Raw genomic sequence first — 41,922 nt, 5'->3', positions numbered from 1 at the left:
GGCGCGGCGATCGGCGCCGGCGCTGGCGCCGTCACCGGCGCCACCACGAGCCCGAGCACGTTGAACCTCGGCGAACCGCCGTGGAGCAACCCGGAAACCCGGGTGCCCTTCGTCGACGAAGGCAACGAACGGCGCCGCGGCCGCAGCGCGAGGCGCAGCCGCGACCGGGACGCGCAAGCCGCGCAGAACCGCCGCCAGCCCCGCGAGGAACGCGACCGCGCCTACATGGGCGGCGGCATGGTGGGCGACACGCGCACCGGCGCCGCCACCGCGCCGTCGACCGGCACGGGGGCTGACATCCGGCCGATGCCCATGGGCACCACCAACCAGACCCGCTGAGCCACCCGCCGCCAAGGAAAGCCAGAAGGGAGCGCCGCCGGGACCGCCGGCGGCGCGCTCCCCGCGACCGGGGGGCCTCAGCCCTCCTCCACCGCTCCCTGCTCCTTCAGGAGCCGCCGCGCCTCGGGCGGGATCGGCACCCGCTCGCCGCCGCCGTGGCGCACCAGCACCAGCACGGCCTTGCAGGAAAACGCGAGGCCGCCGCGCCACACGGCGTATTCGTGGGTAAACGAGGTGCGGCGCATGGCGCCCGGCCGGAGCGTCAGCGCCACCTCGTCGTTGAAGCCGAGCGGGCGGAGGTACCGGGCTTCGAGCTGCGCCACCACCGGCCCCGGTTCGCCGGGTTCGAAGCGCCCGCCGAGCGAAACCCAGTGCGCCACGCGCAGGTCTTCGCACAGCGTCAGGTAGGCGGCGTGGTTGACGTGCGCGTACATGTCGCACTCGGCCCAGCGGATGCGGTGGCGCTCCAGCACCGGCCAATGCCCCTCGACACCGAACTCCCCCGCCGCCGCCGCCATCGCATCGTCGGTCCCCATGCGCCCCTCCGCCCGTGCCGGGGCATTCTGGCCCCGCCGCCCGGCGCCGCAAATGCCCCGGCTATTGTTGCATATTTGCACCATCGATTCGGGAACCGCGCCCGGGGCGCGCCGCCACCGCAGGCCCGGCTTCAACCGCGCCCCGCAAAACCTTGCGCCAATTCATTTCGTATTCGTTTTATGTGCCTCAGCAAATCGCTGCGCCTGCCCGCTTTCCGGTATACCATTCGGTTGCGAACCAACCCGTCTCACGCCGTGCGTCACCGTGCTTCAAAAACCGCGCAATCGCTCGCTTCCCAAAACGACCTATTCCATTTAGGATGCGAAATGAAGCCAGCAGGAAGGGCGGTGGGTCGTGGCACTCAGGTCGCAACAAGCGTGGAGTGGCGGTGTCGGGGGCGGCGCGGGCGGCCCCCTTTCCTTCGAGGCCCCGCGCCTCGCGCCGGTGCAGCCGCGCACCATGGTGGAGCAGGCGGCGGAGGCCATCGTCGCCGCCGCCGCGCGCGGCGCCTTCCTGCCGGGCGACCGGCTGGTGGAAGCGGAGATCGCCCGCGACCTCGGCATCAGCCGCGTCCCGGTGCGCGAGGCCCTGCGGCTCCTGGAGTCGCAGGGCATCGTCAACAGCACGCCCTACAAGGGCATGCGCCTGATGGAAGTCACCAACGCCGGCGTCGCCGCCCTGATGCGGGTGCGCTTGGCGCTCGAAACCCAGGCCATCGGCGAGGCGCTCGCGCAGCCGAACGGCGCCCTGCCCATGCGCTTCAAGCGGCTCGGCCAAGCCGCCGAGGACTACGCGCTCGCCGCGCAGGCGGGCGACCCCGCCGCCATCGTGCTCGCCGACGTGTCCTTCCACCGCGAGCTTTGCCGCGCCTCCGGCAACGCGCCGCTGCTGGCGCTCTGGCAGAGCCTGTCCCGCCAGCTCGCCGTGGTGTGGGGCCTCGGCCGGCAAGGCCGCGACCCCGCCCCGGCGGCGCGCGAGCACGCCGCGCTGGTCCAGGCGCTCCTGGCCGGCGACCGGCACGGCGCGGCGGACGCCCTGTCCGACCACGTGAACTGGCACCAAACCTTCGACTTCGAAGCCGTGCTGGCCGAGCGCCGGGGCATGGCGGCGGCGGCCGTCGTGGCCGCGGGCTGACCCCGCCGCGGGCGGGTCCTTGCGGCCGAGGCGCCGCGGCGGGAGGCTGACCCCCTCCCCCGCCGCCCACGCCACCGGAAAGGACCGGTCCCGCCCATGTTCCCGAGCGCCCGCATCCCCACGCACCGCACCCAGAACTGGCAGGTCCGCAAGCCGGGCGCGCGCGGCCGCGCCGGCATGGTGGCGTCGCAGGTCGGCGCCGCGGCGGAAGCGGGCGTCCTGATGCTGGACGCCGGCGGCACCGCCGCGGACGCCGCGGTCGCCACCGCCTTCGCCCTCGCCGCGGTGGAGCCCTGGAATTCCGGCCTCGGCGGCATCGGCTTCGCGCAGGTGGCGGCTCCGAACGGCGGCGGCCCCGCCGAAACCATCGACTTCGGCCCCGTCGCGCCCGCCGCGCTCGACCCCGCCGCCTTCCCGCTCACCGGCCGGACCAAGCGCGACCTCTTCGCTTGGCCCGAGGTGGAGGGCGACCGCAACATCCACGGCCCCTTGTCCTTCGTCATCCCCTCCGCCGTAGCCGGCTACGCGCTGCTGCACGAGCGGCACGGCCGGCTGCCGCTCCGCGACGTGCTGGCGCCCGCGGTCGCGCTGGCCAAGCGCGGTCTGCCGGCGGATTGGTACACCACGCTCAAGGTGGCGTTCTCGGCCGCCGTGCTGCGCCTCTACCCGGAGAGCGCCCGCGTCTACCTGCCGAACGGCCTGCCGCCGATCCCGCCCTACCAGGGCACGCCCGGCTTCTTCCCCCTCGGCAACCTCGCGGCCACGCTGGAGCGCTTGGCCGAAGCCGGCCCGCGCGACTTCTACGAAGGCGAGGTCGCCGCCTCGATCGCCCAAGACGTGCGCGAAGCCGGCGGCCTCCTCTCCGCCGCCGACCTCGCGGGGTGCCGCGCCCGGACGCTGCCGGCGGTGGAGGTGCCCTGGGCCGGCGGGCGCCGCCTCATGCTCGCCAACGGGCTCACCGCGGCGCCGACGCTGCGGCGCGTGCTGGAGGGCATGGAAGGCGCCGCGTCCGGCCCGGAGCCCGACGCCGAATGGTACGCCCGCTTCGCCCGCGCCATGCGCGCCGCCTACGCCGAGCGCCTGGCCGGCCTCGGCGACGCCGAGCCGCGCGCCGCGGAAAGCTGCACCACCCACCTCACCGCCTGCGACCGCGACGGCATGATGGTGGCGGTGACGACCACGCTCCTGTCCTCCATGGGCAGCCGCGTGGTGCTGCCGCGCTCCGGCGTGCTGATGAACAACGGCGTCATGTGGTTCGACCCGACGCCCGGCGCGCCCAACGGCATGGCGCCCGGCAAGCGCCCGCTCACCAACACCTGCCCGGTGATCGCCCTCGGCGCCGACGGGCGCCCGGAGATCGCCGCCGGCGCCTCCGGCGGGCGCCGCATCATGGCCGCGGTGGCGCAGATGCTCTCCTTCGTGGCCGAGTTCGGCATGGACCCCGAGGCCGCCGCGCACCACCCGCGCGTGGACGTCTCCGGCCCGGACGGCGTCACGGCCGACGACCGCCTGCCGGCGGCGGTGCTCGACCGCCTGCGCGCGGACGGGCCGGTGGAGCTGGTCGAGCACGGCGTCATGCCGCTCAACTTCGCCTGCCCGAACATGATCCAACGAACGCCGGGCGGCGAGGTGGTCGGCGTCAGCGACGCCATGTCGCCCTGGAGCGCGGCGGTGGCGCAGGGGTAGAACGGCGACCGCGCCTCGGTCAGCAACGAAACTCCACCCCTGCGCGGGTAGTGCCCTACTTTGAAACGCACCGCAGCCTCAACCTTGTGGCAGGTCGGCGTGGTAGCACACCGCGCTCACTCCTGGCTCGCGCGCCTGAAGACCACCTCGAACACATCGACGCCCGTGGTCTCGGCGGCTTCGGCGACGACCAGCACGGCACGCCCCACGGGTCCGCAGGGCAGCACGTAGACCTGCCGCGCCTCGCGCACCTGGGCGTCGTCCGACACCGGTATCGCCACGCTCCGGGCGTCGCCCGCCCACGGCAACTCCACCCTGACTTCGTGGACGCTCGGACGCTTGAACGCGGTGTCAGCGAACGGCGCGATCCAGGCGGCGTGGCGGCTGGGCGGCAGGTCGGCATCCAAGGAGGTCGTGCGCAGCCGCACGTGTTGTTCCGGGGGGCACACCGCGAACCCACCCACGACTGCGGCGTCCCGCGCGTCTTGGTAAAGGAGACGGCTACCGCCGCCGCCCCCGACCGCGACGACGCGCAACCCGATCCTCTCGCCGCCGAGGTGCGTCACCGTTTCGATGCCCTCGACCGCCCGCTTTGGAGGACCGCCGATCGCCTTGGCGACCGCCATCGCGGGCAGGAGCGGAAGGGCCACGGCCATGCCGCACATGTAGGGCGGCGACCTTCCGAAGCACCCGCATCCGGAGAGGAGCAGCGCCACGAAAAGCAAGCCGGCGACGCGACGATCGGACGACACGGAACCCACCCTCTAAACCGAAGCACACCTTGGCGGGCCGCGTGTATTGCGTTAACGGAATAGTCCAGCCGCGCCCAAGTCGAGCGGCACATTTCAAACTAGGGCACCACCCCTGCAAGCTTTCGTTTGCGCCTTATGTTCCTTTTATGTTCTAATGCGCGGCTCGGTTCCGAGGCGCCCGACATGCACCCTCACCCTCGACGCCACTACACTCTGCCCCGCCGCTGGCAGCCGCTGACCGATGCCGAGTGGGACGCCCTGCTGCCCTTCGTCCTGGTCCAGAACGGCCCCGGCCGCCCCCTCAAGGACGCCCGCCGCCGGATGGACGCCATCTTCTGGGTGGCCGCCGCCGATTGCCCCTGGCGCGATTTGCCCACCCGCTTCGGCAAGCCCGACACCGCCTCCCGCCACTTCCGCCGCCTGGCCAACGCCGGCCTGTGGGAACGCCTGCTCCGCGCCCTCGCCCGCGCCGACGCCCCGCCCGCGCTGCGCGCATTGGAGAACTGGGCCTGCGCCGCCTGCCGCCGCGCCACCCGCCTGCGCGGCATGCGGATCATCACCCTCGCCCGCCGCCTCGGCTTCCTGTCCGCCCTCAAGGGGCCGCCCCGGATGCTCCCCGACGCCGATTTGTCCGAACGCGTCCACCGCTGGATCGTGCCGATCGTCAAGGACGCCGCCGAACGCGGCCTGCGCGCCGTCCCGCGCGGCTTTTTCCGCGAAGCGCGCCGCTGGCTCACCCTCTGCGCCGGCCGCGCCCGCGTCCCGCGCTTTCTCCAGCCGGCGTAGCGCCCGGCCATGGGCACCGCCGACGCGCTTGCTTCCGCCCCCGCCCCCGCCCAAGAAGCGGGCATGGCCGACCCCGCCGCCCCAGCCGCCGCCCGCGCCCCGCTTTTGTCCGAAGACCGCGCGGCGCGACTCGCCGCCGAGTTCGGCCTCAAGCCCGAAGAGTACGAGCGCGCCCGCGCCATCCTCGGCCGCCCCCCCACCCTCACCGAACTCGGCCTGTTCAGCGTGATGTGGTCGGAGCACTGCTCCTACAAATCCTCCCGCGTCTGGCTGCGCGAGCTGCCCACCAATGCCCCTTGGGTCATCCAGGGCCCCGGCGAGAACGCCGGCGTGGTGGACATCGGCGAGGGCCTCGCCGCCGTGTTCAAGATGGAGTCGCACAACCACCCGAGCTTCATCGAGCCCTACCAAGGCGCCGCGACGGGCGTGGGCGGCATCCTGCGCGACGTCTTCACCATGGGCGCCCGCCCCGTCGCCAATCTCAACGCGCTGCGCTTCGGCTCGCCCGACAACCCCCGCACCAAGCGCATCATCGACGGCGTGGTGCGCGGCATCGGCGGCTACGGCAACTGCGTCGGCGTCCCCACGGTGGGCGGCGAGGTGAACTTCCACCCGGCCTACGACGGCAACCCGCTGGTCAACGCCATGACCGTCGGCATCGCCCCGGCCTCGCGCATCTTCACCGCCAAGGCGACCGGCGCCGGCAACCCCGTGGTCTACGTCGGCTCCAAGACCGGCCGTGACGGCATCCACGGCGCCACAATGGCGAGCGCCGAGTTCTCCGCCGACTCGGAAGAGAAGCGCCCCACCGTCCAGATCGGCGACCCCTTCACCGAGAAGCTGCTGATCGAGGCCTGCCTGGAGCTGATGGAGACCGACGCCATCGTCGCCATCCAGGACATGGGCGCCGCCGGCCTCACCTCCTCCTCCGTGGAGATGGCCGGCAAGGGAGGCATGGGCATCGAGCTGGTCCTCGACGACGTGCCCCAGCGCGAGGCGGGCATGACCGCCTACGAGATGATGCTCTCCGAATCCCAGGAGCGGATGCTGATGGTGCTGCACCCCGGCCGCGAGGCCGAGGCCGAGCGCATCTTCCGCAAATGGGAGCTGGACTTCGCGGTCATCGGCCACCTCACCGAAACCGGCCGCATCGTGGTCCGCCACAAGGGCGCGGTGGAGGCCGACATCCCCCTCGCCCCCCTGGAGTCGGAGGCCCCCCTCTACCGCCGCCCCACCGCGGAAACGCCCAAGCAGCCGGTGCTCCACCCCGCCTCCGTCCCCGACCGCGCCGGCATCGAGGCCGCGCTGCTCACGCTGCTCGCCTGCCCCGACCTCTGCTCCCGCCGCTGGATCTGGGACCAGTACGACAGCATGGTCGGCGGCCAGACCGCCCGCCGCCCCGGCGCCGCCGACGCCGCCGTAGTCCGCGTCGAGGGCCACGACCGCGCCCTGGCGCTCACCACCGACGTCACCCCCCGCTACTGCCAGGCCGACCCCGAAACCGGCGGCGCCCAAGCCGTCGCGGAAGCCTGGCGCAACATCACCGCCGTCGGCGCCCGCCCCCTGGCGATCACCGACAACATGAACTTCGGCAACCCCGAACGGCCCGAGATCATGGGCCAATTCGCCGGCTGCATCCGCGGCATGGCCGCCGCCTGCAAGGCGCTCGATTTCCCCGTCGTCTCCGGCAACGTCTCCCTCTACAACGAGACGCGCGACGCGGCGGACGGCCCGCCCCGCGCCATCCTGCCCACCCCCGCCATCGGCGGCGTCGGCGTGCTGGAGGACGTGCGGCAGGCGGTCGGCCTCGCCCTCCCCCCGTTCCTCGACCTCGTGGTGGTGGGCGAGACGCGCGGCTGGCTCGGCCAGTCCCTGTGGCTCCGCGAGGTCGCCGGCCGCGAGGAGGGCGCCCCGCCCCCGGTCGATTTGTCCGAAGAGCGCAGGAACGGCGATTTTGTCCGCGCCCAGATCCTGGCCGGCAACGCCCTCGCCTGCCACGACGTGTCTGACGGCGGCCTGCTGGTCGCGGTGGCCGAGATGACCATGCCGCTCGGCATCGGCGCCACCCTCCTCCCGACGCCGGGAGGGCTGCCCGAGCACGCGTTCTGGTTCGGCGAGGACCAGGCCCGCTACGTGCTAGCCGTGCCCGACGCGGCGTCCCTGCTCGAAGCGGCGCGCGCCGCTGGCGTCCCGGCCCACCGCCTGGGCCGCTGCAACGACGTCGGCCTCTTAATTCTGGGCGGCGAGCGGTCCATATCGGTCCAGAGGCTGCGGGACGCGCACGAGGCGACCCTGCCGGCCCTGATGGGGGAGGCGTGACGCGGATGGCGATGCAGCCGGCGGAGATCGAGGCGCTGATCAAGGCGGCCCTTCCCGACGCCCAGGTCACCATCGAGGACCTCGCCGGCGACGGCGACCACTACGCCGCCTCCGTCGTGTCCGAAGCCTTCCGCGGCAAGAGCCGCGTCCAGCAGCACCAGATCGTCTACGCCGCCCTGCAAGGGCGCATGGGCGGCCAGTTGCACGCCCTGGCCCTGCAAACCTCGGCCCCTTCCTGAGAGGACAGCCCCCGATGACCTACCCCGCCTTCGAGCGCATCGAAGCCGACGTGAAGTCCAACCCCGTGGTGCTCTTCATGAAGGGCACGCCGGTCTTCCCGCAGTGCGGCTTCTCCGCCCGCGTGGTGCAGGTGCTGTCCCACCTCCAGGTGCCCTTCAAGGGCGTGAACGTCCTGGAGGACATGGAAATCCGGGAAGGCATCAAGGCCTACGCCAACTGGCCGACCATCCCGCAGCTCTACGTGAACGGCGAGTTCGTGGGCGGCTGCGACATCGTCCTGGAGATGTTCCAGGCCGGCGAGCTGCAATCCATGCTGAAGGAAAAGGGCATCCCGGTCTCCGCCGAGGCCTGATCCCCGATGGCGGCCGGCGCTCCCCCGCACTCGGCGGCGCCGGCCGTCTCCATCCTGACGCCCGCCTATGACGTCGCGCGCTTCGTCGGCGCCGCGGTGGACAGCGCGCTCGCCCAGACCTCCCCCGACTGGGAGATGGTGGTGGTGGACGACGGCTCCGTGGACGGCACCGCCGCCGTGGTGGCCGCGCGCAAGGACCCGCGCATACGCCTCATCCGCCAAGCCAACGCCGGCGTCTCCGCCGCCCGCAGCCGCGCGGTGGAAGCAGCACGCGGCCGCGCGGTGCTGTTCCTCGACGCCGACGACTGGCTGGCCCCCGACGCCCTGGACCGCCTCTCCGCCGCCCTGGCGGCGGCGCCGCCGGACGCGGTCGGCGCTTACGGCGCCTACGCCTTCGTGGCCGAGGACGCCAAGCCGGGCGACCCCCCGCTGCGCCGCAAGTCCGGCCCCTTCCCCGCCGGCGACATCCTCGAACGCTTGGTGGTGCAGAACCTCTTCGCCAACGGCGGCCACCTGCTGCTGCGCCGCGAGGCCGTGGACCGCGCCGGCCCGTTCCTGTCCCACGTCCGCTACGGCGAGGACTGGGAATACTGGATCAGGCTCGCCCTCCAGGGCCCCTTCGCCGTGGTGCCGGGGGCGGAGCCGCTGCTCTTCGTCCGCCAGCGCACCGGCAGCGCCTACAACCGCATGGCCCGCGACCCGGCGGCCTTCCGCCCGGCCATGGACGCGATCTTCAACAACCCCGCCCTGCGGGAGCGCCTGGGCGCGGAGCGGGCGGAATACCTCCACCGGCGCGCGGAAGCGGAAAACGCCTGGATCGCCGGCCGCGAACTCATCCGCCACGGCCAGCGCGGCCCGGGCCTGGAGAAGCTCCGCGCCTCCGTCGCCGCCGCGCCGTCGCCGAAACGGGTGCTGCTGCTGGCCGCGGCGCACGCCTTGCCGGTGCTGCCCCGGCGCCTGCACGGCCCCTTCACGGCCTACCCCGCTTGAACCCCGCCCCGCCCGCCGCCGTTACAGGCCAGGGGACGGAACACGGGGAGGACGCGAATGGCCGACGAAAGATCATCCGGAACCGGCGCGACGGCGCCCGCCGAATCCAACATGAACCCCGGCGACCAAGCGCCGCCCGGCGCGCCCGGCACCGGCGAGAACATCTGCCCCGCATGCAACGGCAAAGGCACGCTCGCAAGCGGCGAGAAGGACCCGAACTGCAACGGCACCGGCAAGGTCATCACCAGCATCGCCGGCGGCTGACGCCGGACCGGGCGGGCCGGCGGTGGAGCGCGCCGCCGGCCCGCCCCTCCCGATCAGCGCGAGTAGAACTCGACGACGAGGTTCGGCTCCATCTGCACCGGGTACGGCACGTCGGCCAGCTTCGGCGCGCGGAGGAACCGGCCGCGCATGGCGCGGTGGTCGATCTCGATGTAGTCGGGGACGTCGCGCTCGCCGCTCTGCGCCGCGTCCAGCACGGCGGTGAGCTGCTTCGACTTCTCCTTGACCTCGATCAGGTCGTTGTCCCGCACTTGGTAGGACGGGATGTTCAGCCGCTTGCCGTTCACCGTGAGGTGGCCGTGGTTGACGAACTGGCGGGCGGCGAAGGGCGTCACCGCCAGCTTCATGCGGTACACCACGGCGTCCAGCCGGCGCTCCAGCAGTTCGATCAGGTTCTCGGAGGTGTCGCCCTTCCGGCGCACCGCTTCCTGGTAGTACTTCTGGAACTGCTTCTCGCCGATGTTGCCGTAGTAGCCCTTCAGCTTCTGCTTCGCCATGAGCTGCACGCCGAAGTCCGTGGGCTTCTGCTTGCGCCGGGCGCCGTGCTGGCCGGGGATGGTTTCGCGCTTGGTGATCGGGCTCTTGGCCCGGCCCCAGAGGTTCACCCCGAGGCGGCGGTTGATCTTGTACTTGCTCTCGAGACGCTTGGTCATGGCGCGGCGGTTCCGCCTTCCGGCGGCCCTCTGTGCTGCGGTGTTGTCCCGGTAGGCCCCGGCCCGGGAGGGCCGAGGCGGGCGCGCGGCGGACAAGGGCGGAAACCGCCCAGGGCCGCGTCCACGTTCCCAGGAATGCGGCGGGCTATAGTGTCCGGCGGCCGGGCTTGTCAAACCGCGGGACGGGCACCATTGCCCCGACATGGTGACGCGCGAAGAGATCCTGGTCCTCGGCCTCACGGCTGGCACGGTGGGCAGCTTGGTCGGCGGGTTGATGCTCGGGGTGGGTTTGGGGATGGCGGTGCAGGGCGCGCACATCGGCTGGCTGCTGGTGATCCCGGCGGCGCCGATCTCGGGGATGCTCGGCTACGCCCTGGCCCGCAAGCTCGCCAAGAAGCTCCCGCCCACGGTGCTCTGACCCGGCGGCTCAGGTCTCCACCACGATCTGCACCCGCCCGGCGGCGTAGCACCCCCAGCCCGCTTCCACCGGGTCGCCGTCGGGGTCGGTGTTCACCGTCTCCGTCGCCAGCACCGGCCGGGTCCGCGACTGCCCGAGCAGCGCCGCTTCTTCCGGGGTGGGCATCCGCGCCGTCACCTTGGTGGTCCGCCGCCGGTAGTCCGGCACGCCGCCCGCCGCGAGCGCCTTGGTGATGGACGGGTCGGCCGCCAGCGCCTCGGCGATGCGCGGGAAGCGCGCCGCAGGGAAGTAGTGCGTGCCGACCAGCACCGGCCGCCCGTCCACCAGCCCCAACCGCTCGGCGAGCACCACCGGCTTACCCCGCGCCAGCCCGAGCGCCGACGCCACGGCCGCGTCGGCCTCCACGTCCGCCAACCGGACGATGCGCCCGCCCGGCTCGCGGTTCTGGCGGCGGATGACCTCGGTGAAGCGCGTGCGGGCGCCGAGCGTGTAATCGAGCACGTCCTCCGCAACGAAGGTGCCGCGCCCCTGCTCCACGCGCACCAGCCCGGCCGCCTCCAATTCCTCCATCGCCCGTCGGATGGTGTGGCGGTTCACGCCGAAGCGCGTCTTGAACGCTTCCTCCGTCGGCATCCGCGCGCCCGGAGGGTAGCGGCCCGAGGCGATCTCGCGCTCGATCTCGCCGAAGATCTGCCGCCACAGCGCGACCCCGGCGCCGCGCGCCAGCGGCTCCGACGCGGCGTCCCCATCCGTCATGGAAGCTTCAACCACGCCGCATGTCTCCCGTCGCACCCTACGTCTGCAATAGACGGGTAGACATCCGGTTGTCTAGACCTTACAAGATCGCCGCATGACGGAAAGCGCCGAGACCCCGCCCGAAGACTTCGCGTCGCGCCGGCGCTGGATGGGCGTGCTGGCGCAGGCCAGCGGGGCCGAGATCGCCGCACGGCTGCGGGACGCCCCGCCCTTGCCGCCGCACACGCGCCTGCGCGGGCCGGAGGTCGGGCTGGTGATGGTGCGCGGCCGGCAGGGCGGCGACGGCGCGCCGTTCAACCTCGGCGAGATGACGGTGACGCGCTGCGCCGTGGGCGTGTCGGGCGGCGCGCGGGTCGGCCACGCCTACGTCGCGGGCCGCGATTTGGAGAAAGCCGAGACGGCGGCGGTGCTGGACGCGGCCTTGCAGGACGCCGCGCTGCGGCCGGCGCTGCTGCGCGCCGTGGTCGAGCCGCTGGCGGCGGCACAGGCGGAACGGGCGGCGCGCACGGCGCGCAAGGCGGCGGCGACGCGCGTGGACTTCTCGACCCTGGCGGTGATGCGGTGAGCGCGGCGGCGGCCCTCGCCCCCGGCTTCGGCGATCCGGTGGCGGACGCGCAGGCGTGCTTCCGCGCCCTGCTCGACGCGATGAGCCGGCCGGGCCTGGTGCGGCGCGTACCGGTGGACCTGCGCCCGCCGGCGCCGCTCGGGCCCGCCGCCGCGGCGGTGGCGCTGGCGCTGGCCGACGCGGCGACGCCGCTCTGGACGGACGCCGGCGCGGAGGCTGCGGCGTGGCTCGCCTTCCACGCGGGTTGCCCTTCGGCGCGGTCGCCCGGCGACGCGGCCTTCGCGCTCGCCTGCCATGCGCCCCCGCTCCTCGACACGCTGGAGCAGGGCACGGACGAGGAGCCGCACCTCAGCGCGACCTTGATCGTGCAGGTGCCGGCGCTGGAGCCGGGGCGCGGCTGGCGGCTGCGCGGCCCCGGCATCGAGGCGGAGCACCGGCTGCGCGTGTCCGGTCTGCCGGAGGGCTTCGCCGCGCGCTGGGGCGCCAACCGGGCCGCCTTCCCGCGCGGCGTGGACGTGGTGCTCTGCGCCGGGCGAGACCTTGCGGCGCTGCCGCGCACCGTTTCCATCGAGGAGGGCTAAGGCGCGTGGCCTACGTTGCGGTGAAGGGCGGCGAGCGGGCGATCGAGAACGCGCACGCCTGGCTGGACGAGGCGCGGCGCGGCGACCCGGCCTTGCCGGAGCTTTCGGTGCGGCAGATCGAGGAGCAGTTGTCGCTGGCCGTGGACCGTGTGATGGCCGAAGGGGCGTGCCACGACCGCTCGCTCGCGGCGCTCGCCATCAAGCAGGCGCGGGGCGACCTGATCGAGGCCGCGTTCCTGCTGCGCGCCTACCGCACCACCCTGCCCCGCTTCGGCGCGTCCGTGCCGCTCGACACCGCGGCGATGCGGGTGCGGCGCCGGGTGAGCGCGACCTACAAGGACCTCCCGGGCGGGCAGGTGCTCGGCCCGACCTTCGACTACACGCACCGGCTGCTGGACTTCGCGCTCGCGGCCGAAGGGGCGGAGCCGCCCGCGCCGGCGCCGGAAGCAGAGGCCGACGGCGCCGCGGCGCCCCGCGTCACCGGGCTGCTGGCGCAGGAAGGGTTGATGGCGGCCGAGCCGGCGTCGGACGAGGAGCCGGGCGACCTGACGCGCGAGCCGTTGGAAATCCCCGCCGACCGGCCGCTCCGGTTGCAGGCGCTGGCGCGCGGCGACGAGGGCTTCCTGCTCGGCCTCGGCTACTCGACGCAGCGCGGCTACGGCAACGCGCACCCCTTCGTCGGCGAGCTGCGGATGGGCGAGGTCGCGGTGCAGGTCGCGCCGCCGGAGCTGGGCTTCGCGGTGGAGATCGGCGACGTCGTCGTGACCGAATGCCAGATGGTGAACCAGTTCGGCGGCAGCCGGCACGAGCCGCCGCAGTTCACGCGCGGCTACGGGCTGGTGTTCGGCCAGGGCGAGCGCAAAGCGATGGCGATGGCGTTGGTGGACCGGGCGCTCCGCGCCGAGGAGCTGGGCGAGGAGACGGGCGCCCCGGCGCAGGACGCGGAGTTCGTGCTGTACCACTCCGACAACGTGGAGGCGACGGGCTTCGTGGAACACCTGAAGCTGCCGCACTACGTGGACTTCCAGAGCGAGCTGGAGAAGCTGCGGGCGATCCGCGCCGGGACGGCCGCCGCACAACGGCGGGAGGCGGCGGAATGAGCGCCGCCGCGACGCTCGCCGGGTACAACTTCGCCTACCTCGACGAGGACACCAAGCGGATGATCCGCCGCGCCTTGCTGAAGGCGGTGGCGATCCCCGGCCACCAAGTGCCCTTCGGCTCGCGCGAGATGCCGCTGCCCTACGGCTGGGGCACGGGCGGCATCCAGGTGACGGCGAGCGTCATCGGCCCGGCGGACACGCTCAAGGTGATCGACCAGGGCGCCGACGACACCACCAACGCCGTCTCCATCCGCCGCTTCTTCGCGCGGGTGGCGGGCGTCGCCACCACGGAGCGCACGGCGGAGGCGACGGTGATCCAGACGCGCCACCGCATCCCGGAGACGCCGCTGCGCGAGGGCCAGATCCTCGTCTACCAGGTGCCGATGCCGGAGCCGCTGTTCCGGCTGGAGCCGCGCGTGGCCGAGACGCGGCGGCTGCACGCGCTGGGCGACTACGGGCTCATGCACGTCAAGCTCTACGAGGACATCGCGCGCCAGGGCGAGGTGACGATCTCCTACAACTACCCGGTGATGGTGAACGGGCGCTACCTGATGGCGCCTTCCCCCATTCCCGCCTTCGACAACCCGAAGATGGACCGGATGCCGGCCTTGCAGCTCTTCGGCGCGGGGCGGGAGAAGCGCATCTACGCGGTGCCGCCCTACACGGAGGTCCGCTCGCTCGACTTCGAGGACCACCCGTTCGAGCCGCCACGCCCCGCCGCCGCCTGCGCGCTCTGCGGCAGCCGCGACAGCTACCTCGACGAGGTGGTGACGGACGACCGCGGCGGCCGGCGCTTCCTCTGCTCCGACACCGACTACTGCGCGGAACGGAGGGCGGCGAAGTGACGGCAGACGCGCCGATCCTGGAGGCGCGCGGCCTTTCCCTGCGCTTCGGCCCCGTCCCGGCGCTGGACGACGTGGCGCTGCGGGTCTGGCCGGGCGAGGTGGTGGCGATCCTGGGCGAGTCCGGCTCCGGCAAGACCAGCCTGCTGCGCGTGCTCTCCGGCGCGCTCCCGGCCGACACCGGCGAGGTGCTGTACCGCGACGCGGCCGGCGCCGTCGTGCCGGTGCACGGCTCGGGCGAAGCGGCGCTGCGGCGCCTCGCGCGCACCGAATGGGGCTTCGTCCACCAGAACCCGCGCGACGGCCTGCGGCTCAACGTCTCGGCCGGCGGCAACGTGGGCGAGCGGCTGATGGCGGTGGGCGCGCGCCACTACGGCGGCATCCGCGCCGCGGCGGCGGAATGGCTGCGGCGGGTGGAGATCGACCCGGCGCGCATGGACGATCTGCCGCGCGACTTCTCCGGGGGCATGCAGCAGCGCCTGCAGATCGCGCGTACCCTGGTGACGCGGCCACGGTTGGTGTTCATGGACGAGCCGACCGGCGGCCTCGACGTGTCGGTGCAAGCGCGACTCCTCGATCTGATCCGCGCCCTGGTGGCCGGCCTCGGCCTCGCCGTGCTGCTGGTGACGCACGACATAGCGGTGGCGCGGCTGCTGGCGCACCGGCTGGTGGTGATGCGGCGCGGGCGGGTGGTGGAGCACGGGCTGACCGACCGCGTGCTGGACGACCCCCAGCACGAGTACACGCAGCTCCTCGTCTCCTCGGTGCTCGCGGCATGAGCGGCGACTGGGCGCTAAAGGCCGAAGGGCTGGCGAAGACCTTCACCCTGCACCTCCAGGGCGGGACGCGGCTGCCGGTGCTGGACGGCGTCGATTTCGCCGTGGCGCCGGGCGAGTGCGTGGCGCTGGCGGGGCCATCGGGCGCGGGCAAGTCCACCCTGATGCGCTGCCTCTACGGCAACTACGGCGCGGAGGGCGGGCGCATCCTGGTCCGGCACCGCGGCGCCCCCGCGGACCTGACGGCGGCCGACGCGCGGCTGGTGCGGGAGGTGCGGCGGGAGACGCTGGGCCACGTCAGCCAGTTCCTCCGCGTGATCCCGCGCGTGCCGGCGCTCGACATCGTGGCGGAGCCGCTGCTGGCGCGCGGCATGGCCTTGGACGAGGCGCGCGAGCGGGCGCGGGCGCTGCTGCTCCGGCTCAACATGCCCCCTGCCCTGCATTCGCTCCCCCCCGCCACCTTCTCGGGCGGCGAGCAGCAAAGGGTGAACCTGGCGCGGGGCTTCGCGCCGGGCTATCCGGTGCTGCTGCTGGACGAGCCGACCGCGAGCCTCGACGCCGCGAACCGCGACGTGGCGGTGGCCCTCATCCGCGAGGCCAAGGCGGCGGGCGCGGCGGTGGTCGGCATCTTCCACGACGCGGACGTGCGCGACCGGGTTTCCGACCGCCTCTTCGCCATCGAACCCCGACCCCAGGAGGCGAGCCGGAGCGCCGCATGAGCACCGCCGAGACCGTGTTGACGAACGCCCTGCTGGTGATGCCGGGCGAGGTGGTGCCGGGCAGCGTGGTGCTGCGCGGCGGTTCGATAGCCGAGGTGCAGCCGGGTCGGAGCGGCCTCCCCTCCGCCGAGGACCTGGGCGGCGACCACCTGATCCCCGGCGTGGTGGACGTCCACACGGACAACCTCGAACGCCAGGTGCTGCCCCGCGCCAACGCGCGCTGGCCGAGCCGCTCCGCCATGCTGGCGCACGACGCGCAGTGCGCGGCGGCGGGCGTCACCACCGTGCTGGACGCGCTGTGCCTCGGCGACCTCGGCTTCGACATGGGGCGGGACCAGACCTTCTGGGACGGGGTGCGCGACCTCGACGCGCTGGCGGACACCGGCTTGCTTCGGAGCGAGCACTTCCTCCACCTCCGCTGCGAGCTGCCGGCGGTGGACATGCCGCCGGCGCTGGAGGCCGTCGCCGACCACCCGCTGGTGCGGATGGTGAGCCTGATGGACCACTCGCCCGGCGTCGGCCAGTACCGCGACCTCGACCGCTACCGGGCGATGCGCGTACGGCAGAAGCAGATGACGGACGCCGAGGTGTCGCGCCGCATCGCCGAACTCCTGGAACAGCGCGAGCGGCTGCGGGAGCCGCAGCGGCGCTGGCTGCTGGAGCGCATCGCGGGCCGCGACCTGCCGGTCGCCAGCCACGACGACGACGACCCGGCCGAGATGGACCGCAACAAGCGCGACGGCATCACGATCAGCGAGTTCCCGGTGCTGATGGAGGCGGCGAAGCACGCGCGCGCCATCGGCGTGGAGGTGATCGCCGGCGCCCCCAACGTGGTGCGCGGCGGCAGCCACTCCGGCAACGTCGCCGCCGCCGACCTGGTGCGGGAGGGCGCGGCGGACGCGCTGGCGAGCGACTACGTGCCGGGCGCCATGGTCGAGGCGGCGTGGCGCTGCGCGGCGGAGGCCGGGGTTTCCCTGCCGGAGGCGGTGGCGATGGTCACGGACGCGCCGGCGCGGATGGCGCGGCTCACCGACCGCGGCCGCATCGAGGCGGGCCTGCGCGCCGACCTGGTGCGGGTGCGCGAGCACGACGGGCTGCCGGTGGTGCGGCAGGTGTGGCGCGCGGGGGAGCGCGTCGCGTGAGGAACGCGCGGGGCGGGTTCGTGAGGAACGCGCGGGGCGGGTTCGTGAGGAACGCGCGGGGCGGGTCCGTGAGGAACGCGCGGGGCGGGTCCGGGTGATCGGGGCGCCGGCGCCGGGCGCGCGCCTCGCCCTGTACTGGGCGCCAGAACCGGACGACCCGCTGCACCGCGCCGGCTCCTCCTGGCTGGGGCGCGACGCCCAGACCGGCGCGCCGCTGCCGCAACCGGGCGTGCCCGGCCACGACCTCCGCGCCCTCACCGCCGACCCGCGCGGCTACGGCCTCCACGCCACCCTGAAGCCGCCCTTCCGCCTCCGCGCTTCCTGGGCCGAGGCGCTGGACGCCGCGGCGGCGCTCGCGGCGCGCCTGCGAACCTTCGACCTGCCGCCGCTCGCGGTGCGCGACCTCGAAGGCTTCCTGGCGCTGCGCGAAACCGAGCCCTGCCCGCCGCTGCGGGCTCTCGCGGACGCCTGCGTGGAGGCGCTGGACGCCTGCCGCGCGCCGCCGGACGAGGCGGAACTGGCGAAGCGGCGCCGGGCCGGGCTGTCGCCGCGACAGGAAGCGAACCTCGCGCGCTGGGGCTACCCCTACGTGTTCGACGAGTGGCGCTTCCACGTCACCCTGACGCGGCGCCTCTCGCCCGAGGAAAAGGCGGCGGTGCTGCCGGCGGCGGAGGCGCACTTGGCTAACGCGCTCACGCACCGGCGGCGGGTGTCGTCCGTCTGCCTGTTCACCCAGGCCGGGCCGAGCGCGCCGTTCCTGATCGCGGAGCGGCTGCCGTTCGGCGCCTGACACCGTCGAACACGAGTTGCGCCTCGTCCTCTCGTCGGCCCCGCGCAAGCGGGCCCCACACCGCTAGCGTCCATTGACCGATCAGTTGTCAACCTTGTAGATCAAAGCTCATGAAGTTGATCTACATTGACGAAGCGGGAAACACCGGTGGCAGGGCCGATCCCGATCAACCCATTCACATGATTGGGGCGTTGATTGTAGATCAAGGCCAGGTCAGAAATATTGAAGAACGGTTAAACAAACTAGCACAAGAATGCACAGATTCAGTCGAGAAAACTGACGTTATAGTCCTTCCCGATGATGTTGAGTTCCATGGGGCAGAACTGTACAGCGGCAAAAAATTCTTTGAAAAGATCGATCCGGCACTGCGCATTCGTATTTGCATGGACATACTACAGGTTTGTAAAGAAGAAGGCGCTCTTTTCGGTGCTTTTGGAGTAGACAAACTTAAAAAAATCACTGGCACCTATCCGCATCTGCTCTGCTTTCAGTTCATGCTTGAGCGCGTGCAGGATTACCTCGCAGGACCGACTGTAAGTGATTTTGGCTTGCTTGTAGCCGACGAGCACCGCGAGTTGGAGGAGCAGCTAATCAGAGACTTAGCTTTTTCCAAGAGCGTCAATACCGGCTGGGGCTGGCGTCCCACCGCAATTAAGAACGTGGTCGATACCGTCCACTTCGTAAAATCCCACCATAATCGTCTTATACAGGCGTGTGATGTAGTTACTTACTTTAAACTCAAAGGTTACCGGCTTCGGCAGCGCCTAATTAGCGCGTATCTAGCGTCGCCGCCGGCCACGCGGCAGTTCAGCTTTGCTGAGTACTGCGATGCAAACGCTAAACGCGCCGAGAAGGCTGTTCTCAGGCTCCACGATGTCATCAAAACCTTCGAGCGTTTCGAGAAGATCTGGCCTCTGTAGCAAGCATCGACGGGGCCCGTCACTAACGCGCTACGTGCCAAAGCTGGGGAAGCTAGCCGGCTCCTTTCGGAAGCGCCCTCGCGGATGCAAAAGCTACCGGCTAGTACGCTTGTATGGGATAATTTGCGGCGCCTCTCAAGTAGCTTTTGGCCCCGGGATGCTCACCCTTGCGCGACGGCACACAAATTTAAAGAGGCGAGAAGAAGCATTTGCGTTATGACAAAAAATAGGATTAAAATCCTTGGCTCGCTTCGGAGCCGCAGAGATGCCTGCCTTGCGAACGAACAGTGCCGGCGCGGAGCAAGAACCCTCCCGACAGCCCGTCCAGCGTCCATGGGTTTGTCCGAATGTCGTAATTACTCCTTTCCCACGCGCCTCGGCCCGCGTCACGCTCTCCAACGGCGTTTATCCAATTCCGACAAATGGCGCGCCTTCGGCCGCAAACCCGTTTTGCGGGAAAGGTAACACGCCGGCCGAAGGGCGCCGACCGCGACAGGCGCATTTGTCCGCTTCGTGCAAAAGCGAGCTTCCGCAGCGCGCACCAGCCCTTGGAACGGCCGGCGCGCACAATACGGTACGGTTCCCACGCGGCCCAGGGCATTTGTCCCATTCCGGCAGAAAGCGCTTTCGGCACGCGGGCCATTCCACGGGGCGGCTCGGGCAAAAGAGCGCGAGGCTCCGGAGGCGAATGAGGCATTCGTTCCAGTTCGACAATCGAGGCGTGCTGGGGCGCCGATCGTCCGACGGGTCGCCACCGGGCCGGATACGGTGCCCTGCCTCAGTCCGAAGCATTTGTCCCATTCGAGCAGAACGCCGGCATCTCGGCTCGCAACGCACGGAGGAGCAGGGGGTCCGGTCCAGCGCATTCATCCGGTTCGCGCAAAACGCCCGCACCCCGGCGCGCACCTCTAGAGGCACGACCGTCCCGCACCTCAGCGCCCCCGCCCCTCCCCCGCCGCCTCCAACAGCGCCCGCGCCACCTCCGCGACCGCCCGTTCCACCGCGCCGTCGTTCACCACCCGCCGCACCCGCAGCCCGTCCGGCAGCGGCGCCTCCCGCGCCAGCCGCGCCGCGATCGTTTCCTCATCCTCCCGCCCCCGCGCCGCCAGCCGCGCGGCGAGCACGGCCGCCGGCGCCGTGACCTCCAGCACCAGCAACGGGTACAGCCGGTGCGCCTCCCCCAGCACGGCGCGGGACAGGTTCGCCACCACGCAGCGCCCGGCGTCGAGGTCCGCCTCGACGTCGCGCGGCACGCCGTACAGCAGCCCGTGCGCCTCCCACCACAGCGCGAAGCCGCCGGCGTCGCGCCGCCGGAGGAAGGCGTCGCGGTCCAGCGCCTCGTGGTCCTCGCCGCCGGCCGAAGCGGGGCGGGTGATGCATCGCCGGGCGAAGCGGAACCGCCCGTCCCCAGCCCCGATCCGCGCCCGCGCGCCGTCCAGCAGCGTGTCCTTCCCGGCGCCCGAAGGCCCCACCACGGCCACCAACATGGATTCTCCGCCGATTGACCCCGCGCCCCACCCTCGCCAAACCGGGCCTGCCCCGGCCAAGCCGCCGTTTCCGGGGCTGGGAGACGACGCGCAGGATGTTCACCACCCGTCCCGAGATCGCCGGCACCTTCGGCGCCGTGGCCTCGACCCACTGGATCGCCAGCGGGGTCGGCATGGCGGTGCTGGAGCGCGGCGGCAACGCCTTCGACGCGGCGGCGGCGGCCGGGTTCACCCTCCAGGTGGTGGAGCCGCACCTGAACGGGCCGGGCGGCGACTGCCCGATCATCCTGCACAGCGAACGGCTCGGGGCGCAGCAGGTGGTCTGCGGCCAGGGTCCGGCGCCGCGCGGGCTGACGGTGGCGAAGCTTAAGGGCGAACTCGGGCTCGACCTGGTGCCCGGGACCGGCCTCCTCCCCGCGCCCGTCCCCGGCGCCTTCGACGCCTGGGCGTTGATGCTGCGCGACCACGGCACCTGGGAGCTGCGGGAGGTGCTCGGCTACGCCATCGGCTACGCCAGGGCCGGCGCCCACATGGTGCCGCGCGTGGCCGCCACGGTGGAGACGGTGCGGCCGTTGTTCGAAACGGCGTGGCCGACCTCGGCCGCGCTGTGGCTCAGGGACGGCGGCCCGAAGCCCGGCGAGTTGTACGCCAACCCGGTGCTGGCCGACACCTACGAGCGGGTGGTGCGGGAGGCGGACGCCGCCGGCGGGGACCGCGAACGGCGGATCGACGCGGCGCGGGATGCCTGGTACCGCGGCTTCGTCGCCGAGGCGATCGACCGCTTCTGCCGGACCACTGAGGCGCTCGACACCTCCGGCCGCCGCCACGCCGGCGTGCTGACCGGGCAGGACATGGCGGACTGGCGGGCCGGGGTGGAAGCGCCGCTCGCCGGGACCTACCGCGGGCACACCGTCCTGAAGTGCGGGCCCTGGAGCCAGGGGCCGGCGATGCTCCAGACCCTGGCGCTGCTGGAGGGCTTCGACATCGGGGCGATGGACCCGGTGGGCGCGGAGTTCGTCCACGTCGTCGCCGAGGCCATGAAGCTCGCCTTCGCCGACCGGGAAGCGTTCTACGGCGACCCGGATTTCGTGGACGTGCCGATGTGGACGCTGCTCTCGCCCGCCTACGCCGAGGCGCGCCGGGCGCTGATCGGCGAGCGGGCGAGCCTGGAGTTCCGGCCGGGCGGCCCGGACGGGCGCCCGCCGCGCACGGACTACGCCGCCGCGGTGCGCCGCGCCGAAGAGGTGGCGATGGCGGCGGGCACGGGCGAGCCCACCGTGTCGCGCCTCGGCGCCGCCGGCGGCGACACCTGCCACGTCGACGTCATCGACCGCTGGGGCAACATGGTGAGCGCGACGCCCTCCGCGGGGTGGCTGCAATCCTCGCCGGCGATCCCGGAGCTGGGCTTCTGCCTAGGCTCGCGCTGCCAGATGTTCTGGCTGGACGAGTCGCTGCCCAATGGCCTCCAGCCGGGCAAGCGGCCGCGCACCACGCTCTCCCCCTCCATGGTGCTACGTGACGACGGCCGCCCCTGGATGAGCTTCGGCACGCCGGGCGGCGAGCAGCAGGACCAGTGGCAGCCGATCATGCTGGCGCGGATGCTGGACCACCGCTTTTCCATCCAGCAGGCGATCGACCTGCCCTCCTTCCACAGCGAGCACTGGATCAGCTCTTTCTGGCCGCGCGGCGCCAAGCCGGGGAAGCTGGTGCTGGAAGGCCGCTTCGCGCCGGACGTGCTGGCCGACCTGCAAGCGCGCGGCCACGCGGCCGAGACGGGCGGCGACTGGTCGGAAGGCCGCTTGACCGGCGCGCGGCGGGAAGCGGACGGGCAGATCTTCGCCGGCGCCAACCCGCGCGGGATGCAGGGCTACGCGGTGGGGCGTTGAGCGTGCCGTTTGTGGCGCCGCGCCGTGCCGTCCTGCTGCTGTCAGCGGCCCTGTTGGCGTTGGGTTCCGGCGCGTGCAGGCCGAAGCCGCAGCCGTTGGTGGTCGCCATGGAACCGCGGCCGAATCCGCCGGCGGCTCGGCCGCCGCCGCACGACCCCCGCGAGCGGCTGCGGCAGAACCGTTGGCTCGCCCAGTTCTGGGAAGAGCTGACGCCGGCGCAGCGCCGCCGCGTGGAGGCGCGGATGCGGCGCGCGAGGCCGCCCATGGCCTCCGACAACGAGCGCGCGGGCCACGTGTGGGACGGGCTCGGGCTGGCCGAGCGGGACCGTTTGGTGTTCGGCGGCGCCGCGCTGGCACGCCCCTCCGCCTCGGCCGCCGCCACGGCGTCCACCCCCGCCGCCGGGCCGGAGGGCGCCGATGCTCCCGCGCCCTGAGCGTGCGGCGCTTGCCTCCGCAGGCTGGCCCGGCGCGTCGGCCGCCGGCCGTCGCGCGGCGCCCGCGGTCAGCGCCCGGCCGCGCCGGTAGCCGCGCCGTGGCCGCGGCAGGCGGCGCCACCGGCGGAGGCGGCCCGGAGGACGGCGGTGTCGATGCGCGCCTTGAGCGGCAGGTGGTCGGAAGCGCGCCGGGCCAGGGGCGTGTCGTGCGCTTCGACGCCGGGCACCAGCCCGCGCGGGCGCCCCATGATCGCGTCCAGCTTCAAGAAGGGGCGGAACACCGGAAAGGTGGGCGCGCGCGGCGCTGCGCCGAAGGCGGCTTCGAGCACGCCGAGGGCGGAGGCGCCCTGGCGCCACTCGTTGAGGTCGCCGAGCAGCAAGGTCGGCAGCCGGTCGCCGGCGCCGGTCCGCATGGCCGCCAGCAGCGCCTCGGCCTGGAGCGCCCGCCGCTCCGGCCCCAGGCTGAGGTGGGCCGCGATCAGCCGGAACGGCCCGTGGCCGAGGTCGAGCTCGGCCATCACCGCGCCGCGCGGCTCCAGGCCGCCGAGCCGCAGGCCGACCGGCGGGCGAAGCACCGCGGCGTCGCGCCGGACCAGCACCAGGTTGCCGCGCCAGCCCTGGTGGTCGCCCGGGCGGTGGGCCACGGAGGGGACGCGCAGGAGGCGCAAGCCGAGGTCGCGCTCGATGGCCGCGGCGTCCAGCATGGGCACGCCCGGCCGGAGGTAGTGCTGGGCCTCTTGCAGGGCGATCAGGTCCGGGCGGATCTCGGCGATGACCCCCGCGATGCGGTCCGGCCGGAACGGCCCGGCCGGGTTGAGGCCGCGGCCGCGGTGGGCGTTGTAGGTGGCGACGAGCATGGCGTGGTTGCTGCTTTCGGAAGCGCGTCGGGCGCGGGGCGGGAGCGAAGCGGGCTAGCGGGCGGCAGGGCGGCGCGGCCGCTCACCCCGACGGCCCGCCGGCCCTTTCCCAGGGGCCCGCCGCGCGCGGTTCGGCGCTTCCTGGCCCCGCGGCGGCAGCGCCCTGGCCGGCGGCTTGGCCGCGGCGGCGCGACCCGGCCAGGGCGGCGCCGAGCGCCGTGCCCGACGCCGTCAGGACCGCGTCCGTCCAGGTGTCGGTCCAATCGCCGATCAGCCCGACGGCCGCTTCGAAGGCCTCCCACGCGACGCCGACGCCGAGACCGAAGGCCAAGCCCGCGGCCGCGAGCCGCTTGGCGCCGCGCCGGAGCCCGTCCACCTCCAGCAGCGCCGCGAAAACGGCGCCGGCCAGCGCGCCGCTCACCAGATGCACCGTTTCGTCGTAGGGGTTCGCGCCGTAGAACCAGTTCAGGCCGTAGCCGGGGCTCGACAGCAGCGCCGCGAGCACGGGCGCTGCGTCCGCCCACCGGGGCAGCGCCCGCACCCGCCACGGCAGCGCCGCCATGCGTTCCCGCGGCGGCAGGAGCAGGCCCAGGCACCCGGCGAGGGCCGCGAGCGTGCCCATCGCCGCGCCGCGCTTGTCCAGCCACCAGAACCACGCCGCGACCGCGGCCATCGCGGCCAAGCAGGCCCAAGCGAACGCGGATTGCCGCCGGATGTCGTCCTTCGTCAGCAGCGGCACGCGCGTCTCCCCTCCCGAGCCGCCGGGGGGTGACGCCGGCGCCGCGGGCGCGGGGCGGCGCCGTCCTCGCCTACGGTCGGCACCAACGCGCCAAGGCTCCGTTGGTGCCGGCGCGCCGGCCGGCGGCGGCGGTGACGGCGGGGCGCGCGGCCTCGCGCCCGGAAGCGCGCGCCTTGCGGGATGGGGCACGGAGCGCCGCCGCCAGGGCGGGCCGCCCCTCCCCCGTCACACGAACAGGATGCCGAACCGGGACGGGTCCTCGCCGCCGATGGCGGGCGCGGTCAGCGCGACGTGCTCGGCGCTTTCGGAGAAGTCCAGCACCACCTTGGAGCGGGCCGCGCCGGCGTCGAGTTGGCCGCCCCAGAAGTCGAGCCCCGCCCGGTCGGCGGGCCGGTCCAGCGTGTTCTCGTATAGGGCCTGGACGAAGGCGCGGTTGTCGAGGTTGCCGTACCTGCCCCGGAACTCGGCGCCTCCGACGAAGGCGTCCGCCACCTGCGCCAGCGTGGCGTCGCCGCTCTCCAGGCGGTTCTTCCAGAAAGTCAGGCCTTCCACGTCCGGGCGGCGGCCGAACACGGTGTCGTAGAGGCGCGCCGCCTCCATCGCTTCTTCGGAGCGGTCCCAGATGCCGTCGCGGACCAGGGCCGCGGTGCCCGCCTTGTTCTCGATGCTTTCGGAGAAGGCGGCGAGCACCTCGGCGCGGCCCGCGCCACCGCTGTCGAGCACGCCCACCCAGAAAGCGCGGCCTTCCACTTCGCCGGCGCGGCCGAGCACGTTGATGTAGAGCCGGTCCACGAAGGCGCCGTCGCCAGAGACGCCGCCGGAGCGGGCGCCGAATTCGGGGGAAGACAGGAAGCGTTCCGCCAGCAACGCCAGCGGCCGTCCTTCCTGCACGGCGTCGATCCAGAAGTTGAGGCCGTCCTGGTCCGGCAGGCGGTCCAGCGCGGCTTCGTACAGGCGCAGGACCTTCGCCGCCGGGTCGGCCGGGTCGAAGGCGAGGCGCCCGTCGGCGAAGCGGATCTCCTCGACGTTGGCCAAGGCGTCGGTCTGGCCGTCGTGGGCCACCTCGACCTTGCCGTCCGCTCGCGCCGAAACGGCGCTGCCGCGGCGCCCTTCGGCCAGCATGTCCACCCAGTCTCGACCGCCTAGGCCGTCGAGGATTTCGTCACCGTTCCCCAAGGCGAGGCGGTCGTCGCCCTCGGTGCCGTAGTAGGTGGGCGGCAGAGGCGGCGGCGGTTGTTCGATGGCGGAGATTTCGAGCCGGCCGATCTCGCCGGCGCCGGGTTGGAAGTAGGCGAGCTTGGCGTAGTACACGTACCCGTCGGGGCCCTGGACGAAGTCGATGGGGACGTCTGCGGGGGCGCCTTGCCAAAGGAATTTCAGCTCCGTCCGGTCCTTCGCGTCCACCGCGAAGACTTCGCCGTCGACGTAGTCCGTGAAGAAGAAGTCGTTCTTGAGGGCTTCGGGGTACTTGTCGCCGGTGTAGACCGAGGACCCGGCGGTGATGGCCTGGACCTGGTAGCCGGGGTCGCCGTCGTAGTGGGAAAAGGCGCGGAAGGGCGCCGTGATGGACACCTCGCCCCGCTCCACCGCGGCGTAGAACTCCTTGGCCTCGTACAACTGCCTGTAGAACTGCGAAGGCGTCGACACCCCGCCGTCGGCGCCTTCGTAGAAGGGCCAACCGAAGTTGGCGCCCTTCCCGCCCTGAAGGATCGACTCCCACAGGTTCCAGCCGGTGTTGGAGATGAAGAACCGGCCTTCCGTGTCGAACGCCGTCGAGAACGGGTTGCGCAGGCCGGATTGCCAGACCTTGGCCTTGTTGGTGTCCAGCCCGACGCCGCCCGCGAACGGGTTGTCCGCGAGGCCCCGGCCGGTGAGCGGGTCCACCCGGAGGATCTTGCCCGAAAGGCTGTCGAGGTTCTGGACGTCGTAGGAATGCGGGTCGGCGTAGTTGGGCGAAGCGCCGTCGCCGATGCCCACGTAGAGCGCGCCGTCCGGCCCGAAGGTGAGCGAGCCGCCGGCGTGGGTCATCGAGTCGACCTTGATGAAGTCCTGCTTGACGCCGTTGACCGCCTTCTGCGCAGGCGCCGCTTGGTTGATGTAGCGTTCGGAGGACGGCAAGTCCGCGAACTCCGGCTTCATGAAGTCCTTCACGCCGTCGCCGCTGATGTCCTTCAGCGTCCGCCCGGCGCCGCCGAGCAGCACCAACTCGCTGCCCTGCTTGATCGTGGTGAACCCCGTTTCGGCATCGGCGGTGTAGCGCAGCACCTGGGCGTAGCGGTTGCCGGAGCCGTCCGGGCCGGCTTCGTCCTTCAGGCCGGCGGTGTCGCTCGGGTCGATGACGGCGAAGACGTAGATGTAGCCGTTCTTGGCGAAGTCCGGGTGCAGGGCGACGTCGAGCAGGCCGCGGTCGCCGTAGTCGTTCACGCGGGCGCGGAGGTCGAGCAGGGTGGTGGCGGTGCCGTCGTCGAGGTCGGCGATCTTGACCGTCCCGCCCTTCTCCGCGACGTAGACGCGGGTCGGGTCCACGGGCGAGAACTCGAACTTCACCGGCCGGTCGAGGCCGCTGACCAGCGTTTTCTGGTCCACGACGTAGTCCGACTTGAGCGGCGGCTCCACGACGGGCGGCGACGGCGCTTCGTCGTCGAGGATCGAAATCCACGAATTGCGCGGGACGCCGAGGCCGGCGCCTTCGACGCTGACCAGCGAGAAGGTGAAGTGCTCGGTGCCCTCCCCGACCTTGTCGTCCAGCACCTTGACCTGGACGGTCATCTCCGTCGCGCCGGCCGCCATGGTGACCTCGTAGAGGCCGCTGACGAAGTCCTCGTTCGCGGTGGCGCTGTAGTCTTGGATGCCGTACGTGATCGTCACCGCGCCGGCGGTCGAGCCGGTGCGGACGATGGTCACCGTCGCGGAGCCGGCCTCCTCGTCGACCTGGATTTCTTTGTTCTTGAGGAAGACTTCGCTGTCCGCGGCCATTGCGCACCTTCTCAGCAACGATCTGAGGTTGTGCGCCCGGTATAGATGATCGATCGAAACGAACGCCTGTCAATGCGTTCAGGTACGGAATGTTGATCGTCGCCGATCGCGAACAGTCGCGGTCACGGCTCCGGCGGCTCGGCCTCGCGCGGGGCCGAGCGGCGCGGGCGGCCGCGGTTCAGCGCGGGCGCGGGCTGGTCCGGCGCGGTTCCGGCGCGCGCGCGGCCACCGAGGACGACGACGGCGCCTGCGCCGCCGTCGAGGCGCCCTCCGCCGCCCGCCGCGCCTGTTCGCGGAGCTGGGCGATGGTGGAGCGGTTGGTGATCTGCTCCGGGTCGGTGCGGAGCTCGATCAGCGCGGGCTTGCCGCTGGCGCGGGCGCGCTCGAAGGCGGGCACTAGGTCGTCCGTGCGCTCCACCACCTCGCCGTGGCCGCCGAAGCTCTCGATGAAGCGGGCGAAGTCCGGGTTGGTGAGCGCGGTGCCGGAGACGCGGCCGGGGAAGGTCTTCTCCTGGTGCATCCGGATGGTGCCGTACATCTGGTTGTTGAACACCAGGACGATCGGCGCGACCGAGTGGTGGAAGGCGGTGGCGATCTCCTGGCCCGTCATCAGCATCCCGCCGTCGCCGACGAAGCAGACCACGCAGCGGTCGGGGTGGACAACGGCGGCGCCGATGGCGGCCGGCACGCCGTAGCCCATGGCGCCGTTCGTCGGGCCGAGGAAGTCTTGCCCTTCGCGCACGTGCATGAAACGCGTGGGCCAAGTGGCGAAGTTGCCGGCGTCGGTGGTGAAGATCGTGTCGGGCGGCAGAGCCTTCTCCAGCGCTTGCAACGCGCTTGCGAGGTCGAGCGGGCCGCCGACCTCCGGCGCCTCGGCCTGCGCTTCGCGCGCGGCGCGGAGTTCGCGCGTCCAGCCGGCCCAGGGCGGGTTCTCAACCGGCGCGGCGGCGCGGGCCGCAGCGGCGAAGGCGTTGAGGTCGGAGGTGATGCCGAGGGCGGGGCGGTAGACGCGGCCGATCTCGGCCTGGTCCTGGTGGACCTGCACGATGGGCGTGGCGCCGGCCATGTCGAGCAGGGTGTAGCCCTGGCTCACCGGCTCGCCCATGCGGGTGCCGATGGCGAGGAACAGGTCGCACTCCTTCGCCTTGGCGACGAGCGCCGCGTCGGCGCCGACGCCGAGGTCGCCGGCGTAGTTGGGCGAGGTGCCGTCGAACAATCCTTGCCGGCGGAAGGAGACGGCGACGGGCAGGTCGTTGGCGAGGAGGAAGTCGCGGATCGCCGCCCTGCCCTCCGCGGTCCAGCCGCCGCCGCCGAGCACGGCGAGCGGCTTCTGCGCCTTCCGGAGCATGTCCATCATCGCCGGGACCGCTTCCGGCGCGGGGTGCGGGGGGAGCACGCGGGCCGGGCCGATGTCGGGGACGGCGGCGGTTTCGCGCTGCATCTCCTCCGAGATCGCCACCACGACGGGGCCGGGGCGGCCGCTGCGCGCCACGTCGAAGGCGTGGGCCATGAGTTCGGGTATGCGCGCGGCCTCGTCGATCTGCGTCACCCACTTGGCGAGCGGCGCGAACATCTTGCGGTAGTCCACCTCCTGGAAGGACTCGCGGTCGGTTTCCTCGAAGGGGATCTGGCCGACGATGAGCACCAGCGGCGTCGAGTCCTGGAAGGCGACGTGTACGCCGATGGCGGCGTGGCAGGCGCCGGGGCCGCGCGTCACGATCGCCACGCCGGGCTTGCCCGTGAGCTTGCCGTAGGCCTCCGCCATGTGGACGGCGCCGGCTTCGAAGCGGCAGGTGACGAGCTGGACGCGGTTGCGTTGGGCGTAGAGGCCGTCCAGCAGGTCGAGGTAGCTTTCGCCAGGGACGCAGAAGGCGTGGGTGACGCCCTGGGCAACCAGCGCGTCCGCCAGGAGCTTGCCGCCGGGCCGCTGCTGCACCACCCGCTTGCCGCCGTCCGTCATCCGCCGTCCCTCTCCCGCGGCGCCGCTGCGCGCCCTTGCGGGCGAGGATAGGGCGCGCGCCGCGCGGCGTCACCCGAGCAAGGGGTGGCCGAGCGGCATCGTGGGGCGGCGATTGGCCGGGGCGGCGACGTGGATGCAGCGCGCGGAGCGGCCGGGCACCGGCGAGCGCGGCGCCGGCACGGCCGCCGTGCAGGCCGGCTCCACCTCCGGGCAGCGCGGCGCGAAGGGGCAGCCGGTCGGGACGCGCTCCAGGGAGGGCGGCGCGCCGGGGATGGTGGTGAGGCGCTGGCCGCGCATCCCCGGATGCACCGTCGCGCCGAGCAGGCCGCGCGGGTAGGGGTGCAGCGGGCCGGCCATGAGCGGGCCGACCGGCCCCTCCTCCACCACCTTGCCGGCGTACATCACCGCCACCCGGTCGGCGATCTCGCCGGCGACGCCGAGGTCGTGGGTGACGAAGACGACGCCCATGCCGAGTTGCTCCTGCAACTTGCGGAGCAGCAGCAGCACCTGGATCTGGACGGTGGCGTCCAGCGCCGTGGTCGGCTCGTCGGCGAGCAGCAGCTTGGGGCGGCAGGCCAGCGCGACGGCGATCATGGCGCGCTGGCGAAGGCCCCCGGACAGCTCGTGCGGGTAGGCGGACAGGCGGCGCTTGGCGGAGGGGATCTGCACCAATTCCAGGAGTTCGAGCGCGCGGGCGTCGGCCTCGCGGCGGGAGGCCTTCTCGTGCCGGCGCACCGTCTCCCCGATCTGCTGGCCGATGGTGAACACCGGGTCCAGTGCCGTCATCGGCTCCTGGAAGATCATCGCCACGTCGCCGCCGCGGAAGTCCTGCAACTCGCGCTCGCCCATGGCCTGCACGTCGCGGCCGGCGACCTGGATCTCGCCTTCCACGCGGGCGGTGCGGGGCAAGAGGCGCATGAGGGCGCGCAGCGTCACGGACTTGCCGGAACCGCTCTCGCCCAGGATGCAGAGCACCTCGCCCGTCGCCAGGTCGAGGTCCACGCCGTTGACCGCATGGACGGTGGCGTCGCGCGACACGAAGCGGACGGAAAGGTCGCGCAGGCGCACCAGCGGCGGCGGCTTGGGCGCGAGGTCCAAGGAGGCGCTCATGCCGCGAGCCTCCCGGCTTGGCTGTGGCCGCTGCCCGGTTCCGCCATGTGGCAGCGCGCCTCGTGGCCGCCTCCGAGGTCGGACGCGACGGGGGCGCGCTCGGCGCAGACCGGCTCGGCGTGCGGGCAGCGGGTGCGGAAGCGGCAGCCGGAGGGCGGGTTGATGGGGTTGGGCGGGTCGCCGAACAGCGGCGGCTCCGTGCGCCGCCGCGCCGGGTCCATGGAGGGGCGGCTGGCCAGCAGCGCGCGGGTGTAGGGGTGGGCGGGGCGCTCGTAGATGGCGTCCACGGGGCCGATCTCCACGACCTCGCCGAGGTACATCACCAACACCCGGTCGCTGATGAACTGCACCACGTTGAGGTCGTGGGAGATGAAGACGTAGGTGAGGCCGTACTTGTCCTTCAGGTCCACCAACAGGTTGAGGACTTGCGCCTCCACGCTCTTGTCGAGCGCGGAGACCGGCTCGTCCAGCAGCACCAGGCGCGGGCGGAGCGCGAGCGCGCGGGCGATGTTGACGCGCTGGCGCTGGCCGCCGGACAGCTCGTGCGGGTAGCGGCGGGCGAACTGCGCGGGGGCCAAGCCGACCGCCTCCAGCAGTTCGCGCGCGCGGGCACGGGCTTCGGCGCCGGCGAGTCCGTGGACGCGCGGGGCGAAGGCGATGCTGTCCTCGATCGGCAGGCGCTGGTTGAGCGAGGCGTAGCTGTCCTGGAACACCATCTGCACCTGGCGGCGGTACTCCTTGAGGCCGAGGCCGCCGGTCTGGCCGCTCTGGCCCACGCCCTCGCCGTCGAAGACCATGGAGCCGGCGTCGAGGTCGAGCAGGCGCATCAGGAGGCGCGCGGTGGTGGACTTGCCGCAGCCGGATTCGCCCACGATGCCGAGGGTCTCGCCCTTGCGCACGGCGAAGGAGACGTCGTCCACCGCGCGCACGGTGGCGACGGTGCGGCCGAACACGCCGCCGCGGATCGGGAAGTGCTTGCGGAGGCCGGACAGCGCAAGGAGCGGCGTGCCGGGGCCGCCGCGGTCCTGGGGGGCTTTGGCAGGGTCGATCGTCGTGTTCATGGGGCGTCGTCGTTCAAGCGGTGGCCTCGGATGCTGCGGTGTCGCGCCGGCCGCTGCAACCGCCATGCCATCCGCTCCGGGGCGATCCGGCGCGGTCCCTGCTCCCGGCTTGGGCAGCGGGCCTTCCCGGTCGCCCGCGCGCGCGCCACCCTGCCGGGCGCAGGATGGGGGACAGGCCGATGCGAGCCATATTCGTGATGATCAAGTGCGAGATGGGGCAAGCCTACCGCGTGGCCCGCGAGATGGTGGACAGCGTCGAGGAGGTCTCGGAGGTGCATTCCATCTCCGGGCAGTACGACCTCATCGGGAAATTCTACCTCGCGCCGGACCAGGACATCGGCCTGTTCGTGGTGGAGAAGCTGCAAACGGTGCCCGGCGTGAAGGACACCTACACCTTGCAGACCTTCAACGCCTTCACCGGCGGCGCCCAGCGCTGATCACGGTCGCGGGCGCCGCGGAAATGCCGCGGATCGGCCAAAGCGGCGCCGCGGAGGGCGTCCAGGCTGCCTCCCGGGTGCAAGGAACCGCCCGGGCCGCGACCGGCGCGGGCCGCTTCCCGGGCACCGAGGAGAACCGAACGCCATGCGACGCCTGACCCCCGCCCTGGTCCTCTCCGCCGCCTTGCTGGCCGGCGGTTGCACGGACAGCTACGGCCGGGTGGATTACGGCCGCACCGCGCTGCTCGGCGTGGGCGTCGGCGCGGCCGCGGCGCTGACCGCCGGCGCGCTGTCCGACAAGCCACGCCCCTACTACGGCAACCGCCGCAACCATTACGGCGGGGGCGGGTACGGGTACGGGGCGCCGCGCGGGTATGGCGGATACGGCTACGGCCAACCGCGCGGGTACGGGTACAGCGGCTACGGCGGCCCGCGCGGGTACTACGGCGGCTGGTAGGCGCCCTCAGCGGAAGCCGAGGAAGCCTTCCATCCCGCTGATCGGCGGCGCCGTGCGGAGCGCCGCGACGTCCGGCACCGGGCGGCGCAGCGCGGGGTCGGGGGCGAAGGCCTCCTCCAGCGCCGCCGCCACGCCGAGCACGAAGGCGTCGCCGCCGCGCGGGCCGACGATCTGGAGGCCGAAGGGCATCCCCTTGGAGTCGGTGCCCACGGGCAGGCTGACCGCCGGGTGGCCGGTGAGCGTCACGTAGTAGGCCAGCGCCAGCCAGTGGAAGTAGGTGCGGGTCGGCACCCCGTCGATCTCGGTGGGGAAGAGTTCGCGCCAGGGCCGCGGGCTGATGGTGATCGTGGGCGTGATGAGCACGTCGTGCTTCTCGAAGAAGCGCTGGAAGCTTCGGTATATGCGGGTCTGCGCGGCTTCGGCGCGCGCGTGGTCGGCGAGGCTGTAGCGCTGCCCTTCCTCCACGTTGGCGCGGATGTTGGGGCCGACGTCCTGCGGGCGCGTCCGCACCTTCTCGCTGTGCTTGTCCAAGAAGTAGTCGGCGCGCAGGATCTCGAAGGCCATGTCGCCGTCCGTGCAGTCCGGGTGCGCTTCGGCGCTGGCGCGGAACAGCTTGGAGGCGGCGGCGGCCACCTTGCGGAAGGCTTCGCGCACCGTCCCCTCCACCGGCGCCATGCCGAAGTCCTCGCTGACGGCGAGGCTCAGGCTGGCGAGGTCGAGTTGCCGGACGGGGTGGAACAGCGCCTTCTCGCCGCGCACCGGCCGGGCGTGCAGGGTGTAGGCGAGCGGGTCGTCGGCGTCGTCGGACGCCATGGCGGAGAGCAGCAGCGCCGCGTCGGGCACGTTCCGCGCCATCGGCCCGAGTTGCGGCAGGCACAACCAGCCGAGGCCGTGCCGCTCGTCGGGCACCAGCCCCGGGCTCGGCCGGAAGCCGACGACGCCGCAGAAGGCGGCCGGGTTGCGGAGCGAGCCGCCGGTGTCGGAGCCGGAGCAGAGCGGCGCCATGCCGGTGGCGAGCGCGACCGCCGAGCCGCCGGAGGAGCCGGCGGCGGAGCGGGTCGGGTCGAAGGGGTTGCCGGTGGCGCCGTACACCTCGTTGCGGGTGTTGGCGCCGGCGCCGAACTCCGGCGTGTTGGTCTTGCCGATGACGATGCCGCCGGCGGCGCGGACGCGGGCCACCATGCCCATGTCGGCCTCGGGCACGAAGTCGCGGAAGATCGGGCTGCCGTAGGTGGTGCGGAGGCCGGCCGTCTCCTCCAGGTCCTTGATGCCGACCGGCAGGCCGTGCAGCGGGCCGAGGTGGTCGCCGCGCGCCACGGCGGCCTCCGCTTCGCGCGCAGTGGCGCGGGCGCGGTCGGCGTCGAGCGCCACCATGGCGTTCACCGCCGGGTTCACCGCCTCGATGCGGGCGAGGCAGCTCTCCAGCAGTTCCACCGGCGACAGGGCCTTGCGGCCGATCAGGCGGCGGGCCTCGACGGCGGACAGGTCGCAGGGCTCGGTCGTCATGCGGCGAGTTCCTTCTCGTACAGCGCGAGGGTCGCGGCGTCGAAGCAGGCGAAGGCGACGGCGAGGCCGGCGCCGTGCTCGCGGCAGGTGGAGACGGCGATGCGCGTCGCCTCGTCCTTCGGGTAGCCGTAGATGCCGGTGGAGATGGCGGGGAAAGCGATGGAGGCGCCGCCGGCTTCCCGCAGCAGCGCCAGGGAGGACCGGTAAGCGCCGGCCAGCAGCGCTGCCTCGCCCTGCCCGCCCCCGCGCCAAACCGGGCCGACGGCGTGGATGACGTGGCGCGCCCTCAAGCGGAAGCCGGGGGTGATCCGCGCCTCGCCGGTCGGGCAGCCGCCGATGCGCCGGCAGGCCGCGAGCAGTTCCGGGCCTGCGGCGCGGTGGATGGCGCCGTCCACGCCGCCCCCTCCGGCCAGCCGGTCGTTGGCCGCGGTGACGACCGCGTCCACGTCCAGCGTGGTGATGTCGGCCAGCAACGCGCGCATCGTGGCCGGCACGGCTAGAACCCCAGTGCGCAGCCGTCCTTGCGCGGGTCGCTGCCCGCGACCAGCACGCCGCGCTTGCGGTCGATGGCGATGGCTTGGCCGCCGCCGTGCGGCTTGGCGATCGGCTCGCAGCGGTGGCCGAGGCGTTCCAGCGCCTCCACCGAGGCTTGTGGGATGCCGCGCTCCACCTCCACGGCGGCGCTGGCCGGGTTGGGAAAGAGGCGCGGGCAGTCGATCGCCTCCTGCACGTCGAGGCCGAATTCGAAGTGGTTGGACAGGAACAGCGTCTGGCCCATCGGCTGGAAGTGCCCGCCCATGACGCCGTAGGGCATGACCGCCTCGCCGTCCTTCACCACCATGCCGGGGATGATGGTGTGCATGGGCCGCTTGTTCGGCGCGATGCAGTTCGGGTGGCCTTCCTGCAAGCGGAAGCCGTAGCCGCGGTTCTGGAACATCACGCCGGCCTCCTCGGCCAGGATGCCGCTGCCGAAGCTCTGGAACAGCGAGTTGATGAAGGAGCAGGCGTTGCCCTCGCCGTCCACCACGCAGAGGTAGACGGTGTCCTTGTGCCGGGCGTGGTCGGCGGTGCCGGCGGGCGGCAGGGCCGGCATGGCGCGCCGGTCGTCGATCAGGGCGCGCAGCTTAGAGAGGTAGGCAGGGTCCATCAGGCGCGCGACGGGCACGTCGGCCTGGGACGGGTCGGCCAGGAAGGCGTCGCGGTCGCGGTAGGCCAGGCGTGCCGCTTCCACGTGGCGGTGCAACCGCTCGGGGCTGAGCGGGCCGCCGGAAGGCAGGTCGAAGCCTTCGAGGATGCCGAGGATCTGGAGGACGTGCAGGCCGGAGCCGTTGGGCGGGCACTGCACCACCTCCATGCCGCGCCAGGGCGCGCGGATCGGCTCCACGAACTCGGCGACCTCCAGCCCGGCGGCGAAGTCGGCCTCCGTGTGCAGGCCGCCCTGTTCCCGGAGCGTCGAGACCATCGAAGCGGCGATCTCGCCCTCGTAGAACGCGCGCGGGCCGTGCTCGGCCACGGCGCGGAGGGTGCGGCCCAGCTCGGGCTGCACGAAGCGGTGCCCGACCGGCGGCGCCTCGCCGTCGAGGAGGAAGCGGCGGCGGGAGGCGTCGTTGCCGCGCAGCTTCTCGGCGGCGCCGGCCCAATCGAGGGCGACGCGGGCGTGGACCGGCCAGCCCTCCTCGGCGCAGCGGATGGCGGGGCGGAGCAGCTCGCCCAGTTCCTTCCGGCCGTGGGTCCGGTTCAGCAGCGCCCAGGCGGAGATGGCGCCGGGCACGGTGACGGAGTGCGCGGAGGCGGGCGCGAGCGCGTCCACCCCCTTGGCACGGAGGGTCTCGGGCGTGGCCGCGGCGGGGGCGCGGCCGGAGCCGTTCAGCGCCACCACCTTCCCGCCGCCCCCGGCCGGCGCGTACAGGCAGAAGCAGTCGCCGCCGATGCCGGTGCTCTGCGGCTCCACCACGCCCAGCACGGCGACCGCCGCTATGGCCGCGTCCATGGCGTTGCCGCCGGACCGGAGCACGTCGAGGGCGGTCAGGGTGGCGACCGGCATGGAGGTCGCGGCCATGCCGCCCGTCGCGTACACGGCGCTGCGGCCGGGGGCGTGGAAATCGCGCTTCATTTTGGCCTGTTCCCTCCGGGGGCGTCCCTCGCCGCGTCTCGCACGCGGCCGGCCCCCCGGCAACCCGGAGGGCCGCCCAGGCGCTTCCCCCGGCCCCGGCGCCCGGCTATGCCCGAGGCATGGCGGACACGATCTCCTTCGAGGACTTCCAACGGGTCGACATCCGGGTCGGCACGGTGGTGGACGCGCAGCCCTTCCCCGAGGCGCGGAAGCCCGCGATCAAGCTCTGGGTGGAGTTCGGCGGCGGGCTGGGGGTGCGGAAGTCCTCGGCCCAGATCACCAAGCACTATTCGCCGGACCGGCTGATCGGGCGGCAGGTGTTGGCGGTGGTGAACTTCCCGCCGCGGCAGATCGGCTCGTTCCTGAGCGAGGTGCTGGTGCTCGGCGTGCCGGACGAGGACGGCGAGGTCGTGCTGCTGCGGCCCGACCTGAAGGTGCCGGACAACGGGCGGATGTACTGAGCGTGGCTTCGGGCGCCCCCCGTTACTACACGGTGAGCTGGGAGCAGCTCCACCGCGACTCGAAGGCCCTCGCATGGCGGCTGGTGGAGCGCGGGCCGTTCCGCGGCGTGGTCGCGATCACCCGCGGCGGGTTGATCCCGGCCGCGGTGGTGGCGCGCGAGTTGGAATGCCGCGTGATCGAGACGGTGTCCGTCGTCACCTACGACGAGGAGAGGCGGGGCGAACCGAGCGTGGTGAAGCCGCCGGCGGCGGCCGGCGACGGCGACGGCTGGCTGCTGATCGACGACCTGGTGGACACCGGGACGACGGCGAAGCTGGTGCGCGGCATCCTGCCGCGGGCGCACTTCGCCACCGTCTACGCCAAGCCGGCGGGCCGGCCGCTGGTGGACACCTTCGTGACGGAGGTGAGCCAGGACACCTGGATACTCTTCCCCTGGGACACGGAAGCGCAGTTCGTGGCACCGATCGCCCGCAGCGCCGGCGGCGCCGCGGGCGGGTAGCGGCAAGGGCGGCGGCGGGCGCGGCGAGGCCCCGGCCGCCGCCGCCCTTGCCGCGTCAGGCGATGGCGGCCATGTCGCTCGGCTGCGTCGCCGGGGACAGGCCCATGGCGGCGACCATGGCGTCGAACAGCTCCGTGTTGTCGAGGTAGAGCTGCTGGTCGCCCTCCTTGCCGTAGAAGCCGAGGCCGTAGTCGCGCTGGTCGGCCAGTTCGGAGATGTTCTCCGCGCCCGCGCCGTGGGCATGGAGCCGCACCAGCTCGTTGGTGTGGTTGTCCGTGTGCCAACGGGCGAGCGGGAGCTGGCCGGCGCCCTGGTTCTCGATCGGTTGGAACGGCACCTCGCCCGAGCGCGGCCCGAGCATGAGCCCGTTGCCGTGGTCGGTGGTGACGATCACCAGCGTCTCGTCCCAGCTGCTCTCAGCCTCGACCCACTCCACCGCGGCCTCCACGGCGCGGTTGAAGTCGACCTGCTCCTCGATGATGCGCGGCAGGTTGTTCTGGTGCGCCATCCAGTCCACGGCCCCGCCCTCGACCATGAGGAAGAAGCCGTCCTCGTCCCGCTCCACCACGTTGAGCGCGCCGCGCGTCATGGTGGCGAGGTCGGGCACCGTTTCGATGAAGCCGCCGCCGTCCTCGCCGTCGCGGTAGGCTTGCAGCGTCGAGCCGGTCCGGAAGGTGCCGAGCACCTTGTCGTCCGCCGCCAGCTCCAGCTCGCCCGACGCCAGCGCCTCGAACTGCTCGCGGGAGTCGATGAAGCGGTAGTCCGTCCCGCCGGTGGCGAGGTCCAGGAAGGTCTCGGAGCCGCCCACGTACTGGAAGGCGCGCTCGCTTGCGGGCGTGCGGTACTCGCCGTTGTCGTCGAAGAAGGGGTGGCCGCCCCCCATGATGACGGAGGCCTCGCCCTCCTCCACCATCTGCTTCGCGATCTCGGCGTAGTTGTTGCGGCTCGCGTTCTGCGCGCCGAAGGCCGCGGGCGTGGCGTGCGACCAATAGACGCTGCTGACGATGCCGAGCGCCTTGCCGGCGTCCACGGCCATGTCGCCGATGTGCTCCACCGGCCGGTCGTCAGCGGGCAGGTGCTCATGTAGCGCTGGACGTCGAAACCGTCGTAGGCCTCCAACCCGAGCTCGCCGAAGCGGTCGTAGGTCGCCGCGTCCGAGGTGTTGAAGCTGGCGCCGTCGGTGATCAGCAAGATCACGTTCTTGGCCGGCGCCGCGCCCGTTCCGGCGGGCGAGCCTTCCGCTTCGGGCCGGCCGCCGGCGGCCGGCCCGTCCGAAATGTCTTCGCTCATCCTCGTCCTTTTTGTTCAGGCTGCGGGGGCCCAAACATCCCACCGGAAGAAGCCGAGTATCAATCCAAGCCCGATGGCAGTTGGATGAAGCGTTTTTCTCGAAACGTGCGAAGGGAATACTTCAGCGTTACATCGGCCCCGTCCTTTGGCTTCCCCCGCGTCACGCGGCTCCGCGGGCCGGCCGTTCCGCCGGCGTTGGCGAACCCGCCCGGAGCCACGCCGTTGCGACCGCTGCGGTCACCGCGCGCCGGTCGCGCGGCGGCCAACCAACAAGGAGAAGAGCCAATATGATTCGTCGCAGCATGATCGCCGGCCTCGCCGGCGCGGGCCTCGCCCCCGCCCTCGTCCGCCCCGCCGCGGCGCAGCAATCCACGTCGTCCGCCGACGTGATGCGCGACGCGCTGGGCGACATGGCCTTCGCCCTGGCCACCAGCCAGTTGGCGACGCAAAGGGCGGAGAACGCTCTGGTGCGGACCTTCGCCCAGATGGAGACGGAGGAGCAGATGGCCTTCACCGAGGCCCGGCGCATGGCCGGCCTGACGCTGCCCTCGCCTTCCATGATGGACGCCGGCGAGCAGCAGCTCATGCAGCAGCTCCAGTCCGCGCGCGGCGCCGAGTTCGACCGCATGTACGTCCAGGGCCAGATCAGGGGCCACAACGAGCTGCTCCAGACCCATCAGGCCATCGCGCAATCGGGGTCGAGGACCGAGGAGCGGATGCTCGCCACGGTCGCGGTGCCGGCCATCAAGTCGCACCTGTCGATGCTGCAAGGCATTCAGCAGCAGATGGCGCGCGGCTGACGCGGCGGAGCGGCCGGGCGGTCCGTCCGCGGCCCGCCCGGCCTTCCCCTCAAGCGGCTTCCGCCGCCTCCTCCCGGTTCGCCAGCACCTTGTCGACGCGGCGGCCGTCCATGTCGACGATCTCGAAGCGCCAGCCGGCCCAGACGATGCGGTCGCCTTCGCGCGGCACGCGCTGGAGCAGCGCGAGCATCAGTCCCGCGACGGTGTGGTAGGTGCCCTGGTAGGGCAGCGGCGGCAGGTCGAGTTGCGCGCGCAGTTCGTCGCTCGGCATCATGCCGTCGAGCAGCAGGCTCCCGTCGGCGCGTCGCACGGCCTCGCCCGGCTTCTCGTCCCGCGGCTCCACCGGCCCGATCTCGCCCACGATGGCCTCCAGCAGGTCGGACGCGGTGACGACGCCCTCGAAGCTGCCGTACTCGTCCAGCACCAAAGCCATGCCGATGGGGTCGTGGCGCATCCGCTCCAGCGCGGCCAGCGCCGACAGGCCGTCCGGCAGCACCAAGGGCTGGCGCAACGCGGCCGAAAGGCGCAAGCGGCCGCCGGACAGCGCCTGGTCCAGCAGGTCCTTCGCCGCGACCACGCCGACCACGTTGTCCACCCGGCGGTCCGCGACCACGAACCGCGTGACGCCGTGCTCCTTCAGGGTCGCCGCGACCTGTTCCTGCGGCGCGGCGCGGTCGATCCAGACCACGTCGTTGCGGGGCGTCATCAGCGCGCGCACCGGCTTGTCGGCCAGCCGCAGCACGCGCTCGATCATGTGCCGCTCCTCGCTTTCCAGCGCACCGGCTTCGACGCCCTCCGCGACCACGGCCTTGACCTCCTCTTCCGTCACGGATTGTTCGTTGGGCTTGCTGGCCCCCAACAGCCGCAGCACCAAGGAAGAGGATTGCGACATCACCCAGATCGCCGGCGACGTGACGCGCGCCAGCCACGCGAGCGGCCTCGACACTATGACGGCGATGCGCTCCGGGTCGCGCAGCGCCACCTGCTTCGGCACCAGTTCGCCGAGGATGAGGTTGGCGTAGGTGATGGCGACCACGACCAGCACGAAGGCGGCCTCGTTCGCCAAGGCGGCGAAGCCCGGAATCCGCGCCAGCAGCTCCGCCACCGGCCCGGCCAAGCGGGCGCCGCCGAACACGCCGGCCAGGATGCCCACCAGGGTGATGCCCACCTGCACCGTCGGCAGGAAGCGTTGGGGGTCCTCGGCCAGGGCCATCGCCGCAGCCGCGCCCGGGCTGCCGGCCCGCTGCATCGCGAGCAGCCGGCCGCGGCGGGCCGACACTACCGCCAGCTCGCTCATGGCGAAGGCGCCGTTCAAGGCGACCAGCAGCAGGAGGATGGCGAGTTCGAAACCGATTGCCATGGAGGGTTCCCCGATGGCGGCTCTCTATCGCCGGAGGCCGCTGCGAGATAGGCGGGCCGCCGCAACGGGGGCGGTCCGCGCGGATGACGTCTTCGCGCCCGGGCGTTGCGCCCCCTCCCGGAGGGCCGAGGTGGTGCGCCGATGACCAAAGACCCGACCTCCCCCTCGGCCGACGCCCCTTCCCGCCTGCTCGGCTACGCCGGCCTGCTGCCCTTCGCGGCGGCGGCGGCGCTCGCCCTCCTTGGGCCGCCGTCCTGGCGCGGCCCGGCCCTGAACGCCCTCGCGGCTTATGGCGCGGTCATCCTGAGCTTCCTCGGCGCGGTCCATTGGGGCTTCGCCTTGCGCGCCCCGGCGGGGGAAGCGCCGGCCGCGTGGCCGCGGCTCGGCCTGGGCGTGGCGCCGGCGCTGGTGGCGTGGTTGGCGTTGCTGCTGCCGCCGCGGCCGGGCTTGGCGCTGCTGGCGGCCGGGATGGTTGCCGTCGCGGCGGTCGAAACGGCGGCGGCCGGGCGGGGCTTGGTGCCGAAGGCCTACCTGGGACTGCGGTGGCAGTTGAGCCTCGGGGCGGGCGCGTGCTTGGCGCTCGGGGCCTTCGCGACGGCCGGCGGCTGAGCCGCCGCTGGAAGGCTCCCGGGCGCGGGTTCGTGCCGCTTTCGAGACACAGGGCGGAAAACCGGCACCGCCGTGCTCTCAGATTCGCGAAAGAACCTTTGCGTAATCGGATAACCTCATTATTCTACCAGACCGCGAGATCGGGTGCGCCGGCACGTCGCTGCTCCCGTCCGACTGGAGATTGTGCCCATGAATTCGGCGAAGGTGAAGGCCGCCCTGGACGAAGCGATGGCCATCGAAGGCGCGCTCGGTGCGTGCCTGGTGGACTACCAGAGCGGCATGACCCTCGGCACCGCCGGCGGACAGGGCCTCGACCTCGAGATGGCGGCGGCCGGCACCACCGAAGTGGTCCGGTCCAAGCTGCGGGTCATGGGCGCGCTCGGCATCCAGGAGCGGATCGAGGACATGCTCTTCACCCTCAACAGCCAGTTCCACCTGGTCCGGATGGTGAAGGACGCCGACTCCCTCTTCCTGTACCTCGCGCTGAGCAGGGGGCCGGCGAACCTGGGCATGGCCAAGTTCCAGCTTTCCAGCGCCGAACAGAAGCTGGGCTGAGCGGGCCACCGATGGTGAAGAACCAAACCGAAGCCGCGGCGGCGCGGGCCGCCGCCGCCCCGCACCGCGCCGACGCGGCTTGAGCGCCGGTGTCCAACGCAACGTCCGGAACAGGTCCGATGGATAGGCTGCTTTGCTGCCTTCTCGGCTTCCCCGAGAAGGACGCCCAGGTCCTGAGGAGCCTCACCAGGCTGTTCCGGCCCAGCCTCAGCGCCGATTGGGCGTTCGAGGTGGGCGTCACCGAGGAGTGCGACCTCCTCGTTTGCGACCTCGACGACGCAGGGGGCCGCCACGCGTGGAACAGCCCGGCTCCGCCCGGGCTGTTGCGCGCCGCCGCCAGCGCCAACGACGTGGACGCGGGCGCCCTGCTCCTGCGCAAGCCGCTGCGAGGCCACGGCCCGTCCGGCATCGTGCAGGTGCTGAACGCCGCCGCTTCGATCAGGAGGCCGGACCTGGCGCAGGCGGCCCCGCCCCCGGCGGCGAAGGCCGGCCCGGCGGCCCCGAGCGCGGCTGAGCCGCAGCCGGTGCCGTCGGCCTTCTTCAAGCCGGAGCCCGCACCCCGGCACGCCGCCACCGCGCCGGCCGCGGAAGCGCCGCGGCGGCGGGCGCCGCGAGGCCGGCGGCGGCGAAGGCCAAGAGGTTGCG

Annotated in this window: 43 protein-coding genes and 2 pseudogenes; 29 read left to right on the top strand and 16 right to left on the bottom strand. The window is 72.7% G+C overall.

The window, feature by feature from the left end:
• Positions 1-339: pseudogene (locus ABD067_RS10695) on the top strand (hypothetical protein); the annotation flags it as partial.
• Between the two features lie 77 nt (positions 340-416).
• Here the strand turns inward: ABD067_RS10695 and ABD067_RS10690 are convergent.
• A complete protein-coding gene (locus ABD067_RS10690; protein WP_343895273.1) occupies positions 417-875 on the bottom strand; it encodes an acyl-CoA thioesterase in 459 nt (152 codons plus the stop codon).
• A gap of 355 nt (positions 876-1,230) precedes the next feature.
• Here ABD067_RS10690 and ABD067_RS10685 point away from each other — a divergent pair, with 355 nt between their 5' ends.
• Both ABD067_RS10685 and ABD067_RS10680 read left to right on the top strand, forming a co-directional pair.
• Positions 1,231-2,010 carry a GntR family transcriptional regulator gene (locus ABD067_RS10685; RefSeq protein ID WP_343895272.1) on the top strand — a complete coding sequence of 260 codons (780 nt, stop codon included), beginning with the start codon at positions 1,231-1,233 and terminating at the stop codon, positions 2,008-2,010.
• 96 nt (positions 2,011-2,106) lie between these two features.
• Positions 2,107-3,696: a gamma-glutamyltransferase gene (locus tag ABD067_RS10680; protein ID WP_343895271.1), complete on the top strand. Its 1,590-nt coding sequence runs from the start codon at positions 2,107-2,109 to the stop codon at positions 3,694-3,696.
• Positions 3,697-3,812: 116 nt separating this feature from the next.
• On the opposite strand, the gene ABD067_RS10675 is transcribed toward ABD067_RS10680, so the two are convergent.
• A complete protein-coding gene (locus ABD067_RS10675) occupies positions 3,813-4,361 on the bottom strand; it encodes a hypothetical protein (RefSeq protein ID WP_343895270.1) in 549 nt (182 codons plus the stop codon).
• Positions 4,362-4,631: 270 nt separating this feature from the next.
• Between ABD067_RS10675 and ABD067_RS10670 the strand changes: the two genes are divergently transcribed.
• The 6 genes from ABD067_RS10670 to ABD067_RS10645 all read left to right on the top strand — a co-directional run bounded on the left by ABD067_RS10670 (position 4,632) and on the right by ABD067_RS10645 (position 9,399).
• The gene (locus tag ABD067_RS10670) at positions 4,632-5,234 is read left to right on the top strand and encodes a transposase (protein WP_343895269.1); all 603 of its coding nucleotides are present in this window, start codon (positions 4,632-4,634) and stop codon (positions 5,232-5,234) included.
• Between the two features lie 63 nt (positions 5,235-5,297).
• Positions 5,298-7,553, top strand: coding sequence for a phosphoribosylformylglycinamidine synthase subunit PurL (gene purL / locus ABD067_RS10665; protein WP_343895268.1), 2,256 nt, complete (start codon positions 5,298-5,300; stop codon positions 7,551-7,553).
• Between the two features lie 5 nt (positions 7,554-7,558).
• Positions 7,559-7,792 carry a BolA family protein gene (locus tag ABD067_RS10660; RefSeq protein WP_343895267.1) on the top strand — a complete coding sequence of 78 codons (234 nt, stop codon included), beginning with the start codon at positions 7,559-7,561 and terminating at the stop codon, positions 7,790-7,792.
• 14 nt (positions 7,793-7,806) lie between these two features.
• Positions 7,807-8,145, top strand: coding sequence for a Grx4 family monothiol glutaredoxin (grxD, locus tag ABD067_RS10655; RefSeq protein WP_343895266.1), 339 nt, complete (start codon positions 7,807-7,809; stop codon positions 8,143-8,145).
• Between the two features lie 6 nt (positions 8,146-8,151).
• Entirely contained in the window at positions 8,152-9,135 is a 984-nt protein-coding gene (locus ABD067_RS10650) for a glycosyltransferase family 2 protein (protein WP_343895265.1), read from the top strand.
• Positions 9,136-9,192: 57 nt separating this feature from the next.
• On the top strand, positions 9,193-9,399 hold the full coding sequence (locus ABD067_RS10645; protein WP_343895264.1) for a hypothetical protein: 207 nt from the start codon (positions 9,193-9,195) through the stop codon (positions 9,397-9,399).
• A 53-nt stretch (positions 9,400-9,452) separates the two neighbouring features.
• Here ABD067_RS10645 and rpsD read toward each other — a convergent pair whose 3' ends face one another.
• Positions 9,453-10,070 carry a 30S ribosomal protein S4 gene (gene rpsD / locus ABD067_RS10640; RefSeq protein ID WP_343895263.1) on the bottom strand — a complete coding sequence of 206 codons (618 nt, stop codon included), beginning with the start codon at positions 10,068-10,070 and terminating at the stop codon, positions 9,453-9,455.
• Between the two features lie 202 nt (positions 10,071-10,272).
• Here rpsD and ABD067_RS10635 point away from each other — a divergent pair, with 202 nt between their 5' ends.
• Entirely contained in the window at positions 10,273-10,488 is a 216-nt protein-coding gene (locus ABD067_RS10635) for a hypothetical protein (RefSeq protein ID WP_343895262.1), read from the top strand.
• A 9-nt stretch (positions 10,489-10,497) separates the two neighbouring features.
• On the opposite strand, the gene phnF is transcribed toward ABD067_RS10635, so the two are convergent.
• On the bottom strand, positions 10,498-11,259 hold the full coding sequence (gene phnF, locus ABD067_RS10630; RefSeq protein ID WP_343895261.1) for a phosphonate metabolism transcriptional regulator PhnF: 762 nt from the start codon (positions 11,257-11,259) through the stop codon (positions 10,498-10,500).
• Between the two features lie 79 nt (positions 11,260-11,338).
• Here phnF and phnG point away from each other — a divergent pair, with 79 nt between their 5' ends.
• The 9 genes from phnG (at position 11,339) to ABD067_RS10585 (ending at position 18,679) form a co-directional block, all read left to right on the top strand.
• Positions 11,339-11,809: a phosphonate C-P lyase system protein PhnG gene (gene phnG, locus ABD067_RS10625; RefSeq protein ID WP_343895260.1), complete on the top strand. Its 471-nt coding sequence runs from the start codon at positions 11,339-11,341 to the stop codon at positions 11,807-11,809.
• Positions 11,806-12,390, top strand: coding sequence for a phosphonate C-P lyase system protein PhnH (phnH, locus tag ABD067_RS10620; protein ID WP_343895259.1), 585 nt, complete (start codon positions 11,806-11,808; stop codon positions 12,388-12,390). The genes phnG and phnH overlap by 4 nt, the downstream gene beginning before the upstream one ends.
• A 5-nt stretch (positions 12,391-12,395) precedes the next feature.
• Complete coding sequence (locus ABD067_RS10615) at positions 12,396-13,490, top strand: carbon-phosphorus lyase complex subunit PhnI (protein ID WP_343895258.1); 1,095 nt, start codon at positions 12,396-12,398, stop codon at positions 13,488-13,490.
• Positions 13,487-14,335: an alpha-D-ribose 1-methylphosphonate 5-phosphate C-P-lyase PhnJ gene (locus ABD067_RS10610; RefSeq protein WP_343895257.1), complete on the top strand. Its 849-nt coding sequence runs from the start codon at positions 13,487-13,489 to the stop codon at positions 14,333-14,335. Before ABD067_RS10615 ends, ABD067_RS10610 begins: the two co-directional genes overlap by 4 nt.
• Positions 14,332-15,111, top strand: coding sequence for a phosphonate C-P lyase system protein PhnK (gene phnK / locus ABD067_RS10605; RefSeq protein ID WP_343895256.1), 780 nt, complete (start codon positions 14,332-14,334; stop codon positions 15,109-15,111). The genes ABD067_RS10610 and phnK overlap by 4 nt, the downstream gene beginning before the upstream one ends.
• A complete protein-coding gene (gene phnL, locus ABD067_RS10600) occupies positions 15,108-15,827 on the top strand; it encodes a phosphonate C-P lyase system protein PhnL (protein WP_343895255.1) in 720 nt (239 codons plus the stop codon). Before phnK ends, phnL begins: the two co-directional genes overlap by 4 nt.
• On the top strand, positions 15,824-16,969 hold the full coding sequence (locus tag ABD067_RS10595) for an alpha-D-ribose 1-methylphosphonate 5-triphosphate diphosphatase (RefSeq protein ID WP_343895254.1): 1,146 nt from the start codon (positions 15,824-15,826) through the stop codon (positions 16,967-16,969). The genes phnL and ABD067_RS10595 overlap by 4 nt, the downstream gene beginning before the upstream one ends.
• A 94-nt stretch (positions 16,970-17,063) precedes the next feature.
• Positions 17,064-17,759 (top strand): DUF1045 domain-containing protein, encoded by a 696-nt coding sequence (locus ABD067_RS10590; RefSeq protein ID WP_343895253.1) that lies wholly within the window; start codon positions 17,064-17,066, stop codon positions 17,757-17,759.
• 110 nt (positions 17,760-17,869) lie between these two features.
• Positions 17,870-18,679, top strand: coding sequence for a DUF3800 domain-containing protein (locus ABD067_RS10585; RefSeq protein ID WP_343895252.1), 810 nt, complete (start codon positions 17,870-17,872; stop codon positions 18,677-18,679).
• A 932-nt stretch (positions 18,680-19,611) separates the two neighbouring features.
• Here the strand turns inward: ABD067_RS10585 and phnN are convergent.
• The gene (phnN, locus tag ABD067_RS10580) at positions 19,612-20,166 is read right to left on the bottom strand and encodes a phosphonate metabolism protein/1,5-bisphosphokinase (PRPP-forming) PhnN (RefSeq protein ID WP_343895251.1); all 555 of its coding nucleotides are present in this window, start codon (positions 20,164-20,166) and stop codon (positions 19,612-19,614) included.
• Positions 20,167-20,261: 95 nt separating this feature from the next.
• On the opposite strand from phnN, the gene ABD067_RS10575 reads away from it, so the two are divergent.
• Positions 20,262-22,052: a gamma-glutamyltransferase family protein gene (locus ABD067_RS10575; RefSeq protein WP_343895250.1), complete on the top strand. Its 1,791-nt coding sequence runs from the start codon at positions 20,262-20,264 to the stop codon at positions 22,050-22,052.
• 107 nt (positions 22,053-22,159) lie between these two features.
• Positions 22,160-22,486, top strand: a complete 327-nt coding sequence (locus tag ABD067_RS10570) for a hypothetical protein (protein WP_343895249.1) — start codon at positions 22,160-22,162, stop codon at positions 22,484-22,486.
• Positions 22,487-22,554: 68 nt separating this feature from the next.
• On the opposite strand, the gene ABD067_RS10565 is transcribed toward ABD067_RS10570, so the two are convergent.
• The 6 genes from ABD067_RS10565 to ABD067_RS10540 form a co-directional block, all read right to left on the bottom strand.
• The gene (locus tag ABD067_RS10565) at positions 22,555-23,343 is read right to left on the bottom strand and encodes an endonuclease/exonuclease/phosphatase family protein (RefSeq protein WP_343895248.1); all 789 of its coding nucleotides are present in this window, start codon (positions 23,341-23,343) and stop codon (positions 22,555-22,557) included.
• Between the two features lie 82 nt (positions 23,344-23,425).
• Positions 23,426-24,082: a hypothetical protein gene (locus ABD067_RS10560; RefSeq protein WP_343895247.1), complete on the bottom strand. Its 657-nt coding sequence runs from the start codon at positions 24,080-24,082 to the stop codon at positions 23,426-23,428.
• Positions 24,083-24,307: 225 nt separating this feature from the next.
• Complete coding sequence (locus ABD067_RS10555) at positions 24,308-27,058, bottom strand: DUF4214 domain-containing protein (RefSeq protein WP_343895246.1); 2,751 nt, start codon at positions 27,056-27,058, stop codon at positions 24,308-24,310.
• A gap of 178 nt (positions 27,059-27,236) precedes the next feature.
• Positions 27,237-29,018, bottom strand: coding sequence for a thiamine pyrophosphate-dependent enzyme (locus ABD067_RS10550; RefSeq protein WP_343895245.1), 1,782 nt, complete (start codon positions 29,016-29,018; stop codon positions 27,237-27,239).
• 69 nt (positions 29,019-29,087) lie between these two features.
• Positions 29,088-30,128 carry an ABC transporter ATP-binding protein gene (locus ABD067_RS10545; RefSeq protein ID WP_343895244.1) on the bottom strand — a complete coding sequence of 347 codons (1,041 nt, stop codon included), beginning with the start codon at positions 30,126-30,128 and terminating at the stop codon, positions 29,088-29,090.
• Positions 30,125-31,189, bottom strand: coding sequence for an ABC transporter ATP-binding protein (locus tag ABD067_RS10540; protein ID WP_343895243.1), 1,065 nt, complete (start codon positions 31,187-31,189; stop codon positions 30,125-30,127). The genes ABD067_RS10545 and ABD067_RS10540 overlap by 4 nt, the downstream gene beginning before the upstream one ends.
• A 179-nt stretch (positions 31,190-31,368) precedes the next feature.
• Between ABD067_RS10540 and ABD067_RS10535 the strand changes: the two genes are divergently transcribed.
• Together ABD067_RS10535 and ABD067_RS10530 are read left to right on the top strand one after the other, a co-directional pair.
• A complete protein-coding gene (locus ABD067_RS10535; RefSeq protein ID WP_343895242.1) occupies positions 31,369-31,626 on the top strand; it encodes an Lrp/AsnC ligand binding domain-containing protein in 258 nt (85 codons plus the stop codon).
• Positions 31,627-31,771: 145 nt separating this feature from the next.
• The gene (locus ABD067_RS10530; protein WP_343895241.1) at positions 31,772-32,083 is read left to right on the top strand and encodes a hypothetical protein; all 312 of its coding nucleotides are present in this window, start codon (positions 31,772-31,774) and stop codon (positions 32,081-32,083) included.
• Between the two features lie 6 nt (positions 32,084-32,089).
• Here ABD067_RS10530 and ABD067_RS10525 read toward each other — a convergent pair whose 3' ends face one another.
• Genes ABD067_RS10525 through ggt form a run of 3 tightly spaced genes read right to left on the bottom strand, consistent with a single transcriptional unit; the run spans position 32,090 to position 35,702 of the window.
• A complete protein-coding gene (locus ABD067_RS10525; RefSeq protein ID WP_343895240.1) occupies positions 32,090-33,589 on the bottom strand; it encodes an amidase in 1,500 nt (499 codons plus the stop codon).
• A complete protein-coding gene (locus ABD067_RS10520) occupies positions 33,586-34,083 on the bottom strand; it encodes an O-acetyl-ADP-ribose deacetylase (protein ID WP_408871537.1) in 498 nt (165 codons plus the stop codon). Before ABD067_RS10520 ends, ABD067_RS10525 begins: the two co-directional genes overlap by 4 nt.
• A 2-nt stretch (positions 34,084-34,085) precedes the next feature.
• On the bottom strand, positions 34,086-35,702 hold the full coding sequence (ggt, locus tag ABD067_RS10515; protein WP_343895239.1) for a gamma-glutamyltransferase: 1,617 nt from the start codon (positions 35,700-35,702) through the stop codon (positions 34,086-34,088).
• A 119-nt stretch (positions 35,703-35,821) separates the two neighbouring features.
• Between ggt and ABD067_RS10510 the strand changes: the two genes are divergently transcribed.
• Both ABD067_RS10510 and gpt read left to right on the top strand, forming a co-directional pair.
• The gene (locus ABD067_RS10510; protein WP_343895238.1) at positions 35,822-36,163 is read left to right on the top strand and encodes a tRNA-binding protein; all 342 of its coding nucleotides are present in this window, start codon (positions 35,822-35,824) and stop codon (positions 36,161-36,163) included.
• A gap of 2 nt (positions 36,164-36,165) precedes the next feature.
• Positions 36,166-36,663, top strand: coding sequence for a xanthine phosphoribosyltransferase (gene gpt / locus ABD067_RS10505; RefSeq protein ID WP_343895237.1), 498 nt, complete (start codon positions 36,166-36,168; stop codon positions 36,661-36,663).
• 55 nt (positions 36,664-36,718) lie between these two features.
• Here the strand turns inward: gpt and ABD067_RS10500 are convergent, their stop codons facing one another.
• Positions 36,719-37,996, bottom strand: a complete 1,278-nt coding sequence (locus tag ABD067_RS10500; RefSeq protein WP_343895236.1) for an alkaline phosphatase — start codon at positions 37,994-37,996, stop codon at positions 36,719-36,721.
• Positions 37,997-38,240: 244 nt separating this feature from the next.
• On the opposite strand from ABD067_RS10500, the gene ABD067_RS10495 reads away from it, so the two are divergent.
• The gene (locus ABD067_RS10495) at positions 38,241-38,753 is read left to right on the top strand and encodes a DUF4142 domain-containing protein (RefSeq protein ID WP_343895235.1); all 513 of its coding nucleotides are present in this window, start codon (positions 38,241-38,243) and stop codon (positions 38,751-38,753) included.
• 49 nt (positions 38,754-38,802) lie between these two features.
• Here ABD067_RS10495 and ABD067_RS10490 read toward each other — a convergent pair whose 3' ends face one another.
• Positions 38,803-40,113, bottom strand: a complete 1,311-nt coding sequence (locus tag ABD067_RS10490; RefSeq protein ID WP_343895234.1) for a hemolysin family protein — start codon at positions 40,111-40,113, stop codon at positions 38,803-38,805.
• A 141-nt stretch (positions 40,114-40,254) separates the two neighbouring features.
• Between ABD067_RS10490 and ABD067_RS10485 the strand changes: the two genes are divergently transcribed.
• The 3 genes and pseudogenes from ABD067_RS10485 to ABD067_RS10475 all read left to right on the top strand — a co-directional run.
• Complete coding sequence (locus ABD067_RS10485) at positions 40,255-40,722, top strand: DUF3429 domain-containing protein (protein ID WP_343895233.1); 468 nt, start codon at positions 40,255-40,257, stop codon at positions 40,720-40,722.
• A 189-nt stretch (positions 40,723-40,911) separates the two neighbouring features.
• Positions 40,912-41,277, top strand: a complete 366-nt coding sequence (locus ABD067_RS10480) for a hypothetical protein (RefSeq protein ID WP_343895232.1) — start codon at positions 40,912-40,914, stop codon at positions 41,275-41,277.
• A gap of 119 nt (positions 41,278-41,396) precedes the next feature.
• Positions 41,397-41,922, top strand: a pseudogene (locus ABD067_RS10475) (hypothetical protein); the annotation flags it as partial.

It is taken from the genome of Craurococcus roseus, assembly GCF_039523795.1.
GTDB lineage: Bacteria > Pseudomonadota > Alphaproteobacteria > Acetobacterales > Acetobacteraceae > Craurococcus > Craurococcus roseus.
Note: the sequence above shows the minus strand (reverse complement) of the source record. Positions and strands in the feature narration are given on the sequence as shown.

Bases quoted from the DNA above. Each gene is read 5' to 3' on its own strand.
- ABD067_RS10565 (WP_343895248.1), bottom strand. From the start codon at position 23,343: ATGCTCGTCGCCACCTACAACGCCCACCGCGGCCGCGGCCTCAACCCG.
- ABD067_RS10550 (WP_343895245.1), bottom strand. From the start codon at position 29,018: ATGACGGACGGCGGCAAGCGGGTGGTGCAGCAGCGGCCCGGCGGCAAG.
- ABD067_RS10540 (WP_343895243.1), bottom strand. From the start codon at position 31,189: ATGAACACGACGATCGACCCTGCCAAAGCCCCCCAGGACCGCGGCGGC.
- rpsD (WP_343895263.1), bottom strand. From the start codon at position 10,070: ATGACCAAGCGTCTCGAGAGCAAGTACAAGATCAACCGCCGCCTCGGG.
- ABD067_RS10610 (WP_343895257.1), top strand. From the start codon at position 13,487: ATGAGCGCCGCCGCGACGCTCGCCGGGTACAACTTCGCCTACCTCGAC.
- ABD067_RS10660 (WP_343895267.1), top strand. From the start codon at position 7,559: ATGGCGATGCAGCCGGCGGAGATCGAGGCGCTGATCAAGGCGGCCCTT.
- ABD067_RS10555 (WP_343895246.1), bottom strand. From the start codon at position 27,058: ATGGCCGCGGACAGCGAAGTCTTCCTCAAGAACAAAGAAATCCAGGTC.
- phnG (WP_343895260.1), top strand. From the start codon at position 11,339: ATGACGGAAAGCGCCGAGACCCCGCCCGAAGACTTCGCGTCGCGCCGG.
- ABD067_RS10490 (WP_343895234.1), bottom strand. From the start codon at position 40,113: ATGGCAATCGGTTTCGAACTCGCCATCCTCCTGCTGCTGGTCGCCTTG.
- ABD067_RS10480 (WP_343895232.1), top strand. From the start codon at position 40,912: ATGAATTCGGCGAAGGTGAAGGCCGCCCTGGACGAAGCGATGGCCATC.
- ABD067_RS10680 (WP_343895271.1), top strand. From the start codon at position 2,107: ATGTTCCCGAGCGCCCGCATCCCCACGCACCGCACCCAGAACTGGCAG.
- ABD067_RS10530 (WP_343895241.1), top strand. From the start codon at position 31,772: ATGCGACGCCTGACCCCCGCCCTGGTCCTCTCCGCCGCCTTGCTGGCC.
- ABD067_RS10535 (WP_343895242.1), top strand. From the start codon at position 31,369: ATGCGAGCCATATTCGTGATGATCAAGTGCGAGATGGGGCAAGCCTAC.
- ABD067_RS10495 (WP_343895235.1), top strand. From the start codon at position 38,241: ATGATTCGTCGCAGCATGATCGCCGGCCTCGCCGGCGCGGGCCTCGCC.
- ABD067_RS10525 (WP_343895240.1), bottom strand. From the start codon at position 33,589: ATGACGACCGAGCCCTGCGACCTGTCCGCCGTCGAGGCCCGCCGCCTG.
- ggt (WP_343895239.1), bottom strand. From the start codon at position 35,702: ATGAAGCGCGATTTCCACGCCCCCGGCCGCAGCGCCGTGTACGCGACG.
- ABD067_RS10635 (WP_343895262.1), top strand. From the start codon at position 10,273: ATGGTGACGCGCGAAGAGATCCTGGTCCTCGGCCTCACGGCTGGCACG.
- ABD067_RS10675 (WP_343895270.1), bottom strand. From the start codon at position 4,361: ATGTGCGGCATGGCCGTGGCCCTTCCGCTCCTGCCCGCGATGGCGGTC.
- grxD (WP_343895266.1), top strand. From the start codon at position 7,807: ATGACCTACCCCGCCTTCGAGCGCATCGAAGCCGACGTGAAGTCCAAC.
- ABD067_RS10670 (WP_343895269.1), top strand. From the start codon at position 4,632: ATGCACCCTCACCCTCGACGCCACTACACTCTGCCCCGCCGCTGGCAG.
- purL (WP_343895268.1), top strand. From the start codon at position 5,298: ATGGCCGACCCCGCCGCCCCAGCCGCCGCCCGCGCCCCGCTTTTGTCC.
- ABD067_RS10690 (WP_343895273.1), bottom strand. From the start codon at position 875: ATGGGGACCGACGATGCGATGGCGGCGGCGGCGGGGGAGTTCGGTGTC.
- ABD067_RS10485 (WP_343895233.1), top strand. From the start codon at position 40,255: ATGACCAAAGACCCGACCTCCCCCTCGGCCGACGCCCCTTCCCGCCTG.
- ABD067_RS10595 (WP_343895254.1), top strand. From the start codon at position 15,824: ATGAGCACCGCCGAGACCGTGTTGACGAACGCCCTGCTGGTGATGCCG.
- ABD067_RS10650 (WP_343895265.1), top strand. From the start codon at position 8,152: ATGGCGGCCGGCGCTCCCCCGCACTCGGCGGCGCCGGCCGTCTCCATC.
- ABD067_RS10545 (WP_343895244.1), bottom strand. From the start codon at position 30,128: ATGAGCGCCTCCTTGGACCTCGCGCCCAAGCCGCCGCCGCTGGTGCGC.
- ABD067_RS10645 (WP_343895264.1), top strand. From the start codon at position 9,193: ATGGCCGACGAAAGATCATCCGGAACCGGCGCGACGGCGCCCGCCGAA.
- ABD067_RS10570 (WP_343895249.1), top strand. From the start codon at position 22,160: ATGGAACCGCGGCCGAATCCGCCGGCGGCTCGGCCGCCGCCGCACGAC.
- ABD067_RS10575 (WP_343895250.1), top strand. From the start codon at position 20,262: ATGTTCACCACCCGTCCCGAGATCGCCGGCACCTTCGGCGCCGTGGCC.
- phnL (WP_343895255.1), top strand. From the start codon at position 15,108: ATGAGCGGCGACTGGGCGCTAAAGGCCGAAGGGCTGGCGAAGACCTTC.
- ABD067_RS10510 (WP_343895238.1), top strand. From the start codon at position 35,822: ATGGCGGACACGATCTCCTTCGAGGACTTCCAACGGGTCGACATCCGG.
- ABD067_RS10585 (WP_343895252.1), top strand. From the start codon at position 17,870: ATGAAGTTGATCTACATTGACGAAGCGGGAAACACCGGTGGCAGGGCC.
- phnN (WP_343895251.1), bottom strand. From the start codon at position 20,166: ATGTTGGTGGCCGTGGTGGGGCCTTCGGGCGCCGGGAAGGACACGCTG.